At 65.9% G+C, this 55,434-nt stretch carries 57 protein-coding genes (2 of these 57 cut by a window edge); 41 read left to right on the forward strand and 16 right to left on the reverse strand.

Annotated elements, in window-relative coordinates; translation table 11 throughout:
- The 7 genes from cyoA to QRN13_RS06925 all read left to right on the forward strand — a co-directional run.
- On the forward strand, positions 1-794 hold the 3' portion of the coding sequence (gene cyoA / locus QRN13_RS06895) for a ubiquinol oxidase subunit II (protein WP_284877350.1). 436 nt of this gene lie to the left of the window's left edge; the window shows 794 of its 1,230 coding nt (coding positions 437-1,230); its start codon lies off the left edge, out of view; it ends in the stop codon at positions 792-794.
- Positions 795-807: 13 nt separating this feature from the next.
- Entirely contained in the window at positions 808-2,811 is a 2,004-nt protein-coding gene (gene cyoB, locus QRN13_RS06900; RefSeq protein ID WP_284877351.1) for a cytochrome o ubiquinol oxidase subunit I, read from the forward strand.
- A 2-nt stretch (positions 2,812-2,813) separates the two neighbouring features.
- Positions 2,814-3,437, forward strand: coding sequence for a cytochrome o ubiquinol oxidase subunit III (gene cyoC / locus QRN13_RS06905; RefSeq protein WP_039248366.1), 624 nt, complete (start codon positions 2,814-2,816; stop codon positions 3,435-3,437).
- Positions 3,434-3,829, forward strand: coding sequence for a cytochrome o ubiquinol oxidase subunit IV (gene cyoD, locus QRN13_RS06910; protein ID WP_502868581.1), 396 nt, complete (start codon positions 3,434-3,436; stop codon positions 3,827-3,829). The genes cyoC and cyoD overlap by 4 nt, the downstream gene beginning before the upstream one ends.
- A 67-nt stretch (positions 3,830-3,896) precedes the next feature.
- Positions 3,897-4,595, forward strand: a complete 699-nt coding sequence (locus QRN13_RS06915; RefSeq protein WP_284877353.1) for an SURF1 family protein — start codon at positions 3,897-3,899, stop codon at positions 4,593-4,595.
- The gene (locus QRN13_RS06920; RefSeq protein ID WP_284877354.1) at positions 4,592-5,923 is read left to right on the forward strand and encodes an ATP-binding protein; all 1,332 of its coding nucleotides are present in this window, start codon (positions 4,592-4,594) and stop codon (positions 5,921-5,923) included. The genes QRN13_RS06915 and QRN13_RS06920 overlap by 4 nt, the downstream gene beginning before the upstream one ends.
- A complete protein-coding gene (locus tag QRN13_RS06925; RefSeq protein ID WP_066626535.1) occupies positions 5,913-6,449 on the forward strand; it encodes a response regulator transcription factor in 537 nt (178 codons plus the stop codon). The genes QRN13_RS06920 and QRN13_RS06925 overlap by 11 nt, the downstream gene beginning before the upstream one ends.
- Here QRN13_RS06925 and QRN13_RS06930 read toward each other — a convergent pair.
- On the reverse strand, positions 6,446-6,883 hold the full coding sequence (locus tag QRN13_RS06930) for an HIT family protein (protein WP_165117051.1): 438 nt from the start codon (positions 6,881-6,883) through the stop codon (positions 6,446-6,448). The genes QRN13_RS06925 and QRN13_RS06930 overlap by 4 nt on opposite strands.
- Before the next feature lie 108 nt (positions 6,884-6,991).
- Here QRN13_RS06930 and QRN13_RS06935 point away from each other — a divergent pair, with 108 nt between their 5' ends.
- Positions 6,992-7,348 (forward strand): phage holin family protein, encoded by a 357-nt coding sequence (locus tag QRN13_RS06935; protein ID WP_284877355.1) that lies wholly within the window; start codon positions 6,992-6,994, stop codon positions 7,346-7,348.
- 618 nt (positions 7,349-7,966) lie between these two features.
- Here QRN13_RS06935 and cobS read toward each other — a convergent pair.
- Both cobS and QRN13_RS06945 read right to left on the reverse strand, forming a co-directional pair.
- Complete coding sequence (cobS, locus tag QRN13_RS06940; protein WP_055753459.1) at positions 7,967-8,971, reverse strand: cobaltochelatase subunit CobS; 1,005 nt, start codon at positions 8,969-8,971, stop codon at positions 7,967-7,969.
- 59 nt (positions 8,972-9,030) lie between these two features.
- Positions 9,031-9,459 (reverse strand): organic hydroperoxide resistance protein, encoded by a 429-nt coding sequence (locus tag QRN13_RS06945; protein ID WP_055804865.1) that lies wholly within the window; start codon positions 9,457-9,459, stop codon positions 9,031-9,033.
- Between the two features lie 267 nt (positions 9,460-9,726).
- Between QRN13_RS06945 and QRN13_RS06950 the strand changes: the two genes are divergently transcribed.
- Both QRN13_RS06950 and prfB read left to right on the forward strand, forming a co-directional pair.
- The gene (locus QRN13_RS06950) at positions 9,727-12,141 is read left to right on the forward strand and encodes a penicillin-binding protein 1A (RefSeq protein WP_350224841.1); all 2,415 of its coding nucleotides are present in this window, start codon (positions 9,727-9,729) and stop codon (positions 12,139-12,141) included.
- A gap of 119 nt (positions 12,142-12,260) precedes the next feature.
- A protein-coding gene (prfB, locus tag QRN13_RS06955; RefSeq protein ID WP_284877356.1) for a peptide chain release factor 2 occupies positions 12,261-13,383 on the forward strand; the annotation gives its coding sequence in 2 pieces (ribosomal slippage) (positions 12,261-12,329 and positions 12,331-13,383; 1,122 coding nt in all).
- Between the two features lie 87 nt (positions 13,384-13,470).
- On the opposite strand, the gene QRN13_RS06960 is transcribed toward prfB, so the two are convergent.
- The 4 genes from QRN13_RS06960 to QRN13_RS06975 form a co-directional block, all read right to left on the reverse strand.
- Positions 13,471-14,016, reverse strand: a complete 546-nt coding sequence (locus tag QRN13_RS06960) for a bactofilin family protein (RefSeq protein ID WP_284877357.1) — start codon at positions 14,014-14,016, stop codon at positions 13,471-13,473.
- A 114-nt stretch (positions 14,017-14,130) separates the two neighbouring features.
- Positions 14,131-14,595, reverse strand: coding sequence for a peroxiredoxin (locus tag QRN13_RS06965; RefSeq protein ID WP_284877358.1), 465 nt, complete (start codon positions 14,593-14,595; stop codon positions 14,131-14,133).
- On the reverse strand, positions 14,595-15,848 hold the full coding sequence (gene tyrS / locus QRN13_RS06970) for a tyrosine--tRNA ligase (protein ID WP_284877359.1): 1,254 nt from the start codon (positions 15,846-15,848) through the stop codon (positions 14,595-14,597). Before tyrS ends, QRN13_RS06965 begins: the two co-directional genes overlap by 1 nt.
- Before the next feature lie 328 nt (positions 15,849-16,176).
- Positions 16,177-16,392: a DUF4287 domain-containing protein gene (locus tag QRN13_RS06975; RefSeq protein ID WP_284877360.1), complete on the reverse strand. Its 216-nt coding sequence runs from the start codon at positions 16,390-16,392 to the stop codon at positions 16,177-16,179.
- 102 nt (positions 16,393-16,494) lie between these two features.
- On the opposite strand from QRN13_RS06975, the gene QRN13_RS06980 reads away from it, so the two are divergent.
- The 5 genes from QRN13_RS06980 to ahpF all read left to right on the forward strand — a co-directional run bounded on the left by QRN13_RS06980 (position 16,495) and on the right by ahpF (position 21,349).
- Positions 16,495-17,001: a DOMON-like domain-containing protein gene (locus QRN13_RS06980; RefSeq protein ID WP_284877361.1), complete on the forward strand. Its 507-nt coding sequence runs from the start codon at positions 16,495-16,497 to the stop codon at positions 16,999-17,001.
- The gene (locus QRN13_RS06985) at positions 16,998-18,200 is read left to right on the forward strand and encodes an exo-beta-N-acetylmuramidase NamZ family protein (RefSeq protein ID WP_284877362.1); all 1,203 of its coding nucleotides are present in this window, start codon (positions 16,998-17,000) and stop codon (positions 18,198-18,200) included. Before QRN13_RS06980 ends, QRN13_RS06985 begins: the two co-directional genes overlap by 4 nt.
- A gap of 137 nt (positions 18,201-18,337) precedes the next feature.
- Positions 18,338-18,946 carry a DUF6624 domain-containing protein gene (locus QRN13_RS06990; RefSeq protein WP_284877363.1) on the forward strand — a complete coding sequence of 203 codons (609 nt, stop codon included), beginning with the start codon at positions 18,338-18,340 and terminating at the stop codon, positions 18,944-18,946.
- Between the two features lie 107 nt (positions 18,947-19,053).
- Positions 19,054-19,617: an alkyl hydroperoxide reductase subunit C gene (ahpC, locus tag QRN13_RS06995; RefSeq protein WP_017504020.1), complete on the forward strand. Its 564-nt coding sequence runs from the start codon at positions 19,054-19,056 to the stop codon at positions 19,615-19,617.
- A 142-nt stretch (positions 19,618-19,759) separates the two neighbouring features.
- Entirely contained in the window at positions 19,760-21,349 is a 1,590-nt protein-coding gene (gene ahpF / locus QRN13_RS07000; RefSeq protein WP_284877364.1) for an alkyl hydroperoxide reductase subunit F, read from the forward strand.
- Between the two features lie 4 nt (positions 21,350-21,353).
- Here ahpF and QRN13_RS07005 read toward each other — a convergent pair whose 3' ends face one another.
- From QRN13_RS07005 to QRN13_RS07015, 3 genes are all read right to left on the reverse strand, one after another.
- Positions 21,354-21,608 carry a YdeI/OmpD-associated family protein gene (locus QRN13_RS07005; protein WP_055753469.1) on the reverse strand — a complete coding sequence of 85 codons (255 nt, stop codon included), beginning with the start codon at positions 21,606-21,608 and terminating at the stop codon, positions 21,354-21,356.
- 41 nt (positions 21,609-21,649) lie between these two features.
- Entirely contained in the window at positions 21,650-22,462 is an 813-nt protein-coding gene (locus QRN13_RS07010) for a transporter (RefSeq protein ID WP_284877365.1), read from the reverse strand.
- Between the two features lie 85 nt (positions 22,463-22,547).
- Positions 22,548-23,198 carry an alpha/beta hydrolase gene (locus tag QRN13_RS07015; RefSeq protein WP_017504016.1) on the reverse strand — a complete coding sequence of 217 codons (651 nt, stop codon included), beginning with the start codon at positions 23,196-23,198 and terminating at the stop codon, positions 22,548-22,550.
- A 158-nt stretch (positions 23,199-23,356) separates the two neighbouring features.
- On the opposite strand from QRN13_RS07015, the gene QRN13_RS07020 reads away from it, so the two are divergent.
- The 9 genes from QRN13_RS07020 (at position 23,357) to QRN13_RS07060 (ending at position 30,652) form a co-directional block, all read left to right on the forward strand.
- Complete coding sequence (locus QRN13_RS07020) at positions 23,357-23,836, forward strand: Rrf2 family transcriptional regulator (protein WP_055753471.1); 480 nt, start codon at positions 23,357-23,359, stop codon at positions 23,834-23,836.
- Positions 23,833-24,972, forward strand: coding sequence for a cysteine desulfurase family protein (locus QRN13_RS07025; protein WP_284877366.1), 1,140 nt, complete (start codon positions 23,833-23,835; stop codon positions 24,970-24,972). The genes QRN13_RS07020 and QRN13_RS07025 overlap by 4 nt, the downstream gene beginning before the upstream one ends.
- Positions 24,972-26,438 carry a Fe-S cluster assembly protein SufB gene (sufB, locus tag QRN13_RS07030; RefSeq protein ID WP_284877367.1) on the forward strand — a complete coding sequence of 489 codons (1,467 nt, stop codon included), beginning with the start codon at positions 24,972-24,974 and terminating at the stop codon, positions 26,436-26,438. The genes QRN13_RS07025 and sufB overlap by 1 nt, the downstream gene beginning before the upstream one ends.
- Before the next feature lie 13 nt (positions 26,439-26,451).
- A complete protein-coding gene (sufC, locus tag QRN13_RS07035) occupies positions 26,452-27,213 on the forward strand; it encodes a Fe-S cluster assembly ATPase SufC (RefSeq protein WP_284877368.1) in 762 nt (253 codons plus the stop codon).
- Positions 27,210-28,232, forward strand: a complete 1,023-nt coding sequence (gene sufD / locus QRN13_RS07040; RefSeq protein ID WP_284877369.1) for a Fe-S cluster assembly protein SufD — start codon at positions 27,210-27,212, stop codon at positions 28,230-28,232. The genes sufC and sufD overlap by 4 nt, the downstream gene beginning before the upstream one ends.
- 77 nt (positions 28,233-28,309) lie before the next feature.
- On the forward strand, positions 28,310-29,506 hold the full coding sequence (locus tag QRN13_RS07045) for an aminotransferase class V-fold PLP-dependent enzyme (RefSeq protein WP_502868588.1): 1,197 nt from the start codon (positions 28,310-28,312) through the stop codon (positions 29,504-29,506).
- 4 nt (positions 29,507-29,510) lie between these two features.
- Positions 29,511-29,900 carry an SUF system Fe-S cluster assembly protein gene (locus QRN13_RS07050; protein WP_284877372.1) on the forward strand — a complete coding sequence of 130 codons (390 nt, stop codon included), beginning with the start codon at positions 29,511-29,513 and terminating at the stop codon, positions 29,898-29,900.
- Positions 29,901-29,913: 13 nt separating this feature from the next.
- Complete coding sequence (locus tag QRN13_RS07055) at positions 29,914-30,303, forward strand: HesB/IscA family protein (RefSeq protein WP_066551375.1); 390 nt, start codon at positions 29,914-29,916, stop codon at positions 30,301-30,303.
- 1 nt (position 30,304) lies between these two features.
- A complete protein-coding gene (locus tag QRN13_RS07060; protein ID WP_284877373.1) occupies positions 30,305-30,652 on the forward strand; it encodes a TfoX/Sxy family protein in 348 nt (115 codons plus the stop codon).
- 4 nt (positions 30,653-30,656) lie between these two features.
- Here QRN13_RS07060 and QRN13_RS07065 read toward each other — a convergent pair whose 3' ends face one another.
- The 4 genes from QRN13_RS07065 to QRN13_RS07080 form a co-directional block, all read right to left on the reverse strand.
- Positions 30,657-31,409 carry a lysophospholipid acyltransferase family protein gene (locus tag QRN13_RS07065; protein ID WP_284877374.1) on the reverse strand — a complete coding sequence of 251 codons (753 nt, stop codon included), beginning with the start codon at positions 31,407-31,409 and terminating at the stop codon, positions 30,657-30,659.
- A 37-nt stretch (positions 31,410-31,446) separates the two neighbouring features.
- Positions 31,447-32,496, reverse strand: coding sequence for a GGDEF domain-containing protein (locus QRN13_RS07070; protein ID WP_055804927.1), 1,050 nt, complete (start codon positions 32,494-32,496; stop codon positions 31,447-31,449).
- A 110-nt stretch (positions 32,497-32,606) separates the two neighbouring features.
- Positions 32,607-34,172, reverse strand: coding sequence for a DEAD/DEAH box helicase (locus tag QRN13_RS07075; RefSeq protein WP_284877375.1), 1,566 nt, complete (start codon positions 34,170-34,172; stop codon positions 32,607-32,609).
- A gap of 244 nt (positions 34,173-34,416) precedes the next feature.
- Positions 34,417-35,010, reverse strand: coding sequence for a hypothetical protein (locus QRN13_RS07080; protein WP_284877376.1), 594 nt, complete (start codon positions 35,008-35,010; stop codon positions 34,417-34,419).
- A 184-nt stretch (positions 35,011-35,194) separates the two neighbouring features.
- Between QRN13_RS07080 and QRN13_RS07085 the strand changes: the two genes are divergently transcribed.
- Both QRN13_RS07085 and QRN13_RS07090 read left to right on the forward strand, forming a co-directional pair.
- A complete protein-coding gene (locus QRN13_RS07085) occupies positions 35,195-36,058 on the forward strand; it encodes a 50S ribosomal protein L11 methyltransferase (protein WP_284877377.1) in 864 nt (287 codons plus the stop codon).
- A 9-nt stretch (positions 36,059-36,067) separates the two neighbouring features.
- Complete coding sequence (locus QRN13_RS07090) at positions 36,068-37,873, forward strand: aminopeptidase P family protein (RefSeq protein WP_284877378.1); 1,806 nt, start codon at positions 36,068-36,070, stop codon at positions 37,871-37,873.
- Here the strand turns inward: QRN13_RS07090 and QRN13_RS07095 are convergent.
- Positions 37,870-39,621: a patatin-like phospholipase family protein gene (locus QRN13_RS07095; RefSeq protein ID WP_284877379.1), complete on the reverse strand. Its 1,752-nt coding sequence runs from the start codon at positions 39,619-39,621 to the stop codon at positions 37,870-37,872. The two genes, QRN13_RS07090 and QRN13_RS07095, sit on opposite strands and share 4 nt — an antisense overlap.
- A 773-nt stretch (positions 39,622-40,394) precedes the next feature.
- Between QRN13_RS07095 and serS the strand changes: the two genes are divergently transcribed.
- The 9 genes from serS to QRN13_RS07140 all read left to right on the forward strand — a co-directional run bounded on the left by serS (position 40,395) and on the right by QRN13_RS07140 (position 48,528).
- On the forward strand, positions 40,395-41,945 hold the full coding sequence (gene serS / locus QRN13_RS07100) for a serine--tRNA ligase (RefSeq protein ID WP_284877380.1): 1,551 nt from the start codon (positions 40,395-40,397) through the stop codon (positions 41,943-41,945).
- A 138-nt stretch (positions 41,946-42,083) separates the two neighbouring features.
- Positions 42,084-42,878 carry a 5'/3'-nucleotidase SurE gene (surE, locus tag QRN13_RS07105; protein WP_055753799.1) on the forward strand — a complete coding sequence of 265 codons (795 nt, stop codon included), beginning with the start codon at positions 42,084-42,086 and terminating at the stop codon, positions 42,876-42,878.
- Positions 42,875-43,519 (forward strand): protein-L-isoaspartate(D-aspartate) O-methyltransferase, encoded by a 645-nt coding sequence (locus QRN13_RS07110; protein ID WP_045810751.1) that lies wholly within the window; start codon positions 42,875-42,877, stop codon positions 43,517-43,519. Before surE ends, QRN13_RS07110 begins: the two co-directional genes overlap by 4 nt.
- A 38-nt stretch (positions 43,520-43,557) precedes the next feature.
- On the forward strand, positions 43,558-43,953 hold the full coding sequence (locus tag QRN13_RS07115) for an OmpA family protein (RefSeq protein WP_284877381.1): 396 nt from the start codon (positions 43,558-43,560) through the stop codon (positions 43,951-43,953).
- A 103-nt stretch (positions 43,954-44,056) separates the two neighbouring features.
- Positions 44,057-45,133, forward strand: a complete 1,077-nt coding sequence (locus QRN13_RS07120) for a peptidoglycan DD-metalloendopeptidase family protein (protein ID WP_284877739.1) — start codon at positions 44,057-44,059, stop codon at positions 45,131-45,133.
- Positions 45,134-45,235: 102 nt separating this feature from the next.
- Positions 45,236-45,547, forward strand: a complete 312-nt coding sequence (yajC, locus tag QRN13_RS07125) for a preprotein translocase subunit YajC (RefSeq protein ID WP_017504795.1) — start codon at positions 45,236-45,238, stop codon at positions 45,545-45,547.
- 36 nt (positions 45,548-45,583) lie between these two features.
- Complete coding sequence (secD, locus tag QRN13_RS07130) at positions 45,584-47,176, forward strand: protein translocase subunit SecD (RefSeq protein WP_066624637.1); 1,593 nt, start codon at positions 45,584-45,586, stop codon at positions 47,174-47,176.
- Complete coding sequence (gene secF, locus QRN13_RS07135; RefSeq protein ID WP_039243629.1) at positions 47,176-48,165, forward strand: protein translocase subunit SecF; 990 nt, start codon at positions 47,176-47,178, stop codon at positions 48,163-48,165. Before secD ends, secF begins: the two co-directional genes overlap by 1 nt.
- Positions 48,166-48,252: 87 nt before the next feature.
- Complete coding sequence (locus QRN13_RS07140; RefSeq protein ID WP_055804960.1) at positions 48,253-48,528, forward strand: hypothetical protein; 276 nt, start codon at positions 48,253-48,255, stop codon at positions 48,526-48,528.
- Between the two features lie 43 nt (positions 48,529-48,571).
- Here QRN13_RS07140 and QRN13_RS07145 read toward each other — a convergent pair whose 3' ends face one another.
- A complete protein-coding gene (locus tag QRN13_RS07145) occupies positions 48,572-49,777 on the reverse strand; it encodes a pyridoxal phosphate-dependent aminotransferase (RefSeq protein WP_284877382.1) in 1,206 nt (401 codons plus the stop codon).
- A 122-nt stretch (positions 49,778-49,899) separates the two neighbouring features.
- Between QRN13_RS07145 and QRN13_RS07150 the strand changes: the two genes are divergently transcribed.
- The 6 genes from QRN13_RS07150 to mrdA all read left to right on the forward strand — a co-directional run.
- Positions 49,900-50,613: a TVP38/TMEM64 family protein gene (locus QRN13_RS07150; RefSeq protein WP_199060945.1), complete on the forward strand. Its 714-nt coding sequence runs from the start codon at positions 49,900-49,902 to the stop codon at positions 50,611-50,613.
- Between the two features lie 73 nt (positions 50,614-50,686).
- Complete coding sequence (locus QRN13_RS07155; RefSeq protein WP_284877383.1) at positions 50,687-51,142, forward strand: hemerythrin domain-containing protein; 456 nt, start codon at positions 50,687-50,689, stop codon at positions 51,140-51,142.
- 220 nt (positions 51,143-51,362) lie between these two features.
- A complete protein-coding gene (locus QRN13_RS07160; protein ID WP_017504801.1) occupies positions 51,363-52,403 on the forward strand; it encodes a rod shape-determining protein in 1,041 nt (346 codons plus the stop codon).
- Between the two features lie 151 nt (positions 52,404-52,554).
- The gene (mreC, locus tag QRN13_RS07165; RefSeq protein WP_284877384.1) at positions 52,555-53,700 is read left to right on the forward strand and encodes a rod shape-determining protein MreC; all 1,146 of its coding nucleotides are present in this window, start codon (positions 52,555-52,557) and stop codon (positions 53,698-53,700) included.
- Positions 53,697-54,215 (forward strand): hypothetical protein, encoded by a 519-nt coding sequence (locus QRN13_RS07170; RefSeq protein ID WP_284877385.1) that lies wholly within the window; start codon positions 53,697-53,699, stop codon positions 54,213-54,215. The genes mreC and QRN13_RS07170 overlap by 4 nt, the downstream gene beginning before the upstream one ends.
- Positions 54,212-55,434: the 5' portion of a penicillin-binding protein 2 gene (gene mrdA, locus QRN13_RS07175; protein ID WP_284877386.1), read on the forward strand. Its footprint extends 808 nt past the window's final position; the window shows 1,223 of its 2,031 coding nt (coding positions 1-1,223); its start codon is at positions 54,212-54,214; the stop codon falls past the right edge of the window. Before QRN13_RS07170 ends, mrdA begins: the two co-directional genes overlap by 4 nt.

Here is a 55,434-nt window from a genome sequence, read left to right on the forward strand (position 1 = left end):
TCTACCCGCAGTACGGCGTCGCCACCGTCAATGAGCTGGCCGCGCCGGTTGACCGTCCGATCCGTTTCCACATCACCTCGTCCTCGGTGATGAACAGCTTCTACATTCCCGCCCTGGCCGGTCAGATCTACGCCATGCCGGGCATGGAAACGAAGCTGCACGCCGTCATCAACCGTCCGGGCGAATACGAAGGCTTCTCGGCCAACTATTCCGGCGACGGCTTCTCGCACATGCGCTTCGCCTTCCACGGCCTGGATCAGTCCGGGTTCGACCAATGGATCGCCGGCGTGCGCCAGGGCGGCCAGACGCTGGACCGCGATCGCTATCTGGAGCTGGAAAAGCCCAGCGAGAAGGTGCCGGTCATGCGCTTCGGCGCCGTGGACGGCGCGCTGTGGGACGCGATCCTCAACATGTGCGTCGAGCCGGGCAAGATGTGTATGGGCGAGATGATGGCCATCGACAAACAGGGCGGCCTGTCCATGGCGTCGGTGCGCAACACCATGCCGCTGGTGTATGACAAATACGCCGGTCGCGGAAAATCACCCGCCTATTTTGGCTCCAACGACAGCTACGTCATGACGATCTGCACGCCGCTGCAGGCCGAGGCGGCGGCCGCCGACCGCATGCGCCGCGCCGAACTGGATACGGTCGCCGGACCGACCAGCCTGGAGCGCCTGACCGGGCAGGGGTTATCGCCCGGTCAGACACCGATGGCCTCGCTGACGACGCTGGCCCGCAATCCCTTCGCCACGGGGCCGGTTCCGACCGACGTCCGTTCTGCCCCCAACGCCTGAGCGAACACAGTCGATGAACGCTGATCAACTCATTCCGCTAATCTTCGGGCGCCTCACGCTTGAGGCTCTGCCGTTGCACGAGCCGATCCTGGTCGTGACCATGTCGGTCGTGCTGCTGGGCGGCCTCGCCCTGTTCGGCGCCCTGACGTATTTCAAGCTGTGGGGCTATCTCTGGAAGGAATGGTTCACCACAGTGGACCACAAGAAGATCGGGATCATGTACATGATCCTGGGTCTGATCATGTTCGTCCGCGGCTTCGCCGACGCTATCATGATGCGCCTGCAACAGGCGATGGCCTTTGGCGGGTCCGAGGGTTACCTGAACGCGCACCACTATGACCAGATCTTCACCGCCCACGGCGTGATCATGATCTTCTTCGTGGCCATGCCGCTGGTGACGGGCATCATGAACTACGTCGTGCCGCTTCAGATCGGCGCGCGCGACGTGTCCTTCCCCTTCCTGAACAACTTCAGCTTCTGGATGACCACGGCCGGCGCCATCATCGTCATGGCCTCGCTGTTCGTGGGCGAGTTCGCGCGCACCGGCTGGCTGGCCTATCCGCCGCTGTCGGGTATCGGCTACAGCCCCGGCGTCGGGGTCGACTACTACATATGGGCGTTGCAGATCGCGGGGGTAGGGACGACGCTGTCCGGCATAAACCTGATCGCGACGATCGTGAAGATGCGCGCGCCTGGCATGGGCATGATGAAGATGCCGGTCTTCACCTGGACCTCGCTGTGCACAAACGTGCTGATCGTGGCGTCCTTCCCGGTCCTGACGGCAGTCCTGGCCCTGCTGACGCTGGATCGTTACGTCGGCACCAACTTCTTCACGAACGACTTCGGCGGCAACCCGATGATGTACGTGAACCTGATCTGGATCTGGGGTCACCCCGAGGTCTACATCCTGATCCTGCCGCTGTTCGGCGTCTTCTCGGAGATCGCCTCGACCTTCTCGGGCAAGAAGCTGTTCGGCTATACCTCCATGGTCTACGCCACGGTCGTCATCACGATCCTGTCCTACCTGGTCTGGCTGCACCACTTCTTCACCATGGGCTCGGGCGCCTCGGTGAACAGCTTCTTCGGCATCACGACGATGATCATCTCGATCCCGACGGGCGCGAAGATCTTCAACTGGCTGTTCACGATGTACCGCGGGCGCATCCGGTTCGAGCTGCCGATGATGTGGCTGGTCGCCTTCATGCTGACCTTCGTGATCGGCGGGATGACGGGCGTGCTGCTGGCGGTGCCGCCGGCCGACTTCGTGCTGCACAACTCGCTGTTCCTGGTGGCCCACTTCCACAACGTCATCATCGGCGGCGTGCTGTTCGGCCTGTTCGCGGCGATCAACTTCTGGTGGCCCAAAGCCTTCGGCTTCAAGCTGGACAAGAAGTGGGGCCTGATCAGCTTCTGGTGCTGGGTGCCCGGCTTCTGGCTGGCCTTCCTGCCGCTGTATGTGCTGGGCCTGATGGGGGTGACGCGCCGGATGCGGGTGTTCGACGATCCCTCGCTGCAGATCTGGTTCGTCATCGCGGCCATCGGCGCCGGCGTCATCGCCCTGGGCATCGCGGCCATGTTCATCCAGTTCGCCGTGTCGATCATCAACCGCGACAAGCTGCGCGACACCACGGGCGACCCGTGGGGCGGCCGCACGCTGGAGTGGGCGACCTCGTCGCCGCCGCCGGCCTATAACTTCGCCTCCACGCCCTACGTCCATGACGCCGACGCCTGGTGGGACATGAAGAAGCAGGGCTATCAGCGTCCGCTGAGCGGCTACAAGGCGATCCACATGCCCTCGAACACCGGGGCGGGGATCATCATCTCGGGCCTGTGCCTGGTGATGGGTCTGGCCTTGATCTGGTACATCTGGTGGCTGGCCGCCATCAGCTTCATCGGGGTGTTGGCCGTCTCGATCGGCCATACCTTCAACTACAAGCGCGACTACTACATCCCCGAGGATGAGGTCCGAGCGACAGAAGAGGCGCGCACCCGCGCCCTGGCCGGAACGGAGGCCTGATCATGAGCGCGACTGCGACCGAGATCGACCGGACCGTCTTCCACCTGGAAGAGGAGCCGCACCACGAGGAAGGCTCCAGCACCATGCTGGGCTTCTGGCTCTATCTGATGAGCGACTGCCTCATCTTTGCGATGCTGTTCGCCGTGTTTGGCGTGCTGGGCGGCAACTACGCCGCCGGGCCGGGGCCCAAGGAGCTGTTCGACCTGGAGCTGGTGGCGATCAACACCGCCATGCTGCTGTTTTCGTCGATCACCTATGGGTTCGCCATGCTGGCGATGGATCGAAACAACCAGCGTCAGACGCTGGTCTGGCTGGCCATCACCGGCCTGTTCGGCCTGGCCTTCCTGGGCATCGAACTCTACGAGTTCGCGCACCTGATCCATGAAGGCGCGACGCCGCAACGCAGCGCCTTCCTGTCGGCCTTCTTCACCCTGGTGGGCACCCACGGCCTGCACGTCACCTTCGGCATCATCTGGCTGGTGACGCTGATGGTTCAGGTCAGCATGAAGGGCCTGATCCCCGCCAACAAACGCCGCCTGATGTGCCTGTCGATGTTCTGGCACTTCCTGGACGTCATCTGGATCGGCGTCTTCACCTTCGTCTATCTGCTGGGCATGCTGCGATGAGCGCCGACATGAACGACCATTCGCCGGAGTCTCACGAGACCGACCACCTGGGCCACGAGGGGCACAATCACGGCTCCTTCAAGAGCTACATGATCGGCTTCGTGCTGTCAGTGATCCTGACGGCCATCCCGTTCTCCCTGGTCATGACCGGCGTCCTGCCGACCCAGGCGACGGCCCTGATCGTCATGGGCTTCGCCGTGGTGCAGATCGTGGTGCACATGATCTACTTCCTGCACATGAACTCCAAGTCCGAGGGCGGCTGGATCATGCTGGCGCTGATCTTCACGATCATCGTGGTGGTCATCGCCCTGTCGGGTTCGCTGTGGGTCATGTACCACCTGAACACCAACATGATGCCTATGACGCACGACATGGCGCAGATGGGCGGCTGAGGTCGAGATCACGGACCCGTCCTCAGTGCCGGCCGGCGGCAAGGCCAGACGTTCGCGATCCTTCCGCATGGCGGTCGTGGTCGCGGGCGTGGCGCTGTTCGTCGGCTTTCTGGCGCTGGGCGGGTGGCAGGTTCAGCGTCTGGCCTGGAAGACCAATCTGATCGCCCAAGTCGATGCGCGCGTTCACGCGGCCGCCGTCCCAGCGCCTGGCCCGACCCAATGGCCCGGTGTGACGCGCGACAAGGATCAGTACCGCCGCGTCATGGTTCGCGGTCGATTCCTGCACGACAAGGAAACCCTGGTTCAGGCGGTGACCGACGCCGGCGGCGGCTTTTGGGTCATGACGCCCCTGGTTGACGACCGGGGCTTCACCGTCCTGATCAATCGCGGCTTCGTGCCGTCAGGCCGACGCGATCCGGCCGTCCGCGCCGATGGTCAGGTCGAGGGACCGCAGAGTTTGACGGGACTGCTCCGAATCACCGAGCCGAAGGGCGGCTTCCTGCGCGCCAATGATCCCGCCGGTGATCGCTGGCGGTCCCGCGACGTCGCGGCGATCGCTGCGCGGCGGGGCCTGACGACCGTCGCGCCCTATTTCATTGATGCGGACGCCAGTCCGAACCCAGGCGGATGGCCGCGCGGAGGGCTGACGGTGATCCGGTTCGCCAACAGCCATCTGGTCTATGCACTGACCTGGTTCGGCATGGCGCTGCTGACTTCGGTCGGTCTGTGGCTGTTCCTGCGCGACGGCAGGCGCAACAGGTCATGACGACGACAACTGTGCAAAGGCTGCTGGGCCTGGGGCTCAGAGGTGGTGTCGCGACCCACGGCGGGGCCAACCGCCGCAATATGCTGCTGCTGATCCAGTTGCGCTGGCTGGCGGTCGCCGGACAGGTGGCGACGATCCTGCTGGTGCAGTACGTGATGCGGATCCCGCTGCCGGTGCTGTGGTTGCTGGCGGCGCCGGCGGGTCTGGTGCTGGTCAATCTGGTCAGCGCGCCGTTGACCGTTCGCACGCAGGAGGTCGAGGACCAGGCGCTGATGATCGCCCTTCTGGCGGATGTGGCGGCCCTGACCTGGCTGCTTTTCCTGACCGGGGGCGCAGCCAATCCGTTCGTGGCGCTGTATCTGCTGCAAGTCGTTCTTGGGGCCGTGCTGCTGGCGCCGGTCTATGCCTGGGCGCTGATCGCCATCACCAGCCTGTGTTTCGCCGGGCTGGGCCTGCATTCCCGCCCGCTGAACCTGCCGCCGGCGCGCGAGGATTCGCTGCTCAGCCTCTACCTTCAGGGCAGTCTAATCTGTTTCGTGCTGATGGCCGTGCTTCTGGTGTTGTTCGTCACCCGGATCAGCCAGAATTTGCGTGAGCGCGACGCCTCCATGGCCGCCCTGCGCCAGCAGACGGCCGAGCATGATCATATCGTCCGCATGGGCCTGCTGGCGTCGGGCGCAGCGCATGAGCTAGGAACACCATTGGCTTCGCTGTCGGTGATCCTCAGCGACTGGAAGCGGATGCCGGCCCTGACCCAGGACGCCGACCTGGCTCAGGACATGACGGTGATGCGGGCCGAGGTCGAACGCTGCAAGGCCATCGTCACCGGTATCCTTATGTCGGCCGGCGAGGCGAGGGGACAGGCGCCTGAGCGCACTACCTTGCGCGCCTTCGTCGCCGATGTGGTGGCCAGCTGGAGCGGCGACGGTGTGGCGGTGCAGATCCGCGACGAGCTGGCCCAGAACCCGTCAATCATCGCCGACCCGGCCCTGCGTCAGGTGCTGGGCGTGCTGTTCGACAATGCGGTCGAGGCCGGAGCGAGCCGCATCACCGTGACCACGACACGGACGGACGAAGATTTCGGCATCGCGGTCCGCGACGACGGACCAGGCTTTCCGCCGGCGATCCTTCAGGCCTGGGGCAAGCCTTACAACTCCACCAAGCCCAGGCCCGGCGCGGGTCTCGGCCTCTTTCTGCTCATGAATGTGATCCGGTCGCTGGGCGGACGGGTAGAAGCCTCCAATCCCCCGGCGGGCGGCGCAGAAGTGCGTCTGACCCTACCGCTTTCGGCGTTGGCTCCGACGGACGAGATCGCGCATGACCGATGACGCCAGATTGCTGCTGATCGTCGAGGACGACGAGTCGTTCTCGACCACCCTGCGACGCTCGTTCGAACGGCGTGGCTATACGGTCGTCAGCGCCGCCAGTCCCGACCAGATGACCGAGGTGCTGAAGACGCATCGCCCCGGCTATGCGGTCGTCGATTTGAAGCTGGGCGGCCATTCCGGCCTGACCTGCGTCGAGGCTCTTCACGCCTTCGACCCCGAGATGAATATCGTCGTCCTGACCGGCTTCGCCAGCATCGCGACGGCGGTCGAGGCGATCAAGCTGGGCGCCCGGCACTATCTGGCCAAGCCCGCCAGCACCGATGACATCGAAACCGCGTTCGGCCGGGCGGACGGCGACGCCGAGACGCCGCTGGGCACGCGCCCCACCTCGATCAAGACCCTGGAATGGGAGCGGATCCACGAGACGCTGGTGGAGACCGACTTCAACATTTCAGAGGCGGCGCGGCGCCTGGGCATGCACCGCCGCACCCTGGCGCGGAAGTTGGAAAAGCGCCGCGTCACCTAGTCCAGTTCGGCCGCGATCCGGTCGGCCAGCGCCCGTAAGGTCGCCGTATCCGCCATCGGCGCATGGCCGTGACCCTTCATCTCGCGATCTGCCCAGCGCGGCACGATGTGGAAATGCAGATGGAAGACTGTCTGTCCGCCCGCCTCGCCGTTGAACTGCAGGATCGACAGGCCTTCAGGCTTCAGCGCTTTCTCGACCGCCTTGGCCGTGCGTTGCAGGGCGGCGGTCATGCGGGCCAGCACCTCGGGCTCGATCTCCAGCAGATTACGCGCCTGGGACTGTTTGGCGATGATCAGGACGTGGCCTTCCGATTGGGGAAACACGTCCATGAAGGCCAGGACGTGGTCGTCCTCCCACACCTTCACCGACGGAATGTCGCCGCGCAGGATCTTGGCGAAGATGTTGTTGGTGTCATAGGCGCCGTGCAGGCTCATGAGCGGTCTCCGTGCGGTTCGAACCTTCGATAGCAGCGCTGTCCACGGAGGGGGAGCCTTCGCCCACGCCATGCATTATGGTCACGCTTGAACGTAACGAGGCACGTCATGATCCGTTTCATCATCCAGGCGCTGGTCACTATGGCGGGCCTGTGGCTGTCCGCCCAGGTCGTGCCGGGCGTGGACTTCACCAGCACGGGGTCGCTCATCGCCGCCGCCATCATTCTGGGCCTGGTCAACGCCTTTGTGCGGCCGATCCTGGTCGTGCTGACCTTCCCGATTACCGTCGTGACCCTTGGACTGTTCCTGCTGGTCGTGAACGCCGCAATGATCGGGCTGACCTCCATCTTGCTGGACGGCTTCCGCGTCGACGGCCTGTGGGCCGGCATCGGTGCGGCCATCGTGACCGGCGTCGTCAGCTGGATCGCCGGCGCCTTCATCGGCGGTGAAGAGGGGCGGGGCTAACTTCTTCAAAAGCTCGACGAGGTGATGCGAGCCCAAGACGATTCAACACCTTAGTTTGGCCGGTCTGCGCTCGCTTCCCGACGCCTGCGGAAAAGCATGTCTGTCGTCGCTCGGGCCCTTTGCTCGATAAGTCGCTGACGGTCGGGATCGGGGTGGGGCTCTTGCGTCGTCGCCCAGCGTGCTCCGGCCGGCGCCGCCAAATCACGGCATACGCTCAGCGCAAGGCCCCGCTGGTAGGCGTTTGCATTACGCTTTTGGCGGTCGGCTTCCCCAGTGACACTGGCCGTTTCGACGGGCGTGAACGTATTTGACTTCCATTGCGCTGGCGGGACCGGCATAGGGCGACCGTTCTCGATAATCCGGATGGAACTGGGCTCTTCCCAGATCGTGTAGGCCGCAAATGGCTCGATCGTGTCTACATGCTGCACAAGACCACAAATAACCCGTCCGCCGTTTCGAACGTCACGAGCAGTGTGCTCGAGGATGACTGCGGAAGGTCGCTTTTCGAAGACTGTCTGAAGGATGGCCTCGTCCGATGGTCGGGGCGGACGAGCGGTCTCCGTAGCCGAAGCCTGGCTAGCCATGATCACGATAGACATCGCCGCCAGAAACATAGGCTTATCCCACCTTCACCCGCGTCGCCGCCTCGGGCAGGTCCTCGCCGAAGGCGCGCTGGTAGAACTCGGCGATGGTCGGGCGTTCCAGCTCGTCGCACTTGTTCAGGAAGGTCAGGCGGAAGCTGAGGCCCAGGTCGTCGTTGAAGATCTGGGCATTCTGGGCCCAGGTGATGACCGTGCGGGGCGACATGACGGTCGAGATGTCGCCGTTCATGAAGGCGTTGCGGGTCATGTCGGCGACGCGGACCATGGCGGCGATCCGGCGGCGGCCCTCGGCGTCCTTCCACTCGGGCACCTTGGCGGCGACGATCTCGGCTTCCACGTCGTGATCCAGATAGTTCAGCGTGGTGACGATGTTCCAGCGGTCCAGCTGGGCCTGATTGATCTGCTGCGCGCCGTGATACAGGCCCGTGGTGTCGCCCAGGCCGATGGTGTTGGTCGTGGCGAACAAACGAAAATAGCGGTTCGGGCGGATGACGCGGTTCTGATCCAGCAGGGTCAGGCGGCCCTGGGCCTCGAGCACGCGCTGGATCACGAACATCACGTCGGGCCGGCCGGCGTCGTATTCGTCGAAGACCAGGGCGATGGGGCGTTGCAGCGACCACGGCAGGATGCCTTCGCGGAACTCGGTGATCTGCTTGCCGTCCTTCAGGACGATGGCGTCCTTGCCGATCAGGTCGATCCGGCTGACGTGGCTGTCCAGGTTCACCCGCACCAGCGGCCAGTTCAGGCGGGCGGCGACCTGTTCGATGTGGGTCGACTTGCCGGTGCCGTGATAGCCCTGGACCATGACGCGACGGTCGAAGGCGAAGCCGGCGCAGATGGCGATCGTCGTCTGGGGATCGAAGCGGTAGGCCTCGTCGATCTCGGGCACATGGCTGTCGCGCTCGTCGAAGGCGGGCACGGTCATGTCGCTGTCCACGCCGAAGGCTTCGCGCAGGGTCACGCGACGATGCGGTTCGAGCGTCAGCAGGGGATCGGGGGAGGCGTCGAGCGGGGAGGTCATGGACCTCATCTAGAGGCGCCGCGCGCGCGGCTCAACACGCGCGCGGCCCTTGGCGTCGGTTATTTCGCGCTCAGGCGAACATCGACGTTGTTGCGGGTGGCGTTGGAGTAGGGGCAGACCTGGTGCGCCTTCTCGATCAGGTCGTCGATGACGGCCTGGTCCAGCCCGTGGTCGGTCACGGTCAGGTCGACATCCAGGTTGAAGCCATCACCCTTGGTGTTCTTGCCGAAGCCGACACCGGCGGTGACCTTGGTGTCGGGGCTGACGGGCGTGCCGGCCTTGCCGCTGACCAGACGCAGCGCGCCGAGGTAGCAGGCGGCGTATCCGGTGGCGAACAACTGCTCAGGATTGGTGCCGTCGCCGCCCTTGCCGCCCATCTCGGTTGGCGTGGACAGTTTGACGTCGATCTTACCGTCGTCGGTGGCCGAACGGCCGTCCTCACGGCCTCCGCCCGATGCCGTCGATTGGGCGCGATACAGAACTTCCATGGCAGGCTCCTTGGGTTGGGATGCTTGAGATGGGAGCTTAACGGCGGACGGGAAGGGGGCGTTGCATCGCGGCTAGAGCCTGATCCGCTTGAGTTGAAGCGCTTCGCGCTTCGACGTAGCGGTGAATCAGGCCCCAGGTTCAAGCGAGACCTTGATTCACGGCTTCAGCGGAATCGCGGAGCGATTCCTCCCCAGCCGATCAAGGTCTAGCCATCGGCGGGCGACGCGGGCTAAAGCACCTGCTGGGGCGCGTCGTCGGAGTACGCAGTGAAGATTGCCGAACGCTGGTTCGTGTGGGCGGGCATGGTTCTGCTGGGCGGCATCGCCCTGGCGGGGTTGGTCGTCGCCGTCTATGCCGCGTGGCTGTTCCACGACCTGCCTGATGCGTCGGAACTGGCGGACTATCGACCGCCGACCGCGACGCGCGTCTATGCCGGCGACGGTACCCTGATCGGCGAGTTTTCGGACGAGCGCCGGATTTATGTCTCCTACGACCAGATTCCCCAGCCGGTGATCCACGCCTTCCTGGCGGCCGAAGATCGCAACTTCTTCCAGCATGGCGGCATCGATGTGGGCGGCATCGGCCGCGCGTCGCTGAAGAACGTCTTCAACCTGGCGTCGGGGCGCCGGTTGGAAGGCGGTTCGACCATCACCCAGCAGGTGGCCAAGAACGTCCTGCTGACCAACGAATCCAGCCTGAACCGCAAGCTGAAGGAAGCCATCCTGGCCAATCGCCTGGAGGCGACCCTGTCTAAGGAGCAGATCCTCGAACTGTATCTGAACGAGATATTCCTGGGCTATCGCTCGTTCGGCATCGCTTCGGCGGCCTACAACTATTTCGGCAAGTCGCTGGCGCAGCTGACGCCCGACGAAGCCGCCTTCCTGGCGTCCCTGCCCAAGGGGCCGAACAACTACCACCCCAAGCGTCACCCCGGCGCGGCCAAGGGCCGTCGTGACTGGGTGCTGGGCGAGATGGAGCAGAGCGGCTGGCTGACGCCTGAGCAACTGGTCGAGGCGCGCGCCAAGCCTCTGGTCACGCGCGATGCGCCGCAACGGTCGGATTACAAGGACGCCGACTTCTTCGTCGAGGAGGCCCGCCGCCAGGCCGCCGCCAACCCCCAGTTCGGCGAGCAGCTGCGCGCCGGCGGCTTCTACATGCGCACGACCCTAGACCCGACGCTGCAGACGGCGGCGCGCCGGGCTCTGATGCAAGGCCTCGAGAATTACGACCGTCGTCACGGCTGGCGCGGCGGGTGGGGCACGACCGACTTCGCCGACGGCTGGCAGGCGGTCGCGCTGAAGGAACAGGCGCCGCCCGAGCGCCGCAGCTGGCAGGCCGCCGCCATCGAAAGCGTCAGCGGCAACACGGTGCGCATCCGCACGGCCCGCGACGACACGTCCGGCACGCTGCTGGCGTCGGACGCCGCCTGGGCCAACGCCAATCGTCAGCTGAAGCGCGGCGAACTGATCTTCGTGGAGCCGCAGGGTGGCCAGTTCGCCCTGAAGCAGGTGCCGCGCGTCAACGGGGCGCTGGTCGCCATCGAACCGCAGTCGGGCCGCGTGCTGGCGATGGTCGGCGGCTATTCCTATGCGCTGTCCAGCTTTAACCGGGCGACTCAGGCGCGCCGCCAACCGGGTTCCGCGTTCAAACCGTTCGTCTATGCGACAGCGTTGGAGGGCGACTTCACCCCGGCCTCGATCGTCCTGGATGCGCCGATCAGCTTCGCCGGCGGTCCCAACGGCACGCGCTGGACGCCCGAGAACTATAGCCGCCAATACTATGGCCCTCAGACGCTGCGGCGCGGGTTGGAGCTGTCGCGCAACGTCATGACGGTGCGGTTGGCCCAGTCGGTCGGGATGAAGAAAATCGTCGATCAGTCGGCCAAGATGGGTCTGCCGGGCATGACGCCGAACCTGTCGGTGTCGCTGGGCGCCGGCGAGGTCACGCCGCTGGAGATCACGGCCGCCTATTCCGCCTTCGCCAACGGCGGGCGGCGGGTGACGCCCTATCTGATCGACTATGTGCAGGACCGCGACGGCGAGACCATCTTCCGCGCCGACAATCGCAGCTGCCGCGAATGTGGACGGGGCTTCTCCGGCCAGGAGTCGCCGCGCCTGCAGCAGCGCGGAAACCAGGTCATCGACCCGATCACCGCCTATCAGATGAGCTCCATGCTGGAAGGCGTCGTTCAGCGCGGCACCGCCGCCAGCGCGCGCGGCCTGGGGCCCTGGGTCGCGGGCAAGACCGGCACGACCAACGAATATCGCTCAGCCTGGTTCGTGGGCTTCACCACCGACATCGTGGTCGGCGTCTTCATCGGCTTCGACGACAACCGCTCGCTGGGATCCGGTGAAGCCGGCGCCTCGGCCGCCGTGCCGGTCTTCACGGAGTTCATGCAGACGGCGTTGAAGGAAAGACCGGCTCGCCCGTTCGTCCGGCCCAAGAACGCCATCTTCCGCAGCGTCAACGGCATCGAGGAGGCCTTCCGCCCCGGCACCGAGCGCCAGGCCCCGCCGCCGCGCCCGACCGGGCCGGCTCAGCCCGTTGGACCGCAGAATTATTATGAGGTGATCCGCCGCGAGCAGGAGGCCGCCAGCGGCGCGCCCGCCTCATCGCCGGCGCCCACCGCGCCGCCGCCGCCCAAGAAGGCGCCGGCCGAGGACTTGAGCGGATTGTACTGAGGCTCTAGGTAGGCCTTTCGAACGGCGCGTCCTCGTGGCGCGCCGTTTTCCATTAATCCTGCCCTGTCGCGCGTCCTGCGGACCGCGCTGCTTCAGGGCGTTGTGTCGCGGAGATTGCGATGAGACCGGATGTCGAGGCCATGAAGGCCGACATCGAGCAGAGCGTCGCTCTGCTCAGGAGGCGTCTTTGACTGGGATGTCGCTTTAAGAAAGCTCGATGAGCTGAATGCGCGGGTCGAGGATCCGACACTGTGGGACAAGCCCGACGAGGCCCAGGCCGTCAGCCGCGAACGCTCGCAGCTGGAAGGCAAGATCAACACCGTCAAGGCGATGGAGCAGGACCTCGAAGATGGGGTGATGCTGGCCGAGATGGCGGACGAGGAGGGCGACGAGGGCGCGCTGGAAGACGCTCGCGCGTCACTGCGCGGCATCAAGGAACGCGCCGCCCGCGCCGAGCTGGAAGCCCTGCTGTCCGGGGAGGCTGACGGCAATGACGCCTATCTGGAAGTGAACTCCGGCGCCGGCGGCACCGAGTCGAACGACTGGGCCGGCATGCTGCTGCGGATGTATTCGCGCTGGGCGAAGGCGCACGGCTACGAGGTCACGATCGAAGCGCACGAAGAGGGTGAACAGGCGGGGGTCAAGTCGGCCACCATCCTGATTGAAGGCCCCAACGCCTATGGCTGGCTGAAGTCGGAATCGGGCGTGCACCGCCTGGTCCGCATCAGCCCCTATGACGCGGCGGCCAAGCGTCACACCAGCTTCGCCTCCATCGGGGTGTCGCCGGTCGTGGACGACGCGATCGAGATCGATATCAATCCCGCGGACGTGCGCACCGACACCTACCGCGCCTCGGGCGCGGGCGGTCAGCACATCAACAAGACCGACTCGGCCGTGCGCCTGACGCACACCCCGACCAACACCGTCGTGGCCTGCCAGGCCGGCCGGTCGCAGCACCAGAACCGCGAGATGGCGTGGAAGATGCTGCGCGCGCGCCTGTACGAGCTGGAACTGCAGAAGCGTGAGGCGGCGGCTCAGGCGCTGGCCGACGCCAAGACCGACATCGGGTGGGGCCACCAGATCCGCTCCTATGTCCTGCAGCCCTATCAGATGGTGAAGGACCTGCGGACCGAGGTTGAGACCTCGGATACCCAGGGGGTGCTGGACGGCGACCTGGACGCCTTCATGGGCGCGGCGCTGGCCCAGCGGGTCGGCGAGACCCGCGGATCGAGCGTGGACTGACGGAAAAGGGCGGCTCTCTGGAGCCGCCCTTTTTTGTTTAGGCTACTGGCCTTGCGGACGACTTGAGCCCGTTCGCACTCGACGCGGTCAGGCGGCGGTCTTGTCGGCCTTGTCGGCCTTCGGCGCGGGGGCTTCCAGCATGGCGGCGCCAGGGGTGTCGCGCTTGGCCTGGTTGCAGCGGCCCTGGAACCAGGCGCCCTGGTCGATGGCGAGCTGTTCCTGGGTGATGTCGCCCTCGACGCGGGCGGTGGCGTGAAGCTTGACCTGTTTGGCGACGATGGCGCCCGAGACGCGGCCGCGCACGTCAAGGACGTCGGCATGGACCGTGCCCTCGACCGAGCCGCCTTCGCCGATCACGACGCGCGAGACGCGGACGTCGCCCTTCAGCGAGCCGTCGACCTGAAGCTCGCCGGCGCCGGAGATGTTGCCTTCGTATTTCACGCCGGCCGAGAGTGTCGACAGGTTGCTGGACCGGGCCGCTGGACGGGCCGGTTCAGGCGCGCGCGGCGCTTGCGTCGTCGCCGGCAGGGACGGCGTACTCGCGGCCATCGGCGTGGGCGTGGTCGGTTCGGGCGCCGGGGGGATGCCCAGGCCGTTAGATCCGCTGTCGTAGGATTTGCTCTTGGTGAACATGGTGCGCTCCGCATCTGCCAGCCAAGGCCGGCCAAGCCCCTATTAGCCCCGACGCCCACTAGGCCGTGCAGGAGGGGCCAAGGTCAAGCATCGCTTCCGAACGGCGCTCGCCGATCACAGGGGCCTGGCGGCCTCCAGCACGGCGGCGGCATGGTCGGCGACCTTCACATTGCGCCAGGCCTTGGCGACGCGGCCGTCGGTGTCGATCAGGAAGGTGGCCCGCTCGATGCCCATATATTCGCGGCCATAGAGCTTTTTCTGCACCCAGACGCCCCAGGCTTCGCAGGCGGCGCCGTCCTCGTCGGAGGCGAGGGTGACGGCGAGATCGTATTTGGCCTTGAACCTGTCGTGCTTCTTCATCGTGTCCTTGGACACGCCGATGACCGGCACGCCCAGAGCGGCGAAGTCGGGCGCCAGGGCGGTGAAGTCCTGCGCCTCACGCGTGCAGCCGGTCGTGTCGTCCTTGGGATAGAAATAGACGACGGCGGGTTTGCCTTTGAGGGCGGCGAGGGTGACGCGGCCGCCGCCGTCCGTGGGCAGGTCGAGGGCGGGCGCGGGTTGGCCTTCGGCGGCGGACATCAGACGGGCCTCACCAGAACGATCTTTTTCTTGCCGGCCGCCAGTTTGATGACGCCGTCCTTGAGGTCGGCTTCGGTCAGCAGTTGGGCGCCGTCGGACACGGCGGCGTCGTTGAGGCGCAGGCCGCCGCCCTGGGCCAGGCGACGTGCCTCGCCGTTGGAGGCTGTCAGGCCGGCCTTCGTCACGACAGCGGCGATCATGGCGCCGTAGACCTCGGCCGACGGCAGTTCGACGGTCGGCAGGTCGGCGGACAGCTGGCCTTTTTCAAAGGCGCTCTCGGCGGCGGCGCGGGCGGTGGCGGCGGCCTCTGCGCCGTGCAGCATGGTCGTCGCGGCGTCGGCGAGGGCCTTTTTGGCGTCGTTGATGGCCGCACCTTCCAGCGCTTCGTAGCCAGCGATTTCGGCGTCCGACAGATCGGTGAACAGGCGCATGAAGCGGCCCACGTCTCCATCCTCGGTGTTGCGCCAATATTGCCAGTAGTCATAGGGCGACAGGGCGTCGGCATTCAGCCAGACGGCGCCGCCCACGGTCTTGCCCATCTTCTGGCCCGAGGCGGTCGAGAGCAGGGGTGTGGTCAGGCCGAAGGCGGCCTTCTGATCCACCTTGCGGGTCAGTTCGACGCCGTTGATGATGTTGCCCCACTGATCCGAACCGCCCATCTGCAGCGTGCAGCCGTAGCGGCGATTCAGCTCCAGGAAGTCGGTGGCCTGCATCAGCATGTAGTTGAACTCGAGGAAGGTCAGCGGCTGCTCGCGTTCCAGGCGCAGCTTGACGGAATCGAAGCTGAGCATCCGGTTGACGGTGAAATGCGTGCCGTAGTCGCGCAGAAATTCCAGGTAGCCCAGCTTGGACAGCCATTCGTCGTTGTCGACCATGATGGCGTCCGACGGGCCGTCGCCGAAGGTCAGGAACTTTTCAAACACGCCTTTGATGCCGGCGATGTTCTCGGCGATCCGCTCTTCGGTCAGAAGGGGACGCTGCGTATCCTTGAAGCTGGGGTCGCCTACCTTGGTGGTGCCGCCGCCCATCAGGACGATGGGCTTGTGTCCAGCCTGCTGCAGGCGACGCAGCAGCATGATCTGGATCAGGTGTCCGACGTGCAACGAAGGGGCGGTGGCGTCAAAGCCGATATAACCGGTGACCACGCCCGCGGCGGCCGCCGCATCCAGTTCGGCCGGATGGGTGATCTGATGGATATAGCCTCGCGCCTGCATGGTGCGGAGGAAGTCGGATTTGAAGGCGTGTTCGGTCATGGTGAGGCTGGGTTAGCAGGGATGACGAGGGTCGTCTTCCCCTAGTCGAGGCGGCGTCGGCTGTTCAGACGGTGCGGATGAAAAACACCGTCTAAAGTGTCTGATTCGTCTAATCTCGGTCGGCGCGAAATTGCACGGCAACGCGAAAACGCGTGCAAAATGCAAGACGGTGCAATTTCAGGCGGAGCGGCTTTGGGCATGGCTCGCCCATTGTACGACCGTTTTGCAGAGTGACAGGGTAAGCGCTGCTGCTTCGTCTCAGAACCTTGTTTTGTCAGGGTATATCTGGCGGAAATACTAAGGTTAGTGTGACTTTTGAGCGTGGCCGCTACTTCAATCCGTCCTGCGCCAACGTGTAGGCGACCACGGCGTTGGCGTGGCCGTGGCCCATGCCGTGCGCATCCTTGAGAATGGCGACCAACTCCATATGCCGGGCGGGATAGCCGTCGCGCACTATCTGCTGCCAATGGGAAATAGGATGGCCGTAGGTCTTCTCGATTGAGGGGAAGTATGACGCCGGACCCTTCACGGGATTGTCGGTCATGAGGTTCTCCCTTTTTCCGAACCGATACTATCGCAACGCGCGGTGAGCGTCACGGCGATGCATGAGCGTTGACCGTGCGCGTTGCTTCGATACGAAGGCCCTATGCGTCTGCCCCTGATCCCGCACCCGACATCCAGCCCGGCCGGGCTGACGCTGGAGGCCGAGGCGCGGCGAGCCGGGTGGGTGCTGAGCCTGGAGTATGTGCTGGCCGGACCGGTGGAGGGGGTGTGGCAGCCGGAGGCGGCGGCGCGGGTGCGGACGGATGGGCTGTGGCAGGCGACCTGTTTCGAGGCGTTCGTGCGGACGACGGGCGGCTATGTCGAATACAATCTGTCGCCTTCGGGTGCGTGGGCGGCCTATCGGTTCGACGGCTATCGCGAGGGCATGCGGGAGCTGGAGATGCCCGCGCCGTTCATCGTGACGCGGTCGGCGCCTGGACAGTTCGTGCTGACGGCGGACGTGACCTTGCCGGAGGATGCGGTCGGGGCGACGGGGGTGGCGGCGGTGATCCGGGGCGTGGACGGGGCGATCGGCTATTGGGCGCTGGCGCATCCTTCGGATAAGCCGGACTTTCATCATCCCGACTCGTTCGCGCTGGACCTGACATGAACTTCGGCCTCGACCGCCTTTTGTCCGACGACGCCCTGAGGGCGCAGCTGAAGGGGCGACGCGTGGCCTTGCTGGCGCATCCGGCGTCGGTGATGAAGGATCTGGCCCATGCGGTGGACGCGCTGGCCGCCTGTCCCGAAATCAGGTTGACCGCCACCTTTGGCCCGCAGCACGGGATGAAGGGCGATCTGCAGGACAATATGATGGAAAGCCCGGACTATCGCGATCCGGTGCACGGCTTTCCCGTCTTCAGCCTGTATGGCGAGGTGCGGCGGCCGCGCGACGAATGGATGGCCGAGTTCGACGTGCTGCTGGTCGATCTGCAGGACCTGGGCTGCCGAATCTACACCTATGTGACGACCCTTCTGTATGTGCTGGAGGCGGCGGCGAAACACGGCAAGTCGGTCTGGGTGCTGGACCGGCCCAATCCGGCGGGACGGCCGGTCGAGGGGATGACGTTGAAGCCCGGCTGGGAAAGCTTCGTCGGGGCCGGGCCGATGCCGATGCGGCACGGGATGACGATGGGCGAACTGGGCCTGTGGTTCATCGACCAGTTCAAGCTGGATGTGGATTACCGGGTGGTGGAGATGCAGGGCTGGGCGCCCGAGGCGGGTCCGGGCTTCGGCTGGCCGCTGCTGGATCGGTCGTGGATCAATCCCAGCCCCAATGCGCCGAACCTGTCGATGGCGCGCGCCTATGCGGGCACGGTGATGCTGGAAGGCGCGACCCTGTCGGAAGGGCGGGGGACGACACGGCCGCTGGAGCTGTTCGGGGCGCCGGACATCGATGCGCGGGCGGTGATCGCGGAAATGCAAGCGCTGGCTCCGGACTGGCTTGGCGGCTGCATCTTGCGCGACATGTGGTTCGAGCCGACCTTCCATAAGCACGTCGGAAAGCTGTGCAGCGGGGTGCAGATCCACGTCGATCACCCCGGCTATCACCATACCGCCTTCAAGCCATGGCGGGTTCAGGCTCTGGGATTCAAGGCGATCCGGCGGCTGTATCCCGACTATGACCTGTGGCGGGATTTTCCGTATGAGTATGCGTTCGGGAAACTGCCCATCGACGTGATCAACGGCGGGCCGGGCCTGCGGGAATGGGTGGACGACGCGGCGGCGACGCCAGGCGATCTGGATGCGGCGACGCAGCCGGACGAGGCGGCATGGGAAGATGCGCGACGGCCGTTCCTGCTCTACTGATCTTTGCCCAAAGTTCGCCATCAAGGCGCGATCACCTCTCGGCCTGATTGTGGAGGGGTGTTGTGATTGGATCGATTTTTGCCGTTGCGCTGCTGACGTCTCAGGCACCGGCTGAACCGAGCGTCGAAGTCAGAGCCTTGGTCGCGCCGGTGGCCGAGGCGATCGCAGCCGAAAAGGCGCGTCAAGCCGCCCTGCCGCCGACGACCTCTGACCGCGAGCGGCTCGAACGCATGGGCGCGCTGGATCAGGTCGGCAGGCGCGCGTTTACGGTGCTGGATTTCAGCGCCCTGCCTGCCGACGAGCGACAAACCGCTGAGACCTTGGCGTGGGCGGACATCAACGCGGAGGACAAGGCCTTGCTGGACGAGCTTTTGACCATGGTTCCGGCGGAAGGATGGTTCAAAAAGTCGGTCTATGGCGAGCGTGCAGCCGGCGCCGCCTTCCTGATCATTCAGCATTCCGATCTGGAAAACTGGCGACGATTCGTTCCTGTGCTGGAGCCGCTGGTCGCGCAGGGCGAAGTTGAAGGTCAGAGCTATGGTCTGATGTACGACAGGCTGGCGATAAACGAGGGCCGCCCGCAGCGTTACGGCACGCAGATGACCTGCAAGGATGGGCGCTGGGTGGTCGACACGCTGGAGGATCCCGAGCGCGTCGAACAACGGCGTCGTGAGATGAAATTCCCTTGGACGCTGGCGGAATACGAGGCGCGGTTCCGAGACTATCCGCCTTGCACCCATCAATAGCAGCCATAACCAAAATCTATTGCGCATCTGCAAATAAGTGATTGGGTTTATTTGGTGCGGTGCGGTAGGGAGAGCGCCTCCCAACCACCTTGCATTGGATTTTGCGCATGGCTCTCATCAATACGACCATCAAACCTTTTACGGCCGAAGCCTATAAGGGCGGCAAATTCCTGACGGTCACGGACGCCGACGTCGCGGGCAAGTGGGCGATCTTCTTCTTCTATCCGGCCGACTTTACCTTCGTGTGCCCGACCGAACTGGAAGACCTGGCCGACCACTACGCCGAGTTCCAGAAGCTGGGCGTCGAGATCTATTCGGTGTCGACCGACACCCACTTCTCGCACAAGGCCTGGCACGACTCGTCGCCGGCTATCGGCAAGATCGAATACACGATGCTGGGCGACCCGTCGGGCCTGGTGACCAACAACTTCGACGCCATGCGTCCGGGCGTGGGCCTGGCCGACCGCGCGACCTTCCTGGTCGATCCGGACGGCGTGATCCAGTTCACCGAGACGACATCGGAAGGCATCGGCCGCAACGCCGCTGAACTGCTGCGCAAGGTCAAGGCCGCCCAGTATGTGCGCTCGCACCCGGGTGAAGTCTGCCCGGCCAAGTGGGAAGAAGGCGAAGCCACCCTGGCGCCGTCGCTCGACCTCGTCGGCAAGATTTAAGACTGACTACGCCTATCGGGTCCGGCCTTCGGGTCGGACCCACCCGGCCGCCTCCCAAATGCGGGAGGCCGACCTTATCACGCAGGCCTCGCCGGGATCGGCTCGAAGGCGGCGCGTTACCCTGAAATTCGAGGAGCATCCGATGCTAGACGTCAACCTGAAATCCCAGCTCGAAGCCTACCTCAAGAACATCGTCCATCCCGTCGAACTGGTCGCCTCGCTGGGCGCGGGGCCGAAATCGATCGAGCTGAAGACTCTGCTGGAGGAGATCGTCTCGGTCTCGCACGGCAAGGTCGAGATGGGCCGCGACTATGACGACGAGCGCCAGCCCAGCTTCCTGATCCGCAGGAAGGGTACGGATATCGGCGTTCGGTTCGCGGGCATCCCGCTGGGTCACGAGTTCACCTCGCTGGTGCTGGCCCTGCTGCACGTCGGCGGCCATCCGTCCAAGGCGGCGCAGGAGGTGATCCAGCAGGTCAGGGACCTGGACGGCGACTATGTGTTCGAGACCTATTTCTCGCTGTCGTGCCAGAACTGCCCGGACGTGGTGCAGGCGCTGAACCTGATGAGCGTGATCAATCCGCGCATCAAACACGTCGCCATCGAGGGCGGCCTGTTCAAGGACGAGGTCGAGGAACGCAAGATCATGGCCGTGCCGACGGTCTTCCTGAATGGCGAGCTGTTCGGTCAGGGCCGGATGGAGCTGGAGCAGATCGTCGCCAAGCTGGATTCCGGGGCCGAAGCCCGCGCGGCCGAGCGTCTGAAGTCGAAGGATCCGTTCGAGGTTCTGGTGGTCGGCGGCGGGCCGGCGGGGGCGGCGGCCGCCATCTATACGGCGCGCAAGGGCATTCGCACGGGCGTCGTCGCCGAACGCTTCGGCGGACAGGTGCTGGATACGATGGCGATCGAGAACTTCGTCTCGGTCCCCTACACCGAGGGGCCCAAGCTGGCGGCCCATCTGGAGCAACACGTCCGCGAGTATGAAGTGGACCTGATGAACCTGCAGAAGGCGGCCAAGCTGATCCCGGCCAAGGTTCCAGGCGGCCTGCACGAGGTGGTGCTGGAAAATGGCGCATCACTGAAATCGCGCACCATCATCCTGTCGACCGGCGCGCGCTGGCGGCAGATGAACGTACCGGGCGAGGACCAGTACAAGAATAAGGGCGTGGCCTATTGCCCGCATTGCGACGGGCCGCTGTTCAAGGGCAAGCGGGTGGCGGTGATCGGCGGCGGCAACTCCGGCGTTGAGGCGGCGATCGACCTGGCGGGCATCGTGGCCCATGTGACCCTGATCGAATACGACAGCGAGCTGCGGGCCGATGCGGTGCTGCAGCGCAAGCTGGCGACCCTGCCGAACGTGCGGATCGTGACCTCGGCCCTGACGACTCAAGTGCATGGCGACGGCGAGAAGGTGACGGGCCTGTCCTACAAGGACCGCAACTCCGACGCCCATCACGACGTCGATCTGGAAGGCATCTTCGTGCAGATCGGTCTGGTCCCGAACACCGAGTGGCTGCACGGCGCGGTGGGCCTGACCCCGCGCGGCGAGATCGAGGTGGATCACCGCGGCGAGACCTCGCAGCCGGGCATCTTTGCGGCCGGCGACGTTACGACCGTGCCCTACAAGCAGATCGTCATCGCCATGGGCGAGGGGTCCAAGGCGGGGCTGTCGGCATTCGACTACATGATCCGTACCGAACCGGCGAAAGAGGCGGTGGCCGAACCGGCGTGACCGCTTAACGGTGAGGGCAGCCGGGCCAGCAACAGGGGCGGCGCTTGCCGTCGGTCAAGCTCGCCCGGCCCCAATCCAGCCGTTTGCGCCGGGTTTCCGACTTCTTGGCGGACTCGATCCAGCAGATCCATTCGTTGCGGGCCAGGGGCGTGATGTCGCGCCAGGTCGCCAGGGCGTCAGGCGCGGCGACCAACGCCGCGCGCAGGTCGTCCGGCAAGTCGTGAACCACGCCGCCAGTGATGTCGGTCGCATCGGCCATGCCCATTTGTCGCAGCGACAGGTCTGGTCCGCAACGGCGCGTTAGAACCGCCGTGCGAGACCGACTCCGAACTCCACGTCCGGGCTGTCGTCGTTCAGGCCGAAGTTAAGACCGAAATCCAGCTGGGCGTCGGGCAGGGACGGCGGCGACCAGACGGCGGTCAGGTCGAAGGTGGACGGCGTGGTCGGCGCGACGGGATCATCGTCGCGGCTGATCCAGACCTCGGCGCCCAGGTCCCATTGGCCGAAGCCGCGGCCGACGCCGGCGACCATCGTGTAGGCGGCGTGGCGGCCGTCCCCGTCCGCGTCCGAGACCCAATCGACTTCGGGTGACAAAGCCAGGCTCCAGTCGTCGTTCAGCGGGATGGAGACCGGCAGGATGACGCCGCCCTCGAAACCGTCGGCGCGAATGCCGCGCGCACCCGTCGGCGCGGTGATGAAGCCGGAAATCGCGACGGACAGGCCCGAGCCGTCAGGGTTCTTCAGCGAGTGCCGCAGGCCGAGACTGAGATCTCCGACGCCCTCAGCCACCTCACGGTCGCCGGTCGCGCGGTCGAGAAGGCGCTCGTGGTTCCAGGTCGTGAGCCCGAGTTGAAGCTCAGTCAGGCCCGTCAGACCATAGCGCACGAACAGGTCGCCGGCGTCCCAGGTGTCGGTCCGTGTGGTGTCGTCCGTCTGACGCACGCCGTCGAACAGGCCGAGTTCGATCTGCCAACGGCCCTTGTCGAGGATGCAGGCGGGCGTGCCCTTGCCGGGGCGATCGGCGCAGAAATCGCGCTTTGGCGCGGACTGAGCCGCCACAGTCGTGGGCAAGGCCATGCAGGCGATCAGGGCGATCAGAAGGGGCGGGCGCATGGCGGATCTCGCAGCGATGTCTCGCCCGATCATGCCGCCCGCGCCTTAATCAGCCGTGACGCCGAGCCGAAAAACAGGCCGGATGTTAGGCCGGCTTTTCTTCCAGACGCTTGTCCAGATAGGCGCCGACGCGGGTTTCGACCGCGCTCATGTGGTCCTGCCAGAAGTGGCTGGCGCCCTCTTCCAGTTCGTAGTCGATGATGATGCCCTTTTGGGTGCGCAGCTTGTTGACCACGCGCTCGACCTCGACCGGCGGGACGATGGTGTCGGCCGTGCCGTGCAGGAACAGGCCGGACGCCGGGCAGGGCGCCAGGAAGCTGAAGTCATACATGTTCGACGGCGGCGAGACCGAGATGAAGCCGTCCGTCTCGGGGCGACGCATCAGAAGCTGCATGCCGATGTAAGCGCCGAACTGATAGCCGGCGACCCAGGTCTGGCTGGCGCCAGGGTTGTTGGCCTGAAGCCAGTCGAGGGCCGTGGCGGCGTCCGCCAGCTCGCCGATGCCCGAATCGAACTCGCCCTGCGACTTGCCGACGCCGCGCGAGTTGTAGCGCAGGGTCGCAAAGCCACGCTGCTGGAACAGTTGGTGCAGGGTGACCGCGACCGGGTTGTTCATATGTCCGCCCGCCTTGGGGTGCGGATGCAGGATCAGCGCGATCGGGGCGTTCGGGCGCTTGCCCGGGGAATAGCGGCCTTCGATGCGACCGGAGGCGCCGGGCAGGATGACTTCAGGCATAGGGGCTCTGGAATCCGTTCAACTGTCATTTCGCGAGTGCGTAATACTTGACCGCGGAGGTGGGACTTTCTAAGTCCCTCCGCAAGCGCGCCGCCTTTGCGAAGGCGCGGGTTCTAGCACAGGAGCCCCGAAAAGCGCGCAATTTTTGAAGGTGCGAAATGCGTCTGTCGACCAAGGGACGATACGCCGTGATGGCGATGGCCGATCTGGCGAAGAACGGACGCGGCGAGAGCGGTGAAATCCGGGCGGTTTCGCTGGCCGAGATCGCCGCGCGCCAAGAGATTTCGCTGAGCTATCTGGAGCAGTTGTTCGCCCGTCTGAGGAAGAGCGAACTGGTCAAGAGCGTGCGCGGGCCGGGCGGCGGATACCGTCTGGCCAAGGCGGCGCACGAGACGGTGGTCGCCGAGATCGTGCTGGCGGTGGATGAGCCGATCCGGGCGACGCGGTGCGTGGCGCATGGCTCGCCCAAGGGCTGCATGCTGGCCGGCGAACGCTGCATCACTCACAATCTTTGGGAAGACCTGGGCGACGAAATCCATCGCTATCTGGCCGGCGTCTCGCTGGAGGATGTGGTGATGAACCGCACGGGCCAGCGTCGGCGCAACGTTGAGCCCTCGGCCGTGGGGGTCGCGGCATGAGCGGCGTCTATCTGGATTATAACGCCTCGGGCCTGGTGCGGCCGCAGGTGCTGGAGATCATGGCCAGGGCCCTGGCCGACAACGGCAATCCGTCGGCGGTCCATGCGGCGGGCCGGCGGGCGCGGGCGCGGGTCGAAACCGCTCGGGCGCAGGTCGCGGACCTGGTCGGGGCCGATCCGACGGCGGTGGTGTTCAACTCAGGCGGCACGGAAGCCAACGCCCAGGGCATCGCCAGCGCCTTGGCGGCCGGCTGCGAGCGGCTGATCGTGTCGGCGACCGAACATCCGTGCGTGGCCGAGACGGCGGCGAATGCGGGGGCGCCGGTCGAGGTGCTGCCGGTCGATGCGAACGGCGTGGTCGATCTGGACTGGCTGGCGGAGGCGCTGAACCGCCCGGGCCGGGCCGTGGTCGCCATCCATCATGCGAACAATGAAAGCGGCGTCATCCAGCCGATCGCCGAGGCGGCGGCCCTGGTGCGGGCGGCGGGCGCCTGGCTGCATGTCGACGCCATCCAATCGGCGGGCAAGATCGCGGTCGATATGCGCGCGCTGGACGCGGACACCCTGACCCTGTCGGCGCACAAGCTGGGCGGGGCGCAGGGCGTGGGCGCCCTGATCTTCAAGGAAGGCCTGTCGGGCGTGCGGATTTTGCACGGCGCGGGGCAGGAGCGAGGCCTGCGCGCCGGGACCGAGAACGTGCCGGGCATCGCCGGGTTCGGCGTCGCGGCCGATTGCGCCGTGCGGGATCTGGAGACGATGGCCTCGCACGTCGCCTGGCGCGATGCGGCCGAGGCGAAGGTCAAGGCTGCGGGCGCGACCATCATCGGCGGCGGGGTGGCGCGGCTGCCCAACACCCTGTTCATGGCGGTCGAGGGCTGGGACAGTCCGCAGCAGCTGATCACCCTGGACCTGACGGGCGTCATGGTGTCGGCCGGCTCGGCCTGTTCGTCGGGCAAGGTCAAGCCGTCCAAGACCATCAGCGCCATGGGGCTGAACAGCTTGGCGACCGGGGGCGTTCGCGTGTCCGGCGGCTGGGGCACGGTCGAGAGCGACTGGGCAAGGTTCGCCGACGCCTGGGTCGCCGCCTACAACAAGCACAAGACGCGCGCCGCCGAGCGCGTGAGAGAGGTCGCCTGATGGCCGCCGTCAAGGAAACCATCGACGCCGTCGCCGCGCTGGAGAAGTACGAGCACGGCTTCACATCCGACATCGAGACGGAATATGCGCCCAAGGGGCTGAGCGCCGAGATCGTGCGCTTCATTTCCGAAAAGAAGGGCGAGCCGGAATGGATGCTGGAATGGCGTCTGGCCGCCTATGAGCGCTGGCTGGCGATGGAGGAGCCGACCTGGGCGGCGGTCCGTTACGAGCCCGTCGACTATCAAGACCTGTTCTACTATGCGGCGCCCAAGAAGAAGGACGGGCCCAAGTCGCTGGACGAGGTCGATCCCGAAATCCTGGAGATCTACAAGAAGCTGGGCATCCCGCTGAAGGAGCAGGAAGTGCTGGCCGGGGTGCAGGGCGCGCCCAAGGTCGCCGTGGACGCCGTCTTCGACAGCGTGTCGGTCGTCACGACCTTCAAGGAAGAACTTGCCAAGGTCGGCGTGATTTTTATGCCGATTTCCGAGGCCTTGCGCGAATATCCTGATCTGGTGCGGCAATACTTGGGGACGGTGGTGCCGGTCTCGGACAATTATTTCGCAGCGCTGAACAGCGCGGTCTTCTCTGACGGCTCGTTCGTCTACATCCCGCCGGGCGTCAAATGCCCGATGGAGCTGTCGACCTATTTCCGCATCAATGCGTCACAGACGGGCCAGTTCGAACGGACCCTGATCATCGCCGACAAGGGGGCCTACGTCTCCTATCTGGAAGGCTGCACTGCGCCGATGCGCGACGAGAACCAGCTGCACGCAGCCGTGGTCGAGATCGTGGCGCTGGACGACGCCGAGGTGAAATATTCGACGGTCCAGAACTGGTATCCGGGCGATGCCGAGGGCAAGGGCGGCATCTACAACTTCGTGACCAAGCGCGCCGATTGCCGGGGTGATCGCTCCAAGGTGTCGTGGACGCAGGTCGAGACCGGCTCGGCCGTGACCTGGAAATATCCGTCCTGCATCCTGAAGGGCGAGGAGAGCTCCGGCGAGTTCTATTCCATCGCCATCACCAACGGACATCAGCAGGCCGACACCGGCACCAAGATGATCCACCTGGGCAAGAACTCGAAGTCGCGGATCATCGCCAAGGCGGTGTCGGCGGGTAAGTCGGACTCGACCTATCGCGGCCTGGTCTCGGTGCATCCAAAGGCGACGGGGGTGCGAAACTTCACCCAGTGCGACAGCCTGCTGATCGGCAAGGAGTGCGGCTCGCACACCATCCCCTATATCGAGGCGCGCAATGGGTCCGCCCAACTGGAGCACGAGGCGACCACGACGCGCCTATCGGACGACCAGCTGTTCTACGCCCAGCAGCGCGGGCTGTCGCAGGAGGAGGCTGTGGCCCTGCTGGTCAACGGCTTCGTCCGCGACGTGATGCAGAAATTGCCGATGGAGTTCGCCGTCGAGGCGCAGAAGCTGGTGGCGATCAGCCTCGAAGGCTCGGTTGGATAATCAAGAAGAAACAATGCTTAACATCAATAACCTCCACGTCTCTGTCGGCGAAAAGCCGATCCTCAAGGGCCTGACGCTCGACGTTCCCGCAGGCGAGGTTCACGCCATCATGGGGCCGAACGGGGCCGGGAAATCGACGCTGGGTTACGCCCTGTCGGGACGGCCGGGCTATGAGGCGACCGAAGGCGCAGTCGAGTGGGCGGGTGAGGATCTGCTGGCGCTGGACCCGGCCGAACGGGCGGCCAAGGGCGTCTTCCTGTCGTTCCAGTATCCGATCGAGATTCCCGGCGTGCCGGCCCTGACCTTCGTGCGGACGGCGCTGAACGCGCAAAAGCGCGCGCGGGGCGAGGAGGAGGTGGCGGCGCCCGCCTTTCTGAAGCTGGTTCGCGAGGCGTCGAAGGCGCTGAAGATGGACTTCGACATGCTGAAGCGGCCGCTGAACGTCGGCTTCTCCGGCGGCGAGAAGAAGCGGATGGAAATCCTGCAGATGGCCCTGCTGGAGCCGTCGTTGCTGATTCTGGACGAGACCGATTCCGGCCTGGACATCGACGCCCTGCGCATCGTGTCGGAAGGGGTGAATGCGCTGCGTCGTCCCGACCGCGCCATGCTGGTCATCACCCACTATCAGCGCCTGCTCGACTACATCAAACCGGACCGGGTGCATGTGCTGGCCGGCGGTCGGATCGTGGCCTCGGGCGGACCGGAGTTGGCGCTGGAGCTGGAGGCGGAAGGGTACGACAAGTATCTGCCGCCAGTTCTGCAGGGGGCCGCATGAGCGCGGCGTTCGCCATCGACCTGACCGACGCCGACACCTATCCGTCGCGACGCACGGAGGCGTGGAAATACAGCGACCTGAAACGCTATCTTCGCGCTGCGCCGGAGCCGTCGGGTACGGCCGAGGTCGGGCCGCCGGGACCGTTTTTTGATCTGGGCGGGGAAGCGATCGTCTTCGCCAACGGTCGCCCTGTCGGCGTGACTGACTTCATCGCCTCGGGCGAGCGGACCCTGCGACTGCGCTATGTGTCGGACGCCGTAGGCACGGGTCACACGGCCAGCGCGCGGGTGTCGGCGCGCGCCGGCGCCAAGCTGCTGCTTCTGGAGACGCACGAGGGCGCGGGCTCGGCCTATGTCGCGCACAATACGCTGGAACTGGACGTGGCGGCCGGCGCCGAGGTGACGCGCGTCGTCCTGGTCGAGGAGCCGGAAGACGCCATCTCCATCGCCGAGGCCCATGTGAAGGTCGAGGCGGGCGGCGTCTATCGCCAGACCATCGTCACGACCGGCGCCAAGCTGCAGCGGATCGAGACGCGCATCACCCACTATGCGCAGGGCGCGCAGGTTCAGGCCGACGGCCTGTATCTGCTGAACGGATCGCGCCATACCGACCTGACCAGCGTGGTGCGCCACGTCGAGCATGACGGCGCGACCTCGCAACTGATCAAAGGGGTGGCCCGCGACACGGCGCGCGGCGTCTTCCAGGGCAAGATCGTGGTCGAACGCGGCGCCGACGGCACCGATGCGCGCATGGGCCACCACGCCCTGATCGCCAGCGAGCGGGCCGAGATCGACGCCAAGCCGGAACTGATCATCTATGCCGACGACGTGCAGTGCGCGCACGGCAACACCGTGGGGACGCTGGACGAGAGCGCCCTGTTCTACATGCAGCAGCGCGGCATTCCGGCCGACGAAGCCCGCGCCCTGCTGACCCAGGCCTTCCTGATCGAGGTCATCGACCGGATCGAGCATGAGGGCGCGAGAGAGGTGGCGCGAGAATGGCTGACGGCGCGGTTGTGACTGATCTTGCCCCCTCCGTCGCGGCGCAAGAGCGCCGCGCCACCTCCCCCAAGGGGGGAGGATTTGATCCCTATGCCGTGCGGGCGCAGTTCCCGATCCTGTCGCGACAGGTGAACGGCAAGCCCCTGGTCTATCTGGACAATGCGGCCTCGGCGCAGAAGCCGCGCGCGGTGATCGACGCCCTGGTCGCGACGATGGAAGGCGGCTACGCCAACGTCCACCGCGGCCTGCACACCCTGTCGAACGAGGCGACCGAGGCGTTCGAGAAGGCGCGCGAGATCGTCGCCCGATTCCTGAACGCCGAGAGCGCCGAACAGGTGGTCTGGACCAAGGGCGGGACCGAGGCGATCAATCTGGTGGCCAATGGCCTAGGGCTGTCGATCCAGCCGGGCGACGAGATCATCGTCTCGGAGATGGAGCACCATTCCAACATCGTGCCCTGGCATCTGCTGAGGGAACGGCGCGGGGCGGTGCTCAAATGGATTCCGGTGCTGGACGACGGGTCGCTGGATGTGGCGGCTTACGCGGACCTGCTGTCGCCGAAGACGCGGATGGTCGCGGTCACCCATATGTCGAACGTACTGGGGACCATCAATCCGGTGGCCGAGATCACGCGACTGGCGCATGCGGCCGGCGCTCAGGTGCTGATCGACGGGTGCCAGGGGGCGGTCCATGCGACGCCGGACGTGCAGGCCATCGGCTGCGACTTCTATGTGCTGACTGGCCACAAGCTGTTCGGCCCGACCGGCGTCGGCGCCCTGTACGGCAACGCCGAGGCGCTGGAGGCGCTGCCGCCCTATCAGGGCGGGGGCGAGATGATCGAGACGGTCGAGCAGGACCGCGTGACCTATGCCCGGCCGCCGCATCGGTTCGAGGCGGGGACGCCGCCGATCCTGGAGGCCATCGGCCTGGGCGTGGCCTTGGAATGGCTGGCGCAATACGACCGGGCGGCCGTGCAGGCGCATGAGCATGCCCTTTATCAGCACGCTGTTGACCGACTTCAGGGTGAGACCTGGCTGCGGATTTTGGGGCAGGCCGAAGGCAAGGGCGCGATCCTGACCTTCGCCGTCGAGGGCGCGCACGCCCATGACGTGGCCCAGATCATGGATCGTTACGGGGTCGCGGTGCGCGCGGGTCTGCACTGCGCCGAGCCGCTGGCGAAAAGAATGGGGGTGACGTCGAGCACCCGCGCCTCCTTCGCCCTATATAATACCGTGGAGGATGCCGACGCCTTCGTGGATGCGCTGATCAAGGCGCGGAACTTCTTCGTGTAAGCTGATGACAGATCAACCGATTCAAGACAGCGACGCCTTCAAGAACGCCTGGGACGAACCCCAAAAGAGCGCCCTGTCGCAGGCCGAGCTGGACACCCTGACCGATCAACTAATAGAGGCGCTGAAGTCGGTCTATGATCCGGAAATCCCGGTCGACATCTATGAGCTGGGCCTGATCTACCGCGTGGACGTCAACGACGATCGCGACGTGGTGGTGGATATGACGCTGACGGCGCCGGGCTGTCCGGTCGCCGGCGAAATGCCGGGCTGGGTCGAGACGGCGGTCGAGAAAGTCGAGGGCGTGCGCAGCGCCAAGGCCAATCTGGTGTTTGATCCGCCGTGGGACGCTTCCAAGATGAGCGACGAGGCCAAGCTGGCCCTGAATATGTTCTGATGGATATGTTCTGATGAGCGAGCTTCAAGCCACATCCCGTCCGCGCCGCCCGCGCCCCAAAGCCGTCACCTTGACGGACGCGGCCGCCGAGCGGGTGCGTGAAATCCTGGACAATGCCGAGAACGATCACATCGGCCTGAGGATCGGCGTCAAGAACGGCGGTTGCGCCGGACAGGAATACACCTTCGCCTATGCCGACGAGATCGGGCCGATGGACGAGGTGGTCGAGGACAAGGGCGTCACCATTCTGATCGAGCCTCGGGCCGTGCTGTTCCTGATCGGCACCGAGATCGACTACGAAACGACGCGGTTGGCGTCCAAGTTCGTGTTCAACAATCCGAACCAGACCGACGCCTGCGGCTGCGGCGAGAGCGTGACCATCGTGCCGGTCGCCGCCGACTGAAATGGCATACGATGCGGACTTCGGCGAATGGGTCCGCGAGCATTTCCACGCGCTCGGCCGGCTGGAGATCAAGCGTATGTTCGGCGGGGCGGGGGTCTATGCCGCCGGCGTCATGTTCGCCCTGCTGGACGACGGCGTGGTCTGGCTGAAGGGCGACGAGGCGCTGGGCGCGGCCTTCGTCGAAGCCGGCTCGCGTCAGTTCACCTATCCGACCAAGGACGGCCGCATGATGAGCATGGGCTACTGGACCCTGCCCGAAGCGGCTCTGGACGATCCCGACGAAGCCGTCGCCTGGGCGCGGCGGTCGCTGGATGTGGCGGTCAAGAAGGCGTCGGGTAAGAAGCGCTAGCCCTCTATTTAGTCGGTGTGTCGATAAGCACGGCCGGCGTCACGGGTTGACCCGTGGCCTGGGCGACGAGTTCGGCGGTGCGGGTCTCGGTGACGGCTTCGAGGCGAGCCAGGAACTCGTCCTTGGGAAGGCCGACAGGGATCGGGTCGAGGAACTCTAGCGTCGCCGTGCCGGGGTGCTTCTCGTACTTTTCCTCGGGCCAGAAGAGGCCGAGGTTGGTGGCGAGCGGCACGACCGGCACTTCGAAGTCGCGGTACATGTGCCAGACGCCGGAGCGATATTTGAACTTCTTGCCGACGGGCGCGAGGTGCCCCTCGGGATAGATCAGGATCTTGCGGTTCTCGGCGCGGGCCTCGGCGGCGCGCATGGCCAGGGCCTTGCGGGCTTCGTGGCCGCCGCAGGAGTTGACCACGATGGCGCCCAGCTTCTTCAGCACGCCGCCCAGCAGGGGAAACTTTTCCAGGTGATCGCCGGTGACGAAGGCGATGTCGTCGAACTGATCGTAGGTCGCAAAGCCGTCGCCCCAGCTTTGATGTTTTGAGGCGATGATGAAGGCGCCCGCGGGCAACCGGTCCTTGCCGCGAACGTCCAGCTTGATGCCGGCGAAGATCGACATGGCCTGGACCATGCGCTTCACATAGCGGCGGATGACCCAACTGGCCGGGCCGCGACCGGGGGCCAGCGCGGCGAAAGCGGCGGTCAGCCCATAGCCGATCGACAGGGTCCAGTAGGCGACATTGAAGGCGAAGCTGCGCATGGGACGACTATGGCAGAAAGCTTGGCCTTGTCAGACCCTAAGCGGCCTTTTCGAGCGATGACGCCGGCGTGACGCAGTTTCGGCCCGCGCGTTTGGATTCGTACAGGGCGGCGTCGGCGCGTTCCAGCAGGCTGGCGGCGGTTTCGCCCTTTCGACGCTGGGCGAAGCCGGCAGAGACCGTCACAGAGCCCAGGTCGTCATTGGTCGAGCGACGGCGCAGCGCGCGTGACGCCACGTCGTTGCGGATGCTCTCCAGCGCCGCCATCACGACGCCGGCGCCTTCACCGGGGAAGATGATGGCGAACTCTTCGCCGCCGAACCGGGCGGCGAATCGGGTCTTGCCGCAGATGTTGGACAGGACGGTGGAGACATAGCGCAGCACTTGGTCGCCCGTCTGGTGGCCCCAGGTGTCGTTGAACCGTTTGAAATGGTCGATGTCCAGGATGGCCAGGCTGAGCGGCGCGCCATCATCCTCGGCGCAGGCGGCCTCAAGCCGTTCATCGAAGGCCTTGCGGTTGGCCAGATTGGTCAGGGCGTCGGTCATGGCGTCACGGCGCACCTGTTCCAGGTTTTCGCGCAGACGGATGACTTCCTTGTTGGACTTTTCCAGACGCTTTTCGAGGATCGCCGTTTCGCGGCGCACCCGGTTGGTCGCGGTCGAAAGGCCGCCGACCAGATCCTTCAGCGAAGACGGATCGTCGACGGTTTCCATGCACTGAGAGGCGTCGGCAAGGGTCTCGCCATAGTCATGCTGGGTCTTGTGCGCCATTGCGATGGCGCTGGCGACGCTGGCCAGTTCGCGGTCCAGCACGGCGCCGACGTCGCGGATCTGATCCGGCAGGCGACCGCGAGGCAGGAACTCGGCGGCCAGCATTTCGGACGTCTTGTCAGTGATGACGGCGGACTGCGCCAGAAGACGGCGGATTTCCTGGGCCAGGGGGCCGTCGGGGTCGCTGATGTAATGCAGCCAAAGCTCGAAGTTCAGCGGTGTGGGCCAGACGCCGGCTTTTTCCATTTCGCCGATGACGTTGCGCGCCAAAGCATAGGCTTGAGGAGCTCTTAGCGCCGTCTCGACCTTTTTCGACATTCTTGTTCCCCTAAGCTCCTGTTCTGGAGCTGTATCGGGGCTCACACTACGGGATGTTCCGTAATGCAGGGTAAACGACGCGGCGTTTCACCGCGCCGTTGTGTACGAATTCAGGCGCGGATAACGACGGGCCGACGCAGGAACGCAGGGATGTCGTCGCCGAAGCCACGCACGCCCTGGCGCTGCGTGTCGCCCTTGTCGGCCTTGCGGTCACCGCGGCGATCGGATTGCAGCAGATGCGGCTCACGATCTGCACGGTCGGGACGTGGGGCGCGAGCCGTCTCGACGGGTTCGACGGTCGCTTCCGCCTCGACTGCAGCGGCGACGGGAGCCGCGACTTCGACCGGAGTCTCGGGGCGGGCCTTGCGGCGGCTGCGGCTGCGGGGCGCCTCGGCCTCTTCAGACGAAGATGCGCCGGCGACGGCGGCGATGTCGACAGGTTCGGCGGACGGTGTGGGCGCGCTGCTGGTGCGCGACCGGCCGCGACCGCGCTCGCCCGAGCGTTTGTCGTCGCGGCGCGGGCCGTCCTTGATGGCGGCGAAGTCGATGCCTTCGAGGACCAGCTCTTCCGGATCCTTCTTGATCAGCTTCAAGACCTTATCCAGCGACTTGTCGTCGGCCGGGGTCACGATCATGAAGGCCTGGCCCAGCTTGCCGGCGCGGCCGGTGCGGCCGATGCGGTGGACGTAGTCGTCGGCGTGGTGCGAGACGTCGTAGTTGAAGACGTGGCTGACGTCAGGGATATCCAGGCCGCGCGCGGCGACGTCGGAGGCCACCAAGATCTTCAGCGCGCCCGAGCGGAAGTCCGCCAGGGTCTTCATCCGGTGTGACTGATCCAGGTCGCCGTGGATCGGTGCGGCGTCGAAGCCGTGGGTCTTCAGCGACTTGGCGACGATATCGACTTCGGACTTGCGATTGCAGAAGACGATGCCGTTGCGCACGTCCTCACGGCCGACCAGGGCGCGCAGGGCGGTCCGCTTGGCCTTGGGGTCCGAGGTCGGGATGCGGACGATGTACTGGGTGATGGTGTCGGCGGTCATCGCCGGGCGCGAGGCCTCGATCCGGGTCGGATCCTTGAGGAAGGCGGTCGTCAGGCGTGTGATCTCCGGCGGCATGGTTGCCGAGAAGAACAAGGTCTGGCGACGCGGCGGAGTCAGTTTGAAGATGCGCTCGATGTCGGGGATGAAGCCCATGTCTAGCATCCGGTCGGCTTCATCGACGACCATGATCTCGACGCCGGTCAGTAGCATCTTGCCGCGTTCGAACAGATCCAGCAGGCGGCCGGGCGTGGCGATCAGGACGTCGACGCCCTTGTTCAGCGCCGCGACCTGGTCGCCCATGGAGACGCCGCCGATCAGCAGGACCCAGCTCAGCTTGGTGCCCTTGGCGTATTTGGCGAAGCTCTCGGCGACCTGATCGGCCAGTTCGCGGGTCGGCGCCAGGACGATGGCGCGTGGCATGCGGGCGCGGGCGCGGCCGGTGGACAGGCGGTCGACCAGGGGCAGGGTGAAGGCGGCGGTCTTGCCGGTGCCGGTCTGGGCGATGCCCAGAACATCACGGCCGGCGAGGGCGACGGGGATCGCCTGTTCCTGAATGGGCGTGGCGGTCGTGTAGCCGGTGTCGGCGACGGCCTGAAGGGTCGTGGGCGAAAGGCCCAGTTGAGAAAATTCGGTCATGAATCCTTGGGAGAGAAAGCGTCTGCGTGCATAGCAGCGACGGAACCGCCCCTCTTTGGGCGAGCGGGCGGCGCGGATCGCAGACCTGTCCCGAGGCTGGGGGGCATATAGAAGCCCCTGCGCAGAAGTCAAGTATTCCTGGTTTTTCGCTCGTGCGGACACAGCCGTAAATTACGGCCCACAAACGAAAATCGCCGGACGGGCGAGCCGTCCGGCGATCTGCTGGATCAGAGGGGAAGTGCGATCAGCGCTTGCCGAAGATCATGTCGCCGAGTTTGGCGAGGAAGCCCTTTTCCTCGGGCTTGGCGGTAGGCGCCGGCTTGGGGGCTTCGACCGGCTTGGGAGCCGGAGCCGGAGCCGGCGTAGGCGCCGACGCCGCAGCGGCGGAGGCAGCGGCGAGTGCGGGGGTGGCGGCGGGCTTGGGCGCGGCGACGGCTTCAGCAGGCTTGGGCGCCGCTGCGGCCGGCTTGGCGGCAGGCGCAGCCTTCGGGGCGGCGGCGGGGTTCGAAGCGGCGGCCTTAGGCGCAGCAGTTTTGGTCGCTGCAGGCTTCGCCGTCGTCGCCTTCGGGGCTGCCGCTTTCGGAGCCGCAGCCTTCACTGCCGTCTTGGCGGCGGCGGGCTTGGGTGCGGCGGCTTTCGGAGCAGTCTTGGCGGCAGCGGCGGTTTTGGGCCTGGCTGCGGCCTTGGCGGCGACCGGCGCAGCGGCGGCCTTGGGGGCGGCGGTTTTGGGCGCCGCAGCCTTGGGCGCGACAGTCTTGGCGGCGGGGGGCTTCGGCGCAGCGGCTGCCGGCTTTGCCGCGGCCTTGGGCGCAGCGGTTTTCTCGGCGGCGGTCTTCACAGCGCTCGACTTCGGCGCGGCTTTAGGCTTGGAAGCGGCGGTCGCCGGCTTTGGCGACGCTGGTTTAGACGTAGACGGTGACTTGGCCATGTATTCCCCGACCCCTCGGTTTGATAAAAACGCGGCGGCGACGGGCGTTCAGCACCGGATCGCTACGATTCGCCATATTACCGGTGTTTGAAAAATGTCCGAGTCCGCACTTCAGATAATCGCACGCGGCCCGCGCGCCGCCGCAGAGGCCGCCGCAGAGGCCATAGACGCCGATCCGCGGCTGGAAGGCGCGACCTATTCGATCCTGGAAGAGGACGAGGACAATGACGTCTGGCGCATCGACGCCTTCCCCACGACCGATGACGAGGTCGAGGGGCTGAAGGCGGTGCTGGCGGGCTATCCGGTGACGGTGCTGGTCGAGAAGCTGGCGGACGCCGACTGGCTGGCCATGTCGCTGTCGGGTCTGCCGCCGGTCGAGGCCGGACGGTTCTTCGTCTACGGCGCGCACGATCAGGGTAAGGTGCCCGAGGGTCGCGTCACGCTGAAGATCGACGCCGGCGCCGCCTTCGGCACGGGCCACCATGGCACGACGGTCGGCTGCCTGGAGGCGTTCGACAAGCTGCTGGAGACCGAAAGCTTCGAGAAGGTGCTGGACGTTGGCTGCGGCACGGGCGTGCTGGCGATCGCGGCGGCCAAGACGGGCACGCCCATCGCGGTCGGCACCGACATCGACGAACCCTCGGCCCGGATCGCCAATGAGAACGCGGAGATCAACGACGCCAAGTGCGACTTCTATTTCGCCGATGGTCTCAGCGATCCGCGCATCGCCCAGCATCAGCCGTATGATCTGGTGTTCGCCAACATCCTGGCCGCGCCGCTGGTGCATCTGGCGCCCGAGATCGGGGCGGCGCTGAAGAGCGGCGGGGTCGCGATCCTGTCGGGCCTGCTGCGCACGCAGGAGGAGCGGGTGCTGGAGGCCTATCTACCGCTGGGTTTCACGGTCGAGCAGACCATCCATCACGACGCCTGGAGCGCCCTGCAACTGCGCAAGGGCTGAGGATCGATCATGCGCCAGACTTTCGACGAGACGACCGACCCGTCCTTCGGGGCCAAGCACCTGCCGCTGCTTCGCGCCGAAATGGCCAAGCAGGGGCTGGACGGGTTTCTGATCCCGCACGAGGACGAGCATCAGAACGAGTATCTGCCGGACGCCAATGAGCGCCTGGCCTGGGCGACCGGCTTCACCGGTTCTGCCGGGGCGGCGGTGGTGTTTCAGGATCGCGCCAGCATGTTCACCGACGGTCGCTACACCGTTCAGGTCAAGGCCCAGACCGATCCGGCTCTGTTCGAGCGACGCGACCTCAACGACGTGGCGGCCTATCTGGAGAAGGCGGTGAAGGGGGCGGTGATCGGTTATGATCCGCGTCTGCACAGCCCGGATGCTCTCGTCGGCCTGAAGGCGGCGGCGCAGAAGGCGGGGGCCACGCTGAAGCCCGTGGACGCCAATCCGCTGGATATGGCGTGGGGCGCCGATCGTCCGGCCCAGCCGACGGCGCCGATCGTGCCGCATGAGGACGCCTATTCCGGCGAGAGCCATGCATCCAAGCGGGCGCGGATCGGCAAGGCCGTGGCGGACGCCGGCGCAGACGCGGTGGTGCTGACGGCGCCGATGTCGATCGCCTGGCTGTTCAATGTGCGCGGCGGGGACGTGATCCGGTCGCCTCTGCCGATCGGTCAGGCCATCCTGGCGGCGGACGGCAAGGCGCGGCTGTTCTTGGACCCGGCCAAGGTGACGAATGCTTTGCCGGCCTGGCTGGGCGACGATGTCCGCATCGAGGCGACCGAGCAGCTGCCGGCTGCGCTGGACGAGCTGTCGGGCCAAAAGGTCATGATCGATCCGTCGCTTTCTTCGGCCTGGTATTTCGACCGGCTGGACGCGGCAGGCGCGACGGTGGTGCGGGCGATGGACCCCTGCGCCATTCCCCGGGCGGCCAAGAATGCGGTGGAGATCGAGGGCAGCCGCCAGGCGCATATCCGCGACGGGGCGGCGCTGAGCCGGTTCCTGCACTGGGTCGATACGGTGGTGCAGGAGACCCTGCCGGACGAGCGTGAAGTGGTCGAGGCGCTGGAGCGATTCCGCGAGGAGACCGGGGCGTTGAAGGACCTGAGTTTCGACACCATCGCCGGGGCCGGGCCGAACGGGGCCTTGCCGCATTATAAGCCGGTGGGCGCCAGCATCCGCAAGGTCGAGAAGGGCTCGTTGCTGCTGGTGGACGGCGGCGGTCAGTATCTGGACGGCACGACCGATGTGACCCGCACCATGGCGGTGGGCGAACCGAGCGAAGATCAGCGCCACAAGTTCACCCTGGTGCTGAAGGCGCATATCGCCATGGCGACGATCCGTTTCCCGGCGGGGACCAGCGGCATGGCGCTGGACGCCATTGCGCGGGCTCCGATGTGGGCGGCGGGGCTGGATTACGATCACGGCACGGGCCACGGCGTCGGCAGCTATCTGGGGGTCCATGAGGGGCCGCAGCGGATCGCGAAATGGGGCACGTCCCAGCCGCTGTTGGAAGGGATGATCCTGTCCAACGAGCCCGGCTATTACCGCGAAGGCCACTGGGGCATCCGTATCGAGACCCTGCAGGTGGTGACGCCTGCAGTGGTTCCGGAGGGCGGCGAGCGGCCGATGCACGGGTTCGAGCAGCTGACGTTCGCGCCGATCGACCGCAAGCTGATCGCGGTCGAGATGCTGACGCCGGACGAGCGGGCCTATGTCGACGCCTATCACGCCGAAACGCTGGCCAAGGTCGGGCCGTTGATGGATGGCGAGGCGCTGGACTGGCTGAAGCGGGCCTGCGCGCCGCTTTAAGGGGCGGGTGAGGGCGCCGGGGGCGCGCTGGGGCAGTGGCGCATCTGCGTGACGGGGCAGGCAAGGTCGGCGAGCGCCGCCTTTGTCGCCTCGTAGCCGATGGCGACGGGGCCGTCGTAGCTCTTCCAGTCGCGAATATCGCTGCCGGCGACCTGGGGCAGGATCAGGACGTCGGCGTCGGCGCGCGACTGCGTCATCTCGACGTCGGTGGTGATGGTGGCCGAGCGCATCAGGATCGAGACGATGGGCGGGCCGGCCTTCCAGGCGCCGGACAGGACCCATTTCCACCAGGACGGCGGATTTTCCAGCGCCTGGGGATCGACGCCACGCGTCTGGGACATGTCCACGCCGATGATGGGGCCGCTGTTCAGCTGGCGCATGACGCTGGTGGGGAAGTTCTTCAGCACGGCGCCGTCCACCAGCACCTGACCGTCCATGACGACCGGCGGCAGGACGCCGGGAATGGCGATGGAGGCGCGCATGGCCCGCCGCATCAGGCCCGTGCGATGCGCCTCGATCCGGCCCGAGGTCAGGTTCGACGAGACGGCGAAGAAGGGCAGAACCAGGTCCGCCAGGTCGATGTCGCCGTAGGCCTGTTCCAGCAGACGGGCGACCTTTCGGGCGCGAGACATGGCGATGATCGGCACGGCGAGGTCCGACAGCGGGTCGGACTCGACGAAGGCGCGCCGAATCTCGAAATCCAGCCGTTCGAAGGACCAGCCCAGGGCCGGGCCGGCGGCGACAACCGCGCCCATGGACGCGCCACCCGCGAAGTCGATGGGGACCTTGGCCTCTTCGAGGGCCCGGATCGCGCCGATGTGGCAATAGGCCCGCGCGCCGCCGCCGGACAAGACGAGGCCGACCGCCGTGCCGGTGACGACGCGGGCGATCCGCTCGGCGTCCTTGGCCAGTCCTTCGACGCAATGGAACCAGCGATCGGGCTGTAGGGCATCCAGCCAGACGCGGGTGTTGGCCGGATGATGCATGCGCGGATCGCGCAACAGGATCAGGTCCGTCAGGCGGCGACCGTCGCCGAAGCCCTGGCGGCGCGGCACGGCGGACGGGGGCGCCAGAAGGCCGCTGCCGACGATGAACATCCGGTCCACCTGACGCGCGCACAGACTGGCCCAGGCGGGCTGGTCCTGTTCGGCGACATAGAGGACATAGTCGTGGTCGCCTTCCACCCGGCTGAACCACTCTGACGCCGAGGCCAGGGCCGACTGGTCGATGACCTGACAGGTGAAACCCATGGCCTGGATGGCGGCGGCGATGCGTTCGACAAAGGCGCGGATGGGGCGGGGACGGGCCGAGACGAAGCCGAAGACGCTGGGCTCGGACGCGCCCGCTGTGCGTTCGCGGGCGCGGTGGATCATCAGCCTCGACAGTTCGACCATCAGATCCGGTTCGGTGCGGGCGGCCTCGAAGAAGGCTTCGCGCGGCAGGGCCAGGATCTCGCTGTCCCTCAGGGCGACGACGGTGGCGGTGTGCGGCGTGCCGGCCAGCATGGCCATCTCGCCCACCGGCTCGCCCGCCTTGACCACGCCTAACATGTGCGGCGGCTGATCCGCCTCCATCCGAAACACGCCCAGTCGGCCGGAGCGAACCAGATACAGGGTGTCGGCCGGATCGCCCTCGGTGAACAGCGGCTCGCCGCCGGTCAGCGCAAACCAGCTGGCCCGGTCGACCATGCGACCTTCGAAGATGCGCGCGAGCGAGGTCGCCAGCGTGTCGGGGCGAAGCGTGGCCATGATCCGTTTGTAGGCGCGATTCTCAAGCGGGTGAATTGGGATGTTTGGGCGTGCGAAACCGCCCTCGCGCGATCGCAGCGAAGTTTGGAGGGCTGGGCGGAGCGCCGGGCCTTCGCCCGGAGTTCTGTGATGTGATTACCGTTTCGACGAAGGGTATGACGCTCCTCGCGGGTGGTTGGCCTGCAAGCTCGGGGCGCCGAGCGGTGGCGGTCTTATCGCCTAACCCCATAAGCCTGCGACGGGCGGGTCGGAGCAGCGATCCCCGATCCCCGGTGCGGCCGAGTATCCCCCTCGACCCTGCGACGCGACTGCGGACGCCGGGGCGATTCCCCGACCGATCAGCCCCGGCGCCGCGATGGGATTTCACCATCGCCCCCGTTCCCTCCGCTCTCGCCGCCGCAAGGTCGCAGGCCAGGCGAGCCCTCCATGCGACGAGACGGATGTATTATGCGGCCGTTTGACCCCGTGGACGGGAGAAGGGGCAGATATTTCGGCAAGCGATTGGATTCGCTGACAACGGACCAGCGGCATTGCGATGGCTGAGCATCGTCTCCTCCCCATTTCATGGGGAGGTGGCGCGGCGCGCCTCCGCGCCGTGACGGAGGGGCTCTTCAGCACATCGCAGGCGTCTGTGGGACGTCAAGAACCCCTCCACCGCTTTGCGGTCCCCCTCCCCATTGCATGGGGAGGAGACATTAAGCTTCTCGCGTTGCCCGATTCCGCGTGGGCGGGTAGAGCGTTCGGCTTCTCCCGCCCAGCCGAAGTTTCAGACCATGCACGACATCAGAGCCATTCGCGAGAACCCCCAGGTTTACGTGGCGGGCTGGTCGTCGCGCGGGGTGGATGAGGCCGACGGGCTGGTGGCGGACATCCTGCGGCTGGATGGCGAACTGCGTCACGCCCAGACGACGGGGCAGGATGCCCTGGCCAAGCGCAATGCGGCCTCCAAGCTGATCGGCGCCGCCATGGGACGCAAGGACATGGCCGAGGCCGACCGGCTGAAGGCCGAGGTCGAGGCGCTGAAGGGCGACATCGCGGCAGCGGCCGAGGTTGAGGCGCGCGTCGGCAAGGAGCTGCGCGACCTGCTGGCGGCGCAGAAGAACCTGGCGGCCGAGGATGTGCCGGACGGCGAGGACGAGGCGGGCAATGTCGAGGTCTCGACCTGGGGCGAGCCGCGTCGCACCGGTCCGGCCAAGGACCACGCCGACCTGGGCGAGGCCCTGGAGATGCTGGACTTCGAGGCGGCGGCCAAGATGTCGGGCGCGCGGTTCGCGGTGCTGAAGGGGCAGTTGGCGCGGCTGGAGCGGGCCGTGGGTCAGTTCATGCTCGATATGCAGACGGACCAGCACGGGTATCTGGAGGTGAACCCGCCGCTGCTGGTGCGGGACGAGGCGATGTTCGGTACGGGGCAGTTGCCGAAGTTCGAAGAAGATTTGTTCGAGGTGACAAGCGAACGAGCCAAACTTGAGGGACTCGCAAAAAAGCAACTGTTGTGGGGGAGCGCCCAATCGACTGAGCGGGATCGCATCCAACATCTGCTTCATGAAGTGGATCAGCTTATCGAATTCCCTTCCGGCGCTGACGTTGATGGACTGCGTAAGGCTGTTGCGGGACTTGATCAGGAGTGGAAGGAGAGCTCTGACCGTGCAGTCGCGATACTTGATGAGATCGTCGGCGCCCTCGAAGGTGCTGACCGGACAAGTGTCCGTCGGATGTTCGCCATCCCCACCGCCGAAGTCTCCCTGACCAATCTCGTGCGCGAGACCATCCTGTCTGAGGACGACCTCGCCACGCCGATGCGGATGACGGCGTTGACGCCGTGCTTCCGGGCCGAGGCGGGGTCGGCGGGGCGCGATACGCGCGGGCTGATCCGCCAGCACCAGTTCTCCAAGGTCGAGATGGTGTCCATCGCGCGGCCGGAGGATTCAGACGCCGAGCACGAGCGGATGACGGCCTGTGCGGAAGCCGTGCTGAAGGCGCTGGAGCTGCCGTTCCGGCGGATGCTGCTGTGCAAGGGCGACATGGGCTTTTCGGCGCAGAAGACTTTCGACCTGGAGGTCTGGCTGCCCAGCCAGGGAACCTATCGCGAGATCAGCAGCTGCTCGAACTGCGGCGACTTCCAGGCGCGGCGCATGGATGCGCGGTTCAAGCGCGCCGGCGAGAAGAAGACGGAGTTCGTCCATACGCTGAACGGCTCGGGCCTGGCGGTCGGCCGCACGCTGGTGGCGATCATGGAAAACTATCAGCAGGACGACGGGCGGATCGCCGTGCCGAAGGTGTTGCAACCCTATATGGGCGGTCTGCAGTTCGTGGGTGGTCAATGAATTTTCCGCTCATCCCCGCGAAGGCGGGGACCCAGTGCTTTGGGCGCCCATCGGAAGATGGTTGCGCGCCCTTGATCCGACGCACTGCCGAGCGACAGAACTGGGTCCCCGCCTTCGCGGGGATGAGCGGAGTTTAGAGTGCGAATTCTCCTGACCAACGACGACGGCATCGAGGCCGAAGGTCTGGAATGCCTTGAGCGGATCGCGCGCACGCTGAGCGACGACGTGTGGGTGTGCGCGCCCGCCGTCGAACAGTCGGGCAAGGGGCGCGGGATCACCCTGACCGAACCGCTGCGGGTGCTGAACCTGGGCGAAAAGCGGTTCGCGGTGACGGGCACGCCGACCGACTGTGTCGTCCTGGCGGTCAATGACCTGATGCCGGAAAAGCCCGATTTGGTGCTGTCGGGCGTCAATCGCGGGCACAATATCGGCGAGGACGTCAGCTATTCCGGCACGGTGGCGGGCGCCTTGCAGGGGATGGCGTTCGGCATCCGCTCCATCGCCCTGAGCCAGAGCCTGGAGCGGTTTCACGACGAGGTGGTGGCGCACTGGGAGACGGCTGAGGCCTTCGCGCCTGCGATCATCAGCCGCCTGCTGGACCAGAAATGGGCGCCGGGCGTGGTGATGAACCTGAACTTCCCCAACCGTCCGCCCGAAGCGGTCGATCAGGTCGAGGTGACGACCCAGGGCTTCCGCAACGTCGGCGAGATGCACGCGGTGCGGCGCACCGACCTGCGCGGACGGGACTATTACTGGATGAGTTTCCGAGGACAAAAGCAGGAACATGCCGAGGGCACGGACCTGCGGGCCATCGAGGAGGGGCGGATCTCGGTCACACCGCTGCATATCGACCTGACGCACATGACGAGCGTGCATGACCTGAAGAAGGTGCTGGGCGGGGCGCCGCCAAAGAGCGTGGCGACCGCCGCATGAATCTGCACGACGACCGGGCCGGGCGGCTGATCCTGTCGCTGCGGCAGCAGGGGGTCACGGACCCGCGCGTGCTGAAGGCGATGGAGAGCATCGACCGAGCGGTCTTCGTGCACGAGAAGTTCCTGGATCAGGCGTGGGAGGATCAGGCCCTGCCGATCGACTGCGCCCAGACGATCAGCCAGCCCTATATCGTCGGCCTGATGACCCAGGCGCTGGAGGTGCAGGCGCGGCATCGGGTGCTGGAGATCGGAACCGGCAGCGGGTATCAGTGCGCGGTTCTGAGCCGGCTGGCGCGCTATGTCTATTCGGTGGAGCGGTATCGCAGCCTTCTGGTCGAGGCCGAAGCGCGACTGCGGGTGCTGAAGATCGAGAACGTCATCACCAAGCACGGCGACGGCGGCCTGGGTTGGGCCGAACAGGCTCCGTTCGACCGGATCATGGTCACGGCCGCGTCGCCGACCGAGCCGACCGAACTGCTGAAACAGCTGAAACCGAACGGGGTGCTGGTCGCGCCTGTGGGACGCACGTCGGTGCAGATGCTGCATCGCTACGTCGGGCAGGGCGACGGGTCGTTCCACCGCGAGAGCCTGACTGAAGTGCGTTTCGTTCCCTTGGTCGAGGGGACGGCCAAGGAGGGCTAGGGGTTGCAGAAAGGCATCGCCAGACGCATCGTGTGGATATGAACCGCGCTATCTTGCTATCGACGGCTCTCTGCGCACTAGCGGTCCCTTCCGTCGCGTCAGCGCATCAGTTTCTCGACTATTTTGATTATGGGAGATCCGAGCTTTCGCCGCTTGGCTATCGGACGGCTCGCGACGTGATGCGCTATGCAGGCGATGGGCGCTATGAAATCATCATCACTGCGTATTTGGACACGGCCGAAAACCGTGAGTTCAGCGAAGAGCTCGCGATGCGAAGAGCGCAGTCCATGGCCAGTGAGTTGGTCAATCTTGGAGCAGACCCCGCTTTGATAACGATGCGATCGGGCGGGATTGCTCTTGCGAAGCCCACGCCAGATTACACTCGAGAGCCTCTCAACCGCCGTCTTGTCGTCGATATGAACTGGCTCCGTTAACCTTCGCGCCCCAATTCCGCGATGATTGCGGGGTTGGCTTATGAGGCGCGAGCGGGCACACCGGGCGGGCGAGTTTAACCACGAATGGGAGCAGCCGGTGGCGATGATTTCGGGCTGGATGAGAGCGGTTCTGGTCGCGGGGGCGGCGTTGAGCACGGCGGCATGCATCAGCTATCCTTCGGAGCCGCGCTATTCGACGCATGCGAACCCGGCGCCGGCCTATGGTCCGGGGCAGGGCGCCTATCCGCAGCAGCCGGCCTATCCGAACGCCGGTCAGAATCCGAACCAGCCCTATCGTCCCGCCCCTTATGAATCGCCGCCGCCCGCGACGGCGCCGATCGGGCAGGTGGACGGCGGAGCCTTGCCGCCGACGGTCAACGTCGGTCCGAGCCAACCGACCTATCAGCCTCCGGCGTTGCAGCCGCCCGCCTACACGCCGTCCTATCCGTCGTCGTCGGCCCCGGTGCGTCCGGGCGCGGCCTATGTGATCCAACCGGGCGACACGATCTCGGGCGTGGGACGCCGCTTCCAGACGCCGGTGCAGACGCTGATCGATCTGAACGGACTGGGGCCGCGCGGGGCGATCACGACCGGCCAGCGAATCATACTGCCTGAAGCGGCGGTGGATACCGGCCGCGATCCTTACGCGACCGGCGCCTCGCCCGTCGGCGTGCTGGTGCCCAACAACGGCGCCGTGCCGCCGCCCCCGCCGCCGCCCTCGGGCAATGCGGCGCTTCCGGTCCAGACGCGGCCTGTCGAACAGACTAACGCCGCCGGCGCCGCTGCCGGTCAGCCGAACCTGCTGTGGCCAGTACGCGGAGATATCGTGCGGCGTTTCGGCCCGGTCGGCATGGGCGAGCGGAACAACGGCATCAACATCGGCGCCTCGGCCGGCGCGACGGTCAGCGCCTCTGCGGCCGGGCGCGTGGCCTATGTCGGCAGCGATCTGGTGGGGCAAGGGCTGACGGTGCTGATCGTGCACGCCAACGGCTGGCGCACGGTCTATGGCCATCTGGGTTCGGCGACGGTCAAGGATGGGGACGACGTGCGCGCGGGCCAGCAGATCGGCACCGTGGGTCTGACGGCCGGCGACGGACGCCCCTCGATCCACTTCGAGACCCGTCAGATGCGCGGCGACGATCCGGTCGCCGTCGATCCTTTGACAGTGTTGCCCAGGTAGCGCTTTCGCCGCGTTGCAATCTGCGAGGCGCGGCCCTAGGTTCCGCGCCTCGTTTTAATGGGGGGCCGACGAGGGCTACCCTTCTATGTTCGGAGACGACCCATGGGCGCTGAAGGCGGCTTGACGGCGCAGTTGATCGGCTTTGCGCCCATCATCGGTATTTTCATCCTGTTCTACTTCCTGCTGATCCGTCCGCAGCAGAAGCGCGCCAAGGAGCACGCGACCGCCATCGCCGCCGTCAAGCGTGGCGACACCGTCGTCCTGGGTAGCGGCATGATCGGCAAGGTCACCCGCGTCGAAGAGGCCGAGGTCAATGTCGAGATCGCGCCCAGCGTCAATGTGCGCGTGGTCAAGGCCATGATCGCCGAGGTGCGCAACCGCACCGCCATCGCCGCCAACGATTCCAAGGCCTGATACGCTCGCGTATCCGCCGATACCTGGACCGCCCTCATGATTCAGCTGTCGCGCTGGAAAGTCATTCTCGTCGTCGTCGCGGCCGTTCTCGGCTGTCTGCTGGCGTTCCCAAACCTGTTGTCGGATCAGCAGCGCGAAGCGCTGCCCGGCTTCATGCCCAAGAACAAGCTGAACCTGGGGCTGGACCTTCAGGGCGGTTCGTATCTGCTGCTGGAAGTCGATGTGCCTGCGATGCGCGAAAAGCGCGTCACCAACCTGATCGAAGACGTTCGGGTCACGCTGAACAGTGCGGGCGTCGCCACCAACGGCTTCCAGCGTGAAGCCGGCGGCGTGGTCGTCACCCTGGCCAATCCGGCCCAGGGCGATGCCGCGTTCAAGGCGCTGCAGCAACTGGGCGGTCAGGTCGGACCGGGCGGCCAGGCGGAACGCACCGCGACGCGCCTGGGCGATAACCGCATCCGCTTCGCCTATACCGACGCCGCGCTGAACGGCATGGGCGCGACGGCCGTGGACCAGTCGATCGAGGTCGTGCGCCGCCGGATCGACAGCCTGGGCACGCGCGAACCCTCCATCACCCGCCAGGGCGCCGACCGGATCGTGGTCCAGGCGCCGGGCGAGAGCGATCCGAGCAAGCTGGAAGAAGTCATCGGCCAGACGGCGCAGCTGACCTTCCAGATGGTCGATGTCGAGAACTCGGTTCAGGACGCCCTGGCCGGCCGTGTGCCGCCTGATTCCGAACTGCTGCAAGGCGAGGACGGCACGCCCTATCTGGTCAAGAAGCGCGTGCTGGTGTCGGGCGAGAACCTGACCCGCGCCGGCGTCGGTTCGGACCAGAGCGGCCGCCCGGCCATCGACTTCCGCTTCGACGGCGCCGGCGCGCGGCGCTTCGGCGAGGCCACCGCCGCCAATCTGCAGAAGCCCTTCGCCATCATCCTGGACGGCAAGGTCATTTCGGCCCCGACGATCCAGAGCGCGATCACCTCGGGCTCGGGTCAGATCACAGGCAACTTCTCGATCCAAGAAGCGGCGACGCTGGTGAACCTGCTGAACGGGGGCGCCCTGCCGGCGCCGCTGAACGTCGAGGAGCGCCGCACCGTGACGGCTGAACTGGGTGCGGACGCGGTCGCCGCAGGCGCCCTGTCGACCGCCGTCGGCTTCGCCATCATCGTGCTGTTCATGATCCTGGCCTATGGCCTGCTGTTCGGCGGCGTTTCGGTGGTCGGCCTGGTGCTGAACGGCGTGCTGATCGTGGCGGCCATGTCGTTGACTCAGGCGACGCTGACCTTGCCAGGCATCGCCGGTCTGATCCTGACCTTCGCGGTCGCGGTGGACGCCAACGTGCTGATCTATGAGCGTATGCGTGACGAGGCCCGGGCGGGCCGCAGCGTCATCGCCTCTATGGACGCCGGCTTCAACAAGGCCATGGGCACCATCATCGACGCCAACCTGACCACCCTGGTCGCGGCGGGCATCATGTTCGTGTTCGGCGAAGGCCCTGTTCGCGGGTTCGCCTGGACCCTGACCATCGGTGTGTTCACCTCGGTCTTCTCGTCGGTCCTGGTCGCCCAGGTCCTGCTCGGCTACTGGCTCAAGACGGCCAAGCCCAAAAAACTGCCGATCGCGGAGTGATGGCGATGCGTGGATGGCCCCTCATCAAACTGCTGCCGCAGAAGACGAACTTCCACTTCGTCAAATATGCGCGGTTCGCCGGCGTTCTGTCGGTGATCCTGTGCGTCGCGGCGATCGTGTCTTGCTTCTATCCCGGCCTGAACATGGGCATCGACTTCCGGGGCGGCGCCTCGATGGAAGTGTCCAAGCCGGCGGGTCAGACGATCGAGCTGGATCGGGTTCGCGAGGCCGTGAACGGCCTGAACCTGGGCGACGTTCAGGTCCAGGGCATCGCGCGCCGCGACACCAATGTCGATGACGGCTCGACCGCCATTCTTCGCTTCCAGGTGCCGGAAGGCCGCGATCAGACCCAGGTCGTCAATCAGGTCGAGGGCGCCATCAGCGGCGCGGTCGGTCAGGTCAACTATTCGGGCGTCAGCGTCGTCGGCTCCAAGGTGTCGGGCGAGCTGTTCACCTCGGGCCTGTTGGCTCTGGGCGTCGCGATCGGCCTGATGTTCCTCTACATCTGGTTCCGGTTCGAGCCGCAGTTCGGTTTCGGCGCCGTGGTCGGCCTGCTTCACGACGTGATCCTGACGTTCGGGTTGATCGTGCTGTTCAAGCTGGAGTTCAGCCTGAACATGGTCGCCGCCGTCCTGACCGTGATCGGATATTCGATGAACGACACCGTCGTCGTGTTCGACCGTCTTCGGGAGAACCTGCGCAAATACAAGACCATGCCGCTGCGCGACGTGATCGACCTGTCGCTGAACGAGACCCTGTCGCGGACCATCATCACCGGCGTGACCGCCGTCATGGTGCTGGCGGCCCTGGCCATCTTCGGCGGCGAGGCCCTGTTCGGCTTCTCCATCGCTTTGATGTTCGGCATCATCATCGGCACCTATTCGTCGATCTATGTCGGCGCGCCGATCATCCTTCTGTGGGGCGTCAAGCGCGGCGCCCTGGCCGACGACGCCAAGCCGGTGAAGTTGGGCATGGCCAGCCGGCCATAGGTCGAGCGCCATCGTCGAAAGTTGGGCCGTCCCGGCATCGCCGGGGCGGCCCTTTTCCTTGGACGGCGTCCGTGCAAGGCTGAGCCTATGAAAGCGCTCGTCTATACCGCCGTTGCCCTCGCCCTGACCGGCGGAATGTCCGCCTGCACCGACAGCAAGCGGGCGCGCAACGACGCCACCTGGGGCGACAAGCCGGCGGACATCACCTGCTGGACCTATGGAGTGGAGAACTTCAAGGGACGCTCGACCGGCAAGGTCGAATATGACGACGGCGGCCGGATCTCGTTCGTCGACGCGTCGAACAACCGCTACACCACCATCGATGGCGATTGCCGCGTGGTTTATATGCAGCCCAGCAAGTAGGGCCGGATGGCGGGCGGAGGCCTGAACCTCCGCCCTGCGTCGATCAGCGCAGCGAGGCCGTGAAGCGCTGGATGCGGGTGCAGGCTTCTTCCAGCACGGCGTCCGAGGTGGCGTAGCTGATGCGGAAATAGGGGCTCAGGCCGAAAGCCTCGCCCTGGACCACGGCGACGCCCTCGGCGTTCAGCAGTTCCGCGGCAAAGGTGGAATCGCCATCGATGGCGACACCCGTCTCGGTCGTCTTGCCGATAAGTCCGGCGATGGACGGATAGACGTAGAACGCGCCTTCGGGCGTGGCGCAGGTGATCCCAGCCGCTTGGTTGAGCATCGACACGACGAGATCGCGGCGCTTTTCGAAAGCGGCCTTGCGCTTAGGGATGAAGTCCTGCGGGCCGTTCAGCGCCTCGACGGCCGCCCACTGGCTGATGCTGGACGGGTTGGACGTGGTCTGGCTGGCCACCTTGCGCATCAGGTCGATCAGAGGCTTGGGCCCGCCGGCGTAGCCGATGCGCCAGCCGGTCATGGCGTAGGCCTTGGATACGCCGTTGACCGTCAGGGTGCGGTCGATCAGGTCCGGCGCCACCTGGGCGATGGTGGTGTATTCGAAGTCGCCATAGACGAGGTGCTCGTACATGTCGTCGGTCAGCACCCACACGTGGGCGTGACGACGCAGGACCTCGGCCAAGGCTTCAAGCTCGGCGCGGGTGTAGGCGGCGCCGGTGGGGTTGGACGGGCTGTTCAGGATCAGCCACTTGGTGCGGGGCGTGATCGCGGCTTCCAGCACAGCGGGCAGCAACTTGAAGCCGTCCTTCTCCTCGCCGATCACGGTGACGGGCTCGCCGCCGGCCAGCAGCACCATGTCGGGATAGCTGACCCAGTAGGGCGCAGGCACGATGACTTCGTCGCCGGGGTTCAGCGTCGCGACCAGGGCGTTGAAGATGACGGGCTTGCCGCCCGGCGCGACGTGGATGTTGGCGACTGTATAGTCGAGATCGTTCTCGCGCTTGAACTTGGCGACGATGGCCGCCTTCAGCTCGGGCATGCCGTCCGCGTCGGTGTATTTGGTCTCGCCGCGGCTGATCGCGTCGATCGCCGCCTGTTTGATGTTTTCAGGCGTATCGAAGTCCGGCTCACCGGCGCCCAGGCCGATCACGTCGCGGCCTTCGGCTTTCAGCTTCCGGGCCTGCGCGGTGACGGCGATGGTGGCCGAGGGCTTGACGCGGGCGAGGGCGGAAGATTGCAGGCTGGACATGAACTATCCCGTGGTTTTGGAAGTTTTTGCCGGGGAGGCGGGGTTGTTTACGCGGCGTCGCCCCTCGGGACAATGCGCTGATGCTCGCTAATGCAGAGATGGGATGATAAGCGGCGGCTCTGATGCGCTGGATCATCGATTTCCTGTCGAACATGGAGGCGCGTCGCTGGCGCGCCGTGCTGGCGACGGCCCTGCTGCTGGGCGCGATGATCGCCCTGTTCGCTGTGGGCAAGAGCCAGTTGGGGCTGGAGGCCGAGGGGCGGCTGGAAGACTGGCTTGCCGGATTCCGTCAGGGACCTTGGGGGCTGGTCGCCGCCATTGTGGTGTTTACGGTTTCAGCCTTCTTCGGCGCGCCGCAGTTTATCCTGATCGCTGCCTGCGTCGTGGCGTTCGGACCGTGGTTCGGCTTCCTCTACAGCTGGATCGCGACGGTCGTGTCTGCGGGCGTGACCTATTGGCTGGGACGCGGACCCACGGCGCGGCTGCTGGCGCGGCACGGCGGCAAGACGGTCGGACGGCTGACGCGGTTCGTCGGCAAGAACGCCTTCTACGCCAGCTTCATGATCCGCAACGTGCCGTCTGCGCCGTTCATCGTCGTCAACATGGCGTTTGGGGCGGCGAGGGCGTCATTCCCGGGCTTTCTGGCGGGGTGCGCGCTGGGGGTATTGCCGAAGACCGCGCTGGTCGCCTTCTTCGGCGGATCCTTCATGACGGCGGTCAGCGGCGACGGCATCTGGACCTCGGCCATACTGGCTGGCGTGGCGCTGGCCTGGCTGGCGCTGATGCTGTTGGTGCGTGAACTGGTCAAGCGGCGCGAGATCGCGCGCGGCGACTGAGGGAATTTGCTTAGCCTGCTATTTAGATTGCGTTCACCCAGAGGTTGCATGGTGTTGCTTTGGAGGCGTCGCCATGGATGTCCGTATTCTGAAGACGCAGCACGGCCGGATCATTCGACTGGCCAGCGCCCTGGGCGGGACCGCCGCCATTATGAAAACGTCGGACGATGCGATCCGCGCCCGTGAACTGATGCGTGCGCTGAATACGGCTCTGACCGAGCATTTGGCGATCGAGGACGGCGAACTTTATCCCGTACTGATGCGGTCCCAAGATCATTCGGTTCGCGACCTCGCGCAGCACTATGTTGAGGACATGGGGGCTCTGAGCGGCGTTTGGGCGCACTATTTCGAAGAGTGGTCACAGGCCCGCATTCTGAGGGATCGGGAGCGTTTCGCCTCTGTAACCAAGGGGTTGATCGGCGCCTTGGCGCATCGGGTCGCCCGCGAGGAGGACACGCTGTATCCCACGATGGAGGCGGCGGACGCCCTGGCCGTCGTTCCGAAGCGCGACCTCAGGCCGACATCCTGAAGCTGGCGTCCACAGGCGTCGTGCCTCGATAGCCCTCTCCATATGACGACACTGTCATCGGGGCTTGTATTCCCGGTTTCATACGGGCAAACCCGCCGCTAGTAGGCGTGGCGAAGACGATCAGGAACTGTCCGGCGTGGGGATGTCAGGGCAGTTGGGGCGTCGCCAGGTCGACTGAGACATCTAGACGCCCTGCCAGCTAACAACGGTATCGATTCCCATGAGCTTCTCCCTTTTCGGCGCGATCTCCAACGACATCGCGATGGACCTGGGCACCGCCAACACCCTGATCTACATGAAGGGCAAGGGCATCGTCCTGAACGAGCCGTCGGTCGTGGCGCTGAGAAACGTCGGGGGGCGCAAGGTCGTTCACGCCGTGGGGATCGAGGCCAAGCAGATGCTGGGCCGCACGCCGGGCCACATGGAGGCGATCCGCCCCATGCGTGACGGCGTCATCGCCGACTTCGAAGTCGCCGAAGAGATGATCAAGCACTTCATCCGCAAGGTTCATAACCGCAAGGGCTTCGTGAACCCCAAAATCATCGTCTGCGTGCCCTCGGGCGCCACGGCGGTCGAGCGTCGTGCGATCAACGACAGCTGCCTGAACGCGTCGGCGCGCCGCGTGGGCCTGATCGACGAGCCCATGGCCGCCGCGATCGGCGCCGGCCTGCCGATCCACGAGCCGACCGGCTCGATGGTCGTCGACATCGGCGGCGGTACGACCGAAGTCGCCGTCCTGTCGCTGTCGGGCATCGTCTATTCGCGTTCGGTCCGCGTCGGCGGCGACAAGATGGACGACAGCATCATCAGCTACATGCGCCGCAACCATAACCTGCTGATCGGCGAAACGACCGCCGAACGCATCAAGAAGGACATCGGCACCGCCCGCATCCCGGCCGACGGCGAAGGCCTGTCGATCGAGGTCAAGGGCCGCGACCTGATGCAGGGCGTGCCGCGCGAGGTGCGCATTTCGGAGCGTCAGGCGGCGGAAGCCTTGGCCGAGCCGGTCACCCAGATCATCGAAGCTGTGAAGGTCGCGCTGGAAGCCACCCCGCCGGAACTGGCCGCCGACATCGCCGACAAGGGCATCATGCTGACGGGCGGCGGCGCCCTGCTGCGCGGCCTGGATGTCGAGATACGCGATCACACCGGCCTGCCGGTCTCTGTCGCCGACGATCCGCTGTCGTGCGTGGCCATCGGCTGCGGACGGGTGCTGGAGCACCCGCGCTGGATGAAGGGCGTGCTCGACTCCGCGCTTTGATCCGTCCGTTGCGGCCGGGTGAAAGCTTGGCTGCAAATCCTTGTCAGGCCTGCGTGATCACGGTTCCATTCCGGCCTTGATTTTGCGATAGGCAGGCTCAGCGGCAGGGGGCGTCCTGCCGATTCCAACCCCTTTGAGTGGAAGGTCGCCCGTGGCGTTTCGCGACGGCCCTTTTGAAAACATCAAGGTGCCGCTGGCGTGGACCGCCGCGGTCGTCGTCGTCGTGGCCGTCATCGGCGCGATCGTCCTGTTGCTGGGCGATCGGACCACGTCCGAGGGCGGCTCGACCATGGGCGTGGCGCGCGGCGGTTTCGAAGCGGCGGCCGGGCCAGTGGGCGGGGTCTTCGCCGCGCCGGTGCGTTGGGCGGGGGCCGCGCGCGACTATGTCGGCGGCTATTTCTTCGCCATCGGCGAGAACCGCCGCCTGAAGGCCGAGATCGCCGAACTGCGCGGCTGGCGCGACGAGGCGATCGCTCAAAAGAACATCAACGGCCGCTATGAGGCCCTGCTAGGTCTGCGTACCGAGCCGCCGGTGCCCATGGCCACGGGGCGAGCGATTTCGGAATCGCGCGGTCCCTTCTCGAATGCCAAGCTGATCGACGTCGGTTCGGCCAAGGGCGTGCGGATCGGCAATCCGGTCGTGACGGAACACGGACTGGTTGGTCGGGTAACGGGCGTGACGGGCGGCGTCAGCCGTGTCGTGCTGCTGACGGATGTGGCGTCGCGCACCCCTGTGATGATCGAGCGCACCGATGCGCGCGCCATGCTGACCGGAGACGGCGGCGACAGCCCGCGTCTGGAATTCATTCGCGGATCCGGTTCGATCAAGGCGGGTGACCGTATCCTGAGTTCAGGTGACGGCGGTGGTCTGCCGCGCGGTCTGCCAGTCGGGGTGGCCGCCAAGGGCGTGGACGGCGCCTGGCGGGTCAAGCTGTTCAGCGATCACGGCGCGATCGACTATGTTCGCGTGCTGTTGTTCCAGAGCTTTGGACAGCTGGTCAGCCCGAACGCCTTGAATGCGCCGCCGCTTGCAGGCCTGACGACTGCGCCGGAGCCGAGCGCGGCCGAGGTCGGGGCGATCCGTGACGCCGCCGCCCGTCGTGCGGCGGCGCAGCAGGCTCAAGCTGAACGGGCGCGTGCTGCGGCGGCGACGCCAGCGCCAACGCCTGCGCCCGCCGCTGCGCCGACTGCGGCCCGTCCGGCCGTGACGTCTCCGAGGCCTGCGGCTTCGACCCCGTCGCCTGCGCCGGTTGCGCCCAGCCCTGCGCCGGCGCCCGCTCCGGGAGGCGCGGCGTGAGACGGCCCGTCGCGGTTCGCGTTGTCGGACCTCTTCAGTGGATCGTCTATCCGGCCCTGCTCGTCCTCGCCGCGACGGTCGTTCTGGGAACGCCGCTCCAGCTGTTCGGTCTGCATCTGCCCGAGCCGGTCATTCCGATGATCCTGGCCTTCGCCTGGCCCTTGATCCGGCCGTCGATGCTGGCGCCGGCGGTGCTGTTTTTGATCGGCCTTTTCCTCGATCTGTTTTGGAATACGCCGCTGGGTCTGTGGGCGCTGTGCCTGATGGGCGTCTATGGAACGGTGCTGCTCTCGCGCAATCTGCTGGCGGGGCATGAGGCGCTGATCCGGTTCGGAGCCTATGCCGCCTGCACGCTGGGCGCCTTTTTTCTGGCCTATCTGGTGGTGACGATGCGGGCGGCGAACGCGCCGGCGATCCTGCCACTGGTCGGACAGGTCGTGCCGACGCTGCTGCTGTTTCCGATCGCCAACTGGATGCTTGAGCGATTCGACGACGGAGATATTCGGTTCCGATGAGCGGCGAGCCCTCCATCTTCTTTGCCGATGTGAATGAGCGTCAGGGGTCCTTCCTGCGGCGCACCTTCGTGCTGGGCGGGGCGACGGCGCTGGGGATCACCGCGCTGATTGGACGGCTGGGCCAGCTTCAGGTCGTGCAGGCTCAGGAATATGCGACCCTGTCGTCGCAGAACCAGTTCAACTTCCGCATGGTCCCGCCGCCGCGCGGCCTGATCAAGGACCGCAACGGCGTCGTCATCGCCGGCAACCGCCCCAGCTTCCGTGTGCTGGTGGTGCGCGACGAGACCAAGGATCTGGACCAGACCCTGGACCTTTTGGGACGGCTGCTGCCCGACACGCTGGAGCGCCGTCGCGCGATCATCCGCGACGTCAATGCGGCTTCCAAGTTCAACCCGGTGCCGGTCAAGAGCGACCTGACCTGGGAGGAGTTCGCCAAGGTCAATCAGTACGCCAACGAACTGCCCGGCGTGATGGTCGATATGAACGAGGCGCGCTATTACCCTTTCGGCGGATCGTTCGCCCACGTCATTGGCTATGTGGCCAAGGTGTCCGATCGCGACGTCAAGGCGATCCGTGACAAGGGCGAGCAGCCGCCCGCCCTGTTGTTCAACCCCAGCTTCCGCATCGGCCGCCAGGGCGTGGAAAAGGCTCTGGATACGTCGCTGCGCGGAGAGCCGGGCGGCAATCGTGTCGAGGTCGATGCACGAGGCCGCGTTGTCGCTGAGGACATCGGCGGGTCGCGGCCGGCCGTGCCGGGCAAGGAAGTCATCCTGACACTGGACGCCGATGTTCAGAACCGGGCTCTGGAAGTGTTTGGCGACGAGTCGGGCGCCTGTGTGGTCATGGATGTGCGAAACGGCGACATCCTTTGCATGATGTCTGCGCCATCGTTCGATCCGAACCTTTTCGTCGGCGGCGTGCCGAGCAAGACTTATCGCGCCCTGGCCGACTATGAGCGCAAACCGCTGCTGGACAAGACGCTGAACGGCACCTTCCCGCCGGGATCGACCTTCAAACCGACGACGGCGCTGGCTCTGTTGGAAGCCGGCGTCGATCCGAAGCTGACGGTGTTCTGCTCGGGTTCGTATCGGACCGGCAACCGAACGCAGCGATGCTGGGGTCGGCATGGCACCCAGAATATGCACGACGCGATCAAGAACTCTTGCGACGTCTATTTCTACGCCATGTGCAACCGCGCGGGCGTGGACAACATCCGCAA

The organism is Brevundimonas sp. MEB006b (assembly GCF_030209705.1).
Taxonomy (GTDB): domain Bacteria; phylum Pseudomonadota; class Alphaproteobacteria; order Caulobacterales; family Caulobacteraceae; genus Brevundimonas.

Excerpts from the sequence above, each read along its gene's own strand:
- QRN13_RS07110 (WP_045810751.1), top strand. The coding sequence starts at position 42,875 with ATGAATCTGCACGACGACCGGGCCGGGCGGCTGATCCTGTCGCTGCGG.
- QRN13_RS07060 (WP_284877373.1), top strand. The coding sequence starts at position 30,305 with ATGGCATACGATGCGGACTTCGGCGAATGGGTCCGCGAGCATTTCCAC.
- QRN13_RS07140 (WP_055804960.1), top strand. The coding sequence starts at position 48,253 with ATGAAAGCGCTCGTCTATACCGCCGTTGCCCTCGCCCTGACCGGCGGA.
- QRN13_RS07025 (WP_284877366.1), top strand. The coding sequence starts at position 23,833 with ATGAGCGGCGTCTATCTGGATTATAACGCCTCGGGCCTGGTGCGGCCG.
- QRN13_RS07075 (WP_284877375.1), bottom strand. The coding sequence starts at position 34,172 with ATGACCGAATTTTCTCAACTGGGCCTTTCGCCCACGACCCTTCAGGCC.
- ahpF (WP_284877364.1), top strand. The coding sequence starts at position 19,760 with ATGCTAGACGTCAACCTGAAATCCCAGCTCGAAGCCTACCTCAAGAAC.
- secF (WP_039243629.1), top strand. The coding sequence starts at position 47,176 with ATGGCGATGCGTGGATGGCCCCTCATCAAACTGCTGCCGCAGAAGACG.
- QRN13_RS06965 (WP_284877358.1), bottom strand. The coding sequence starts at position 14,595 with ATGTCCGCCGCCGAAGGCCAACCCGCGCCCGCCCTCGACCTGCCCACG.
- QRN13_RS07145 (WP_284877382.1), bottom strand. The coding sequence starts at position 49,777 with ATGTCCAGCCTGCAATCTTCCGCCCTCGCCCGCGTCAAGCCCTCGGCC.
- QRN13_RS07150 (WP_199060945.1), top strand. The coding sequence starts at position 49,900 with ATGCGCTGGATCATCGATTTCCTGTCGAACATGGAGGCGCGTCGCTGG.
- QRN13_RS07095 (WP_284877379.1), bottom strand. The coding sequence starts at position 39,621 with ATGGCCACGCTTCGCCCCGACACGCTGGCGACCTCGCTCGCGCGCATC.
- secD (WP_066624637.1), top strand. The coding sequence starts at position 45,584 with ATGATTCAGCTGTCGCGCTGGAAAGTCATTCTCGTCGTCGTCGCGGCC.
- QRN13_RS07010 (WP_284877365.1), bottom strand. The coding sequence starts at position 22,462 with ATGCGCCCGCCCCTTCTGATCGCCCTGATCGCCTGCATGGCCTTGCCC.
- QRN13_RS07055 (WP_066551375.1), top strand. The coding sequence starts at position 29,914 with ATGAGCGAGCTTCAAGCCACATCCCGTCCGCGCCGCCCGCGCCCCAAA.
- QRN13_RS06985 (WP_284877362.1), top strand. The coding sequence starts at position 16,998 with ATGAACTTCGGCCTCGACCGCCTTTTGTCCGACGACGCCCTGAGGGCG.
- QRN13_RS07155 (WP_284877383.1), top strand. The coding sequence starts at position 50,687 with ATGGATGTCCGTATTCTGAAGACGCAGCACGGCCGGATCATTCGACTG.
- QRN13_RS06945 (WP_055804865.1), bottom strand. The coding sequence starts at position 9,459 with ATGGAAGTTCTGTATCGCGCCCAATCGACGGCATCGGGCGGAGGCCGT.
- sufB (WP_284877367.1), top strand. The coding sequence starts at position 24,972 with ATGGCCGCCGTCAAGGAAACCATCGACGCCGTCGCCGCGCTGGAGAAG.
- QRN13_RS07015 (WP_017504016.1), bottom strand. The coding sequence starts at position 23,198 with ATGCCTGAAGTCATCCTGCCCGGCGCCTCCGGTCGCATCGAAGGCCGC.
- QRN13_RS07050 (WP_284877372.1), top strand. The coding sequence starts at position 29,511 with ATGACAGATCAACCGATTCAAGACAGCGACGCCTTCAAGAACGCCTGG.
- QRN13_RS06920 (WP_284877354.1), top strand. The coding sequence starts at position 4,592 with ATGACGACGACAACTGTGCAAAGGCTGCTGGGCCTGGGGCTCAGAGGT.
- QRN13_RS07115 (WP_284877381.1), top strand. The coding sequence starts at position 43,558 with ATGAACCGCGCTATCTTGCTATCGACGGCTCTCTGCGCACTAGCGGTC.
- QRN13_RS07085 (WP_284877377.1), top strand. The coding sequence starts at position 35,195 with ATGTCCGAGTCCGCACTTCAGATAATCGCACGCGGCCCGCGCGCCGCC.
- QRN13_RS07070 (WP_055804927.1), bottom strand. The coding sequence starts at position 32,496 with ATGTCGAAAAAGGTCGAGACGGCGCTAAGAGCTCCTCAAGCCTATGCT.
- QRN13_RS06925 (WP_066626535.1), top strand. The coding sequence starts at position 5,913 with ATGACCGATGACGCCAGATTGCTGCTGATCGTCGAGGACGACGAGTCG.
- cyoC (WP_039248366.1), top strand. The coding sequence starts at position 2,814 with ATGAGCGCGACTGCGACCGAGATCGACCGGACCGTCTTCCACCTGGAA.
- QRN13_RS07120 (WP_284877739.1), top strand. The coding sequence starts at position 44,057 with ATGATTTCGGGCTGGATGAGAGCGGTTCTGGTCGCGGGGGCGGCGTTG.
- QRN13_RS07065 (WP_284877374.1), bottom strand. The coding sequence starts at position 31,409 with ATGCGCAGCTTCGCCTTCAATGTCGCCTACTGGACCCTGTCGATCGGC.
- QRN13_RS07005 (WP_055753469.1), bottom strand. The coding sequence starts at position 21,608 with ATGGCCGATGCGACCGACATCACTGGCGGCGTGGTTCACGACTTGCCG.
- QRN13_RS06975 (WP_284877360.1), bottom strand. The coding sequence starts at position 16,392 with ATGACCGACAATCCCGTGAAGGGTCCGGCGTCATACTTCCCCTCAATC.
- QRN13_RS07020 (WP_055753471.1), top strand. The coding sequence starts at position 23,357 with ATGCGTCTGTCGACCAAGGGACGATACGCCGTGATGGCGATGGCCGAT.
- sufD (WP_284877369.1), top strand. The coding sequence starts at position 27,210 with ATGAGCGCGGCGTTCGCCATCGACCTGACCGACGCCGACACCTATCCG.
- QRN13_RS06935 (WP_284877355.1), top strand. The coding sequence starts at position 6,992 with ATGATCCGTTTCATCATCCAGGCGCTGGTCACTATGGCGGGCCTGTGG.
- QRN13_RS06930 (WP_165117051.1), bottom strand. The coding sequence starts at position 6,883 with ATGAGCCTGCACGGCGCCTATGACACCAACAACATCTTCGCCAAGATC.
- QRN13_RS06915 (WP_284877353.1), top strand. The coding sequence starts at position 3,897 with ATGGCGGTCGTGGTCGCGGGCGTGGCGCTGTTCGTCGGCTTTCTGGCG.
- cyoD (WP_502868581.1), top strand. The coding sequence starts at position 3,434 with ATGAGCGCCGACATGAACGACCATTCGCCGGAGTCTCACGAGACCGAC.
- ahpC (WP_017504020.1), top strand. The coding sequence starts at position 19,054 with ATGGCTCTCATCAATACGACCATCAAACCTTTTACGGCCGAAGCCTAT.
- cobS (WP_055753459.1), bottom strand. The coding sequence starts at position 8,971 with ATGACCTCCCCGCTCGACGCCTCCCCCGATCCCCTGCTGACGCTCGAA.
- sufC (WP_284877368.1), top strand. The coding sequence starts at position 26,452 with ATGCTTAACATCAATAACCTCCACGTCTCTGTCGGCGAAAAGCCGATC.
- QRN13_RS07160 (WP_017504801.1), top strand. The coding sequence starts at position 51,363 with ATGAGCTTCTCCCTTTTCGGCGCGATCTCCAACGACATCGCGATGGAC.
- QRN13_RS06960 (WP_284877357.1), bottom strand. The coding sequence starts at position 14,016 with ATGTTCACCAAGAGCAAATCCTACGACAGCGGATCTAACGGCCTGGGC.
- tyrS (WP_284877359.1), bottom strand. The coding sequence starts at position 15,848 with ATGACCGAACACGCCTTCAAATCCGACTTCCTCCGCACCATGCAGGCG.
- cyoB (WP_284877351.1), top strand. The coding sequence starts at position 808 with ATGAACGCTGATCAACTCATTCCGCTAATCTTCGGGCGCCTCACGCTT.
- serS (WP_284877380.1), top strand. The coding sequence starts at position 40,395 with ATGCACGACATCAGAGCCATTCGCGAGAACCCCCAGGTTTACGTGGCG.
- QRN13_RS06980 (WP_284877361.1), top strand. The coding sequence starts at position 16,495 with ATGCGTCTGCCCCTGATCCCGCACCCGACATCCAGCCCGGCCGGGCTG.
- yajC (WP_017504795.1), top strand. The coding sequence starts at position 45,236 with ATGGGCGCTGAAGGCGGCTTGACGGCGCAGTTGATCGGCTTTGCGCCC.
- QRN13_RS07090 (WP_284877378.1), top strand. The coding sequence starts at position 36,068 with ATGCGCCAGACTTTCGACGAGACGACCGACCCGTCCTTCGGGGCCAAG.